Here is a 57,671-nt window from a genome sequence, read left to right as displayed (position 1 = left end):
GGCCACACGCGCACGTTCGACGCGAACGCGCAGGGCACGGTGTTCAGCGATGGTGCGGCAGTCGTGCTGCTCAAGCGCCTGTCCGACGCGCGCGCCGACGGCAATACCGTGTACGCGGTGCTGCGCGGCGGCGCGGTCAACAACGACGGCGGCGCCAAGGCCAGCTTCACGGCCCCGAGCAGCGAGGGTCAAGCCGCGGTGATTGCGATGGCGCAGGCCAATGCACGCGTCGATCCACGCAGCATCTCCTACGTCGAGGCCCACGGCACCGCGACGCCGCTCGGCGATCCGATCGAGATCGAGGGATTGACCAAGGCTTTCCGGCGCGGCACCGCCGACAACGGCTTCTGCCGGATCGGCTCGCTGAAGAGCAACGTCGGCCACCTGGTGATCGCCGCCGGCGCAGCGGGTGTCATCAAGACCGCGCTGGCGCTCAAGCAGCGCCGCATTCCGGCGAGCCTGCATTTCGAATCGCCCAATCCCACCCTGGACCTGGCCGGTTCGCCGTTCATCGTCAACACCGCGTTGTCCGACTGGCCCGCTGGCGATGGTCCGCGCCGTGCGGGCGTGAGTTCGTTCGGCGTGGGCGGCACCAATGCGCACGTGGTGATGGAGGAAGTGCCCGAGTGGCCCGACTCCGAACCGGCCAGCGGTGCGCAGTTGCTGGTGCTTTCGGCACGCACGCCCGCCGCGCTCGGACACGCCGCAACGCGACTGGCCGAACACCTCGAAGCGGAGGTCGGGGCCAACCTGGCCGATGCAGCCTGGACGCTCGCGGTCGGCCGCAAGGCGTTTGCGCACCGGGTGGCCCTGTGTGCAGACGATGTAGCCGATGCCGTCGCGAAGTTGAGAAGCCCCGAGACCGACGCCGTCATCGCGCGCAGTCGGCCGGCGCGGCAGAGCGACGTGGTGTTTCTGTTCCCGGGGCAGGGGGCGCAGTACGCCGGCATGGGTCGCGCCTTGTACGAGGCCGAACCGGCCTTCCGCGCGGCATTCGATGCTTGCGCTGATACGTTGCGTGACGAACTCGGCCTTGATTTGCGCGAAGTGGTATTCGGTGACGCCGCCGACGCGCTGCTGCCTACCGCGGTGATGCAGCCGTCGATCTTCGCGATCGAATATTCGCTGGCACGCATGTGGATGGCATTCGGCCTGGTGCCGACGGCGATGATCGGCCACAGCGTCGGCGAGTTCGTCGCCGCGACCCTGGCCGGCGTCTTCGCCCTTCCCGACGCATTGCGCCTGGTGGCGCGGCGCGGGCGCCTGATGCAGGCCCAGCCTGCTGGCGCCATGCTTTCGGTGCGCCTGCCGCTGGAGGCCGTGCTGGCGCGATTGCCCGCCGACCTGTCGCTGGCGGCGGAGAACGCTCCCGGTACCTGCGTGGTCGCCGGTTCGCACGACGCGGTGGCGCGGTTCCAGTCCGGACTCGAGGCCGACACCATCGCCTGCCGCATGCTGCGCACCTCGCACGCCTTCCACTCGGCGATGATGGATGCGGTGGTCGCACCGTTCCGTGCCGAGGTCGATGCGGTGCCGCGGACCGCACCGACGCTGCCAATCGTGTCGACCGTCAGCGGCGACTGGCTCGACGCGGACACCGCCATGTCATCCGACTACTGGGCCAGCCACCTGCGCGAGCCGGTGCGTTACGCGAGTGCACTTGGCCGTGTGCTGGATTCGCCGACGCTGGTTTTGCTTGAAGTGGGGCCACGCGCCACGCTGAGCACTCTGGCCCGCCAGCATCCGGCGCTGCAACGCCAGCATGCGGCGGCCATCGCCTCGCTCACGGACGCACCCGCTGCGGAAATCGCCAACATCCGTCTCGCAGCCGGGCAGTTGTGGAGCCGCGGTGTCGCCATCGATCCTGCGCTGTTCGATCGCCGCGACCTGCGCCGCCGCGTGCGCCTGCCCACCTATCCCTTCGAACGCCAGCGCCATTGGGTGGAAGCCGCCAGCGCGCCTGCGTCGAACATCGTTTCCTTTCCCATCATCGCCGCCAGCACGGCCCTGGAGACCGTCATGCCCATGCCACAGCCCCTCCCGACAGCGCCCGCTGCCCCTGTGCAACCGGCGCCGAGTCGCCGTCCACGCCTGATCGCGCAGTTGAAGGACGTGTTCGAGGACACTGCTGGCTTCGACCTGGCCGACGCCGATTCCAGCGCCAACTTCATCGAACTGGGGCTCGACAGCCTGATGCTGACCCAGGTCGCACTGCAGTTGCAGAAGAACTTCGGTGTAAAGGTCAGCTTCCGCCAGCTGATGGGCGAATGCGGCAGCATGGACAAGCTCGCCGCGATGCTCGACGCCGAGTTGCCCGCCGAGGTGGCGGCGGCGGCCCCTCCAGCGCAACTACCCGCGGCCGCAGCACCCGACGCATTGACGCAGGCTGCAATGGCGATGCCGGTCTTCGCGGCGCCGGTCGCCATGGCGGCAGGTGGAGACTACGTACGTGGCGTGATCGAGCAGCAGATGCAGTTGATGTCCCAGCAGCTGGCGTTGCTGGCCGGTGGAAGTGCTGGCGTGGCCGTGCCCGCGGCCGCGCCGTCTGCAGTGACCCAGGCCGCTCCCGCCGCGGCCACCTCGGTGCCGACTGCCGCCGCGGCAACGGTCGCGGCCGCTGCGCCCGCAATTGCGGCGGAGATCGATGAGGAAGCCGCGCTGGCGCACACCAAGTACGACGTCAAGAAGGCCTTCGGCGCCATCGCGCGCATCGACAACAGCGGCCAGGCCCAGCTCAACGACCACCAGCGCAGTCGCCTTGACGCTTACATGCAGCGCTACATCGCCAGGACGCGCAAGTCGCGGGAATACACCGAGGCCCATCGTCCTCATATGGCCGATCCGCGCGTGGTCAACGGTTTCCGGCCGCTGACCAAGGAGATCACCTACCAGATCGTGATCGAGCGTTCGAAAGGCTCGCACCTGTGGGATCTGGACGGCAACGATTACGTCGACGCGCTCAACGGTTTTGGCATGAGCCTGTTCGGCTGGCAGCCCGACTTCGTAATCGACGCGGTGAAGAAACAACTGGACCTGGGTTACGAGATCGGCCCGCAGCATCCGCTGGCCGGCGACGTTTCCAAACTGATGTGCGAAGTCACCGGCCATGATCGCGCGGCGCTCTGCAACACCGGCTCCGAAGCGGTGCTCGGCGCATTGCGCATCGCCCGCACCATCACCGGGCGCGAGACCGTCGTGCTTTTCACCGGCGCCTACCACGGCATCATCGACGAGATGATCGTGCGCGGCACCAAGAAGCTGCGCGCGGTTCCCGCGGCGCCCGGGATCCTGCGCAATACCGCAGAACACGTGCTTGTGCTCGATTACGGCACGCCCGAATCGATGCAGATCATCCGCGAGCGTGCCCACGAGATCGCCGCGGTGCTGGTCGAGCCGGTGCAGAGCCGGCGCCCGGACTTCCAACCCGTCGATTTCCTGCGCGAATTACGCGACGTCACCCAGGACGCAGGCGCCTTGCTGGTCTTCGACGAAGTCGTGACCGGCTTCCGCGCACATCCCGGCGGCGTGCAGGCACTGTTCGACATCCGCGCCGACCTGGCCACGTACGGCAAGGTGGTGGGCGGCGGCTATCCGATCGGCGTGATCGCAGGCAAGCGCCAATTCATGGATGCGCTCGACGGCGGCCAGTGGCAGTTCGGCGATGATTCGATCCCGACCGTGGGGGTGACCTATTTCGCAGGCACCTTCGTTCGCCACCCGCTGGCGCTGGCCGCAGCCAAGGCGGTGCTTGAACACGTCAAGGCCGAAGGCGCGCCGTTGCAGGAGCGCCTCAACACGCGCGTGACCGCGATGGTCGACGAACTCAATGCCTTCTGTGCCGAGATGGGTGCGCCAGTCGTGGTCAAGCACTTCGCCTCGGTGTGGAAGACCTTCTTCCTTGAGGACCATCCGCTGCAGGACCTGCTGTTCGGCATGATGCGCAACCGCGGCGTCCACATCCTGGACAATTTCCCCTGCTTCCTGACCACCGCGCACAGCGAGGCCGACTTCCAGCGCATCATCCAGGCATTCAAGGAATCGCTGGTCGAGCTGCAGGAGTCGGAATTCCTGCCGCGACACGCGGCGACGCCGCGCACGGTGATGGACGCCGAACAGCCGGTTGTCGCCGGTGCGCGCCTGGGGCGCGAGCCTGACGGGCGACCGGCCTGGTTCGTGCCAAACCCGGAGCAGGCCGGCAAGTTCATGAAGGTAGGCGGCTGACGATGGCAGTGCTCCCAGCACCTTCCCGCACGCTTTCCCAGGACGCGGTGGACTACGACCCCTTCGCCGGTGGCGAGCTGCTGCGCGTGGTGCCGACCACCGAGCCGCAGCGCGAAGTCTGGCTTGCGGACCAGCTTGGCAAGGATGCCTCGCTGGCGTTCAATGAATCGGTATCGTTGCGTCTGCACGGGGCGCTTGATGCCGATGCGCTGCAGGCCGCCTTGCATGCCCTGGTCGAACGCCACGACGTGCTGCGGGCCAGCTTCGGTCCCGACGGTGAAACCCTGTGCGTGCTGGAGAACGCGGGATTCGCACTGCAACGTTTCGACCTGGCTTCGCAGGGGCAAGCCGAGCGTGCGGCATCGATCGACGAGCGCCTGCGGCTGGCGGTGGAAACCCCGTTCGCGTTGGGCAACGATTCGCTGTTCCGGGCCGAACTGCTGCGCCTGGCCGGCGATGACCACATGCTGGTCCTCACCGCGCATCACATCGTCTGCGATGGCTGGTCGTGGTGGGTCATGGTGCGCGAACTCGGCCTGTTGTATGCGGGCCTGCACGTGCAAGGCCGCGATACGGCCGAGGAGGCCCTGCCGCCACCGCAATCGTTCGCCGACTATGCGCTGGCCGAGGCCGTGCATCCGGCCGACAAGGTCTACGCAGAAGACGAGGCCTATTGGCTGTCGCGCTTCGCCCTTGAGGCGCCGGTGCTGGACCTGCCGGTCGACCGGCCGCGGCCCGCGCAGCGCAGCTTCGCCTCCAGGCGCGAGGATTACGTATTCGATGCCGCGCTGGTCGGCGCCATCCGCGCCATGGGCGCACGCCGCGGCGTCAGCCTGTTCGCAACCCTGCTGGCTGGTTTCGCCAGCCTGCTCTCGCGCCTGGCGGCACAGTCGGACGTGGTCATCGGCATCCCGGCGGCCGGGCAATCGGTCGACGGCCATGACCAGCTGGTCGGGCATTGCGTCAACCTGCTGCCGCTGCGCTGTGAGGTAGCGCCGGCGAAGCCCTTCGCCGAAGCGCTCGACGAAGTCCAGACCACCCTGCTCGACGCGATCGAGCACCAGCGCTACACCTTCGGCACGCTGCTGAAGAAACTGCGGGTCAAGCGCGACCCGGCGCGCATGCCGCTGGTCAGCGTGATGTTCAACATCGACCAGGCGCTGGACCAGCAAAGCACCTCGTTCCCCGGGCTCAGCCTGGATTTCGCCAGCAATGCGCGCAGCTTCGAGAACTTCGAGCTGTTCATCAACGCGGTGCAGGCGCACGGCGAGCTTCGGCTCGAATGCCAGTACAACACCGACCTGTTCGACGCCGCCACGGTGCGGCGCTGGATGCAGGCTTACGAATGCCTGTTGCGCAGCGCCGTACAGGGCGTGGACACCGGGATCGGAAGCCTGGCGATCGTCGATCACCACTCCATGCAGGCGCTGTCGGCACTGCAGCCGGCGCCGACTCCTTTCGCCGCCACGCTTGGCATGCATGAATTGTTCGAGACCCAGGGTGACCGGACGCCGGACCGCATCGCGCTGCGCTACAGGGACCAGTCGCTGAGCTATGCGCAGCTGGATCAGCGCGCCAACCGCATCGCCGCGCTGCTGCGCGCGCGCGGCGTGCACGCCGGCGCGCTGGTCGGCCTGGCGCTGGATCGTGGCATCGACATGCTCGCGGGCCTGCTTGGCATCCTCAAGACCGGCGCCGGCTACGTGCCGCTGGACCCGGCGTTCCCGCAGGAGCGCCTGACCTACATGGTCGGCGACGCGGGCCTGGCGGCGCTGATCACCCAGCGCAGCCACGCCGACCGCTTCGACCTGCGCGGGCGCCCGGTCCTGGCGCTCGACGCCCTGGCCGACGAACTGGCGCAGGCGTCGCCGCTGCGCGTAGCGCCTGCAGGGCAGGGAATCGATCCCGAATCCATCGCCTACGTCATCTACACCTCCGGCTCCACCGGCAAGCCGAAAGGCGTGCAGGTACCGCACCGCGCGGTGGCCAATTTCATCGGCGCGATGCAGGCGAGCCCGGGCATCGAAGCCGACGACAAACTGGTCGCGGTCACCACGCTGTCCTTCGACATCGCGGTCCTGGAACTGATGCTGCCGTTGAGCGTGGGCGCCGAGGTAATCCTGGCCGACCGCGAGACGGCGATGGATGGCGAGTTGCTGTCCGCCTTGCTGCGCGATCGCGGCGCGACCCTGATGCAGGCGACGCCCGCGACCTGGCGGGTGCTGATCGACGCGGGCTGGCGCGGCAGCGAAACCTTCCGCGTGCTGTGTGGCGGGGAACCGTTGCCTCTGGACCTGGCGCGCATGTTGATCGCCCGCAGCGGCGCGTTGTGGAACCTCTATGGTCCTACCGAGACCACGGTCTGGTCGACCGCCTGCCGGGTCGTGGATCCCGAAGGCGGCATTTCGATCGGTACGCCGATCGCCAACACCACGGTCTGGGTGCTTGACCCGCAAGGTCAGCCGTGCCCGCTGGGCGTGCCAGGCGAACTCTGCATCGGTGGCGAAGGCGTCACGCTCGGCTACCTGGGTCGGGAGGATTTGACCGCGGACCGTTTCATTGCCGACGGCTACAGCCACCTTGCCGGTTACAAGGGCGGCGGCGCCAAGCTGTACCGTACCGGCGACCGCGGTCGCTGGCGCGCCGACGGACGGCTGGAGCATCTCGGCCGCCTCGATTTCCAGGTCAAGGTGCGCGGCTATCGCGTCGAGCTCGGCGAGATAGAGACCGCGCTGACAACCTGTCCCGGTGTGGCCCAGGCGGTGGTGCTGGTGCGCGAGGATAGGCCAGGTGATGTGCGCCTGGTCGGCTATGCCGTCGCGCAACCGGGCGCCGGCATAGACGAGGGCGAAACCATCGATCGCCTGAAGCGCGCATTGCCCGAATACATGGTGCCCCAGCACATCGTTATCCTCGATGCCGTGCCGTTGCTGCCCAACGGCAAGATCGACCGCAAGTCACTGCCCGCGCCGGACCTGGATGCACGCAGGGAGGAACTGGTACTGCCGCGCAACGACCTCGAGCGCGCGGTCGCCGCGTCCATGGCGCAGGTGCTGGGCCTGCCGCAGATCGGCATCCACGACAACTTCTTCTCGCTCGGCGGCCATTCGCTGCTGGCCGCGCAACTGACCTCGCGCCTGAACCGGGAACTGGGCTCGGCGCTGACCCTGCGTGCATTGTTCGATGGCCCGACCGTGGCCGGCCTGGCCCAGATCGCATCCACGACGCTCGGCGCACCGGCACGCAAGCCGATCGAACGCCAGCATGACCAGTCCACCGCGCCGCTGTCGCTGATGCAGGAGCGGCTGTGGCTGCTGGAACAGTTCACGCCCGGCCAGGTGACCTACAACACCCCATCCGCCCACCGCCTGCTCGGCCCGCTCGACGTGACGATCTTCGCGCGCGCATTCGATGCGCTGGTGCAAAGGCAGTCGGTGCTGCGTACTTCCATCGGCACGCTGGGTGGCGAGGCTTTCCAGGTCATCCACGACAGCGTCGACAGTGGCCTGGTGCCCGTCGTCGACCTGGGCGGGTTGCCCGCGGAGCAGCGCGAGCAGGACGCCCTCGGCGACATGCGCAGGCTGGTGAAGACGCCGTTCGACCTCGACCAGGCACCGTTGTTCAGTGCGCGCCTGTACCGGCTGTCCGACGAGGAACACATCTTCTTCTTCATGCCACACCACGCGATCTGGGATGGCTGGTCGTTCGACCTGCTGTATTCGGACCTGTCCGCGTTCTATGCCGCCTTCCTGGAGGGGTGCGAGCCGCTGCTGCCGGCGCTGCCGGTGTCCTATGGGGATTTCGCGGTCTGGCATCGCCAATGGATCGAAGGTCCGGAGTACGCCAGGCAGCGCGAGTTCTGGCGCGAACGCCTCGGCAGCAACCGCGGCAGCGGGGAGCATGCAATGCGTGCCATGCCCACCGACATGCCACGCAAGCCGGGAATGTCGGGCGACAGCCGCCAGTACCGGGTCTCGATTCCACGCGACCTCAGCGACCAACTGCATGCCGCGGCGCTGCAGCTTGATTCGACCCTGTTCATCACCATGCTGACGGCCTATTTCGCTCTGATATGCGGCGTCAGCGGCCAGCGCGACCTGATCGTCGCGACGCCGGTGCGCGGACGCAACAGCGACGAGACCGAAAACCTGATGGGCTACTTCACCAACCTGTTGCCGCTGCGCGTGCGCATCGATCCAGCGCAACCGTTCGCCGAGGTCTTGCGCAACGTCAAGTCGGTGCTGCTCGACAGTTTCGCCAATCCGGATATCCGCCTCGAGGACCTGATGAGCGAGTTGACGGTGCAGAGCGGTGGCGCTGGGGGCAAGGTGCTTTACCACGCGATGTTCTCGTTCCAGGACGTGCGCCAGCGCAACCTGCAGTGGGGCAACGTGCGGCATGAACGTTTCGAAATCGCCGATCCTGGCGCCACCCAGGACCTGGGCCTGTGGCTGGTCGAGAACGAACATGGACTGGCTGGTGCCGTCGTCTACAATTCGGACACCTTGCTGGAGGAAACCGCGGGGATGCTGGCACGCCGCTACCACGGCATGCTTCAGTCGCTGGCACGCGATTCCTCGCAGTCGGTCGAGGCACTGACGCGGTTCGACGATGGCCTTCCGGTGCTGATGGGTCGCAGCCACGAGGCTGCCGCGACGGCATCGGCCGCGACGTTTTTGCAGCCGGATGGAATGAAGGGCCCGGCATCGGCAGCGGCGGCGACCACCGGGTCGCCAGGTGCAACTGCCACGATCCCCGGCGCGCACGAAGACGATCGGCTGGCCGCGGAGATGTCGCGGATCTGGTCGGAACTGCTTGGGCGCGACAGCGTCGGCCTCGATGACGATTTCTTCGCCTTGGGCGGTCATTCGCTGCAGGCGGTTCAGCTGTTCCATCGCATCGGCAGGCAATTGAAGATCAACCTGCCTTTGGCAACGCTGTTCATGGCGCCGACCGTGCGTTCGCTTACCGCCGCCTATCGACAGGCAGGCGCGCAGGCGGGTACCGCCGAAGCAGGCAGTGCCGCGCGCGACCCGTGGGCGCCTCTGGTTCCAATACGCCATGGCAAGGGCCGCACGCCGTTGTTCCTAGCCCATGCAGTCGGAGGAAACTGCCTGAACTACCGCGCATTGGCCGTCGGCATGCCGGCCGACATGCCGGTCTACGGCCTGCAGGCGTTGGGCCTGGACGGCCGCACGCCGCCACTGGATTGCATCGAGGAAATGGCTGCGCGCTATGTCGAGGAAATACGCAAGGTGCAGCCGGTCGGGCCGTACTACCTGGCGGGTGGTTCCATGGGCGGCATGATCGCCTATGAAATGGCCCAGCAGCTCAGCGCGGTCGGTGAAGAGGTCGCGATGCTGGGCCTGATCGACACGTCTTCCTCATACGGCCAGCGCCTGCGCGCACAGGCGGCACACCCGCCTTCGAAGATGCAGAGGTTGCGCCGCCGTCTGCAGGGCCTGTCGCCATGGCAGGCCCTGCGCGCCCTGGCCAACATGCCGCGCGTGCGCCTGGCCGCGGCGCGTGACCGCCGACGCATCGCCGAATTGCGACGCAGCGGCGAGCCGGTGCCGCACGACCTGCGCTATGCCGATGTGGAAGCGACCCACCTGCGTGCCTATCGTGATTACGTGGTGCGGCCGTATCCCGGCAGGCTGACCCTGTTCCGCGCCGAAGACCAGGATCCGGAACTCGGCAGTGACAAGTTCCTGGGCTGGAAGGGCATGGCGGGCGAGGTCGAGGTGTTTTCCGTTCCCGGCACGCACCGGGGCATCGTCGAGAAGCCCGAGCTGCAGGCTACCCTGTCGCGCGCACTGGAAGCGGTGCTGGCGGGAAGGCGCGAGACCACCGACGCCAGCCCGGGTCCGTCGCGCGGCACGTCCGCGCCGACCACCCTCACCGGTCGCATGCTCGAACAGAATGCATGACCGCCAAGAAACCCGGGTTTGCCAGGCATTACCTGCGCTATTCGACGGGCAACCTGCTGGTGATCCTGGCCGGGCTGGTGTCTTTCCCGATCCTGACGCGGCTGCTCGACAACACCCAGTACGGCATCCTGAATTACTACGATTCGTGGGTGTTGATGGCGGTGGCGTTCGGCAAGCTGGGAGCGCAGCACGCCATCATGCGTTTCTATCCGCACGGCGGTGATGCCGGGCGCCTTCGTGCCTTCTCCACCAATCTGTATTTCTTCCCGCTGGCCGTGTCGATCAGCGTGTGGGCGCTGCTGTGCGTGGGCCTGATATTCACCGATGCCGCCACCGGCCTGCGGCAATCCTGGATGTTCTGGCTGGCCATGGTGTCCGCGCCGCTGCTCGTGTTCTCCAGCCTGACTGAAACCGTGCTGCGCATCACCGAGAATTCGCACCTGGTGATGTGGTCGCGCATCGGCTGGCGGTGGCTGGAAGTGTTGACGATGGTCGGCGCCGTGGTGTGGCTGCAGCACACTGCCGTGGCGGCCTATGGCGGCAAGTTGCTGGCCGCCATGCTGGTGATCCTGTTCTATCTTTACTGGGTGCGCAGGAACCTGGGTGTTTCGCGCGCTTCCTTCGAGAAGTCGTCGATCAAGGAAGGCCTGATCTACGGGCTGCCGCTGGTGGCAAACGAAATGATAGCGGTGGCCTTCGTGTTGCTGGACCGGATCATGATCAAGGGCATCATCGGCAGCTTCGAGGCCGTCGGCATCTACAGCATCGGTGCGTCACTGGCCATGCAGGTCAATTTCTTCACCAACATCACCATGTTCGAAGCCTTCATGCCCATGGCCAACCGGCTCTACGCTACCGAGGGCGCGGCGGCGGTGCGGGCGCTGAAGGTGCGGGTGCTGGTGCCCATGACCTACGCCCTGTTCGGCGTCGCCACCCTGTTGTGGTGTTTCGGCACCGATGCGGTCATTGCGCTCAGCGGGCATGCCAAGTCGGCCTCGGGCCCGGTGTTTGCCGCGGTGGGCGCGATCTATGCTTTGCAACCCATCCTGATGGTGGCTGGCTACGGATTGCTGCTGGAAAAACGCACGCTGAAGGTGCTGGCACTGACCTCCTCCAGCCTGGCCATCAATGCGGCCTTGAACATCCTGTGGATTCCCACCTATGGGGTGATGGGCGCGGTCTATGCGACGGCGGTCAGTTCGGGTGCCTATGCGATTGCCACCTGCGTCTGGGTGCCACGCGAGCTTTTGAAACTGCCGGAATTGCGCGTGGTGGCGACCGCCGGCCTTCTGGGCGTGGCGGCCATCATCGCCATTCCTGCATTCAATCTGTTCGCGCTGTCCCCGGGCTGGCCGCGGCTGCTGGTCGGAGGCAGCACGGTGGGTGCGGTCTACGCGATCGCAGTGTTGCTGCTGGATGCCAGGGTGCGCGCCATGCTGCGCGACCTGCTGGTGTCCTGGCGCGGCAGGGTGGCGTCCAGGATGCAGGCGACCTGACGTGGATAATGCCGAAGGAGAGTCGTGGGGCGGAAGAAGTGCGCAGAGCGGGCCCTGACACCTGGATGCGGTCGGCTTGCCTGGAATGCCACCGTCGCAGCGTGCAGCCTGAGGTTGAGATGACCATGTCCGTACCCGGGCTCATGCAGGCACGGGCAGCGGTCAGGGCCGCCGCATGTTTTCTGTCATCAGCCTGGACAATGGGGACTTGCGCTACATGCCTTACTACCTGTTTTCGCCGCTGACCTGGGGCCTGTTGTGCGGGTTGGTACTGCTGCTGGGGTGGCGCAGGCTTTCGCGCGCTTGCCGTGGCGTCGGGATAGCGCTGGGATTGATTTTCCTGGTGCTGTGCATGCCGGTGGGCGCCAACCTGCTGGAGTACACGCTTGAGTCGCTGGTGAGCGAATCGGACGGTTGCACCGCGCGCGACACCGGTCCGGTCGTGGTGCTGTCCGGTGGCTTTGAATTCGAGCCGACGGCGGCCGATGACTACACCTCGTTCACCCTTGAGACCTGGACCCGTACGCGCGCGGCGACCAATCTCTGGCACAGGACGGGCAAGGGCCAATTCTGGATATCCGGCGGCGGGCCGTTCCGCTTCAAGGAGAGCGAGATGCAGGCCAGGGTAGTGACCGAGTGGCAGGTTCCCGCGTCCGCCGTGCGCATAGAAACCGAGTCGACCACCACCTGGGAGAGTGCCGTCAGGCTTGCACCCGTATTCGCCGGACAGAAAGTGCGCCTGGTGACTTCGCCGCCACATCGCGCGCGGGCGCTGCAGGCTTTCCGGGCCGCCGGCATCGACACCTGCGTAGACCTGCGCGATAGCGATATCGCCACTTACGGCAACCCGGCCTATTTCCTGCCCCAGTCCTCGGCGCTGGAAAAAGCCGAGGCGGCGCTGTATGAAATGGTAGGCATCGTCTACTACCACTTCCTCGAGTGGCGCCGCGGCCGGCGGTAGGAAACACGATCCTGGCCGCTTGTTCCGTCCTGTTTTCCAGGCGGCGATGGTGCATGTCGCCTTCCAGTCCGATGTTCCGCCGGTCTCATGTACCGACGGCCATCGATACCGTGCCGGCAGGCGTGGTTCCGCGCTCCGTGCGCAGTACCTGCTGGTAGCAGTCAAGCAGGTGCTGACCCACGGCCTCCCAGCCGTAATGCTGTTCTGCGCAGGCACGCGCCGCCGCACCCAGTCGTTGCGCCAGCAACGGCGAGTCCAGCAGCCTGATGCTGGCAGCGGCGAACGAGTCGGCGTCGTCGGCATACAAGGCGCTTTCCCCGTCACGCAGGGCGATGCCTTCGCTGCCGATGGAAGTAGTGACGATCGGCTTGCCCAGGGCCATTGCCTCCAGCACCTTGAGGCGGGTGCCGCTGCCGGCTCGCAAGGGCACCACGTAGGCGCTGGCGGCTTCCACGAAGGGCCGCAGGTCGGGAACAAATCCGGCCAGGGTGACTTGCGTGGCCACTGCGGCGGGCACCTGCAGACCTTCCGCCTTGCCCACCAGCACGAATTCTGTCTGCGGCCTTGCTGCAAGGATGCGCGGGAACACCTCGGCCAGGAACCACTCGACGCCATCGCGGTTGGGGAACCAGCCCATCTGCCCGACGAACACCAGTTGCCCCGGCCTTGTTGCAGGCGTTGCGGCCGAGGGCGGCCGGTTTGCTTCAAGGTCGACCCCATTGGGCACCACGGCCACGCGTGCATCCGGTGCAACTTGCCGCAGTGCTTCGGCGTCCACCTCCGAGCAGGCCAGCACCAGGTCCGCGCGGTGGCAGGCACGACGTTCGAACCCCAGCAACCGCGGAAGCTGGCCTTGCAGGAAATACCTGATCCAGCGGCTGCCGTCCATGCGCGCGCGCGTCGACAGCAGTACGTGTTCCACGTTGTGTGCGTTGTAGATGACGGGAATGCCGGGCGGCACCGCATCGGCATTGCGCATCAGGGGAAGCATGTCGAAATGCACGGCGTCCATGCCCGGGGCCAGTTGCCTGATCCGTGAATGCAGCGCCGATGAGGCGTATTTGGTGGTGACATAGGGCGCATGGCCCAGCACGCTGCGCAGCAGCGCCCATCCCAGTGCAATCCGCGAATGCTCGGTAGCGATGGGGAAGGTTTCCACGCCGGCCAGGTGCCTGCGCATTTCCATGATGCCGCCGGCCTCGTCATCGCCGCGCATGAGGCTGAGCAGCGTCACCTCGTGGCGTTGGGCCAATGCCTTGAGCAGGTGCCACGACCGCAGCTGGTGTCCTTCCCTGGGAGGAAAGGGCAGGCGGCTGGTGATGAACAGGATGCGCGCCATCAGTGCTTCTTCCACAGCCGGGACGAGTCGCCCGACAGCGAGGCCGGCAGCGACAGCAGCGAGGCCAGGTTGAGCATCACGAAGGTGCCTGCCGCCGACAGCAGGGGAATGCGCCTGGCCAGCTGCGGCAGGCGCAAGCCGAGGCTGGCGGCCGCGTAGCCGGACAGCTGCGCCAGCAACGCAAGACGGTAGAAGGCGCCAGGCGCGAGTGCCGAACACAGCAAGGCCAGCAGCATGGCCCACGGCACGACCAGGCGCAGGAACTTGTGCGAGAACCAGGCGAAGAACACCCGGTTGCGCGTCGGGTCCAGCAGTGTGGGAAGCAGGGCGAGAAGTTGCCAGTTGCCGGCCAGCGTCCTGAGCTTGCGTGCGAATTCTTCACTGGCGTGGGCGCTGGCCTGGTCGTAGGCAATGGCATCGCGGCTCATCCACACCCATCGGCCGGCCAGGATCACCTGCAAGGGCACCCACATGTCATCGAGGATGGTGCCGGGTGGGATTGGCCTGAAGAGTTCGCGGCGCAAGGCATACACCGAACCACTGACCCCATGCAGCCATTGCAGCCGCGCCTCGTCCGAGCGCAGGCGCTTCTCCATTCGCCAGTAAATGCCGCCTTCCACGGCCGAGGCCTTGCTGGAAGGGGCCGGCGGCGGGTCCAGGATCATCAGTTCACCGCTCACCGCGCCCACCCGCGGGTCGGCGAACGGCGCGACCAGTGCCCGCAGCGCACCGGGCGCGTAACGCTGGCGTACATCGGTGAAGGCCACCAGTGCAGTGTGGGTCCGCGTCATGGCCGCATTCACTGCGGCAGCCTTGCCCACGTTGCCGGGCAAGGCCAGCACGCGCACACGAGGGTCATCCCTGGCCACTTCAGCGGCGACGTCGACAGTGCGGTCGCGGCTGCCGTCGCTGACCACCAGGACCTGCAGGCAATCGCCAGGGTAGTCCTGGGCGAGGATGTCGCTGATGCGTGCGCCAATCCGGGTTTCCTCGTCAAAGGCGCAGACCACCACGGTGAGCACGGGCGGCGTGGTCTCCGGGGCTGCACTGATGCGCGGCTCCTGGCCCCGGTGCCTCGCCAGCCAGCGGGTCAGCAGGGGATAGCCGATGTAGGCCCAGGCCACCAGGCAGACGCAGGACCAGAACAGCGGGATGGCCAGGGCGGTCATCGCTGCAGCAGCCAGCGGGCGCGCAGCCGCTCGTAGCCGGCGTTGCCGAGCAGGCGCTTGGGCCATGACAAGGCCATGAAGCGTGCCTGTGCCAGGCGTGGATGTACTCCTTGCCACTGCACCAGCTGCGCGAAGCGTTGCAATGAGGTACGGCGGGTAATGGCAATGCGTTGCCACCAGTCCGCGGCACCGGGCACCGGGTTGTGGCCGGGCATGGAACCAAACAGGTGGCGATAGCCCTGTCGCAGGGCGGCATTGCGTTCGCGCGTGCCGCCACGACCGCCTGGCAGGGCCAGGGCGTCGATATTGCAACCGGTGATTGCCGCAAGCCGCGAACGGCTTTCTTCCAGCTCCGCCTCCAGCTCTGGCGGATCGAGGTCTTCCAGGAACCGGTGGCTCCTGCCGTGGGCGCCGATGCCCATGCCGGCATCGGCCAGCATGCGCACGTCGCTACTGGCCAGCATGCCGGGCTGGCCAACGAAATCCGAAGTGATGAAGAACCCGGCGACCATGCCGCGTTCGCGCAGCAGTGGCAGGGCTGTTTCCACGTTGGAGACATCGCCGTCGTCGAAGGTGATGAGGACCGGGCGCGATACGGCAAGTGAGCCGGTTTGCGTGGCGGCATCGTCGATGCGGAGGGTGTGGTAGCCGTGGGCCAGCAGCCAGTCGAGCTGGCGGGCGAATTCGGACGGGTGGACGCTGTAGACCGGGTCATAGCGGCCGCGCGCATCCGCCCCGGCGTGCAGGCCGTGGTACATCAGCACCGGGATCGCGGCCTTGCGTGGACTGCTCATGCGGCATTCCTGCGCAACCGCAACCAGCCGAGCAGGCCGCTGGTTTCGCTGAAGAACAGGGCGGGCGACAGATGCCCGGGAGGGGCGCGGTAACGTTGCTCATGGACGTTGTGCCGCAGCAGGCGGTAGGGATCCGTGCCGCGCCGGTTGGTGCCTTCGATGGTGGTGACCGCCGTGCGGAAGCCGGCCTCCTTGACCATGCGCACGTGGTTTTCGCCGAAGTCCGCGGCCGCACCGTTGGGGTAGGCGAAATGCGCCGGCGTGTGGCGGGTGGCGGCCGCAATGTCGCTCAGGGAGCCCTGTATCTCCGCGCGGGCGGTCTGTTCGTCGGCGCGTTGCAGGATCACGTGGTGGCGGGTGTGCGCGCCGATCTGCACGCCGTTTTCCTGCAGGCGCAGGACGTCTTCCCAGTCCAGCATCTCGCCCTCCGGCGCCGCGGGCCTGGGTTGCAGTTGCCCGACGATGCAGTCGATGCATTCCTGCAGCTGCGATGGCTCCAGCAGCTTGAGTCGCGGAGGCAGTTGCAGGTAGAGGCGTTCCCGGTCGAAGGCTTCGGATAGATCGAACTGGCCCAGGCCCAGCATGCCCAGGTCGAGTCGGCCAACGGTATGCGCCTCCACTGCGTGCTGCAGCTGATAGGCCCAGATCGGCTGGCTGCCCACGTGCCCGGTGGCTACGTACACGATGGCCGGGACCGCCTGCTGCCCGGCACCCGCCAGGCCGGCATCGAGCAGGGCCAGGTTGTCGTGGTAGCCATCATCGAAGGTCAGCACATAGGCAATGCCGGAACCGCGAACTCCCTCCAGCCCACGCAGTCCCGATTCCATGTCCACCAGCGCATTGCGCTGACGCAACCAGCCGACCATTTTTCCAAAGCTGGCCCGGCTGGTGCTGAGTGGATACGGATCGGGCTGGTCGCGCAGGCGATGCAGCATCAGCACGACCAGCCCGGCACCGCCGGCTTTCCGGTACAGGAAGTCGGCGCCGCTGTAATGCGCGGTCAGCGCGATTGCATAGCGTGCCCATGCAAGCGTCCGCCGCCTCATTTCCGTGTCCCCGGAGCCAGCGGGTCAGCTGGAAGATGGCGCGCCTTGACCACCAGGGCCACATAGGTCCAGAAGTAGGCGATGACGGGGTAGTAAGTGAAGCGGTCACCGAACAGGTTGCCGCAGACCATGCCCATCCAGGCCCCGACCAGCCCCAGCGCCAACGCGTAACGCCAGCTGCCGCTCACCGACGCCGAGAGTTCACGCCGCGCTGTCCGCAACACCGAAAACAACAGGCCCAGCAGGATCGCCCCGCCTATCGCGCCGCCTTCCGACAGCGTGCGCAGATACACGTTGTGGGTATCCATCTTGTAGGGGTTTATTTCCGGGTGCCGGAACGACTGGAAGCCCGTGCCCACCACCGGATGGGACAGGAAGTTGTCCCACGCGATCTTCCAGAATTCGAAGCGCATCTCGGTGCTCTTGTCGCGTTGTCCTTCGTCGACCGTGGTGCTGTCGAAACGCTGCACCACCGAAGTAGGCAGGATGGGTGGTAGGATCGCCGCCGCCAGCAGCAGGGGAAGCATCATCTTCCAGCGCCCGCGCCAGGCCAGGATCACCGTTGCCAGGCCCAGCAGCGCGGCGATGTAGGCGGTTCGCGAGTAGGCATACATGATGCCGATCACCATCGACGCGATTCCACCCAGTAACAGCATCTTCCAGAGGCGCGAGGTCTTGGCGGCGACCAGTACTGCGAACAGCACCACCGCCACGGTCACGCAGAACGCGGCGAATTCATTGGCGCCCAGCAGCATGAAGGTGCCCTTGATGCGCAGGTCGTCCGAATAGTTCCAGCTGGAGACGCTGACGTGCTCGATCCAGGTGACCTTGGCGATGTAGGGAAGCGGCAATATGGTCGCAAGTACGATGCGGCGGACACCGGTCCAGTCGTTCACGCTCATCTGCACCAGGTACAGCATGAACACACCGGTCAGATGGTCCTTGAGGATATTGGCGTGGCTGCCCGTATTGCTCACGTACTGGTAGCTGATGAACAGCGAAATCACCGAATAGATGGAATAGACCAGCACCCAGCGGTTGACGGGCTCGTTGGGAGCCAGGTGGCCGCGCACCAGCCATACGCCCAGCAGCGAAAGTCCGAAGCCCATGTTGAGGAAGTTCAGGCCGCCGCCGAAGTTGGGCAGGTAGCCGGCATGGATGTTCTGCAGCGGCAGCAGGAACAGGAAGGCGTACAGGGCCCAGTTGCTGGCCACCTTGGCCGTGGCCTTCGCCTTCGGATGGAGTCCGGGCCTGGCCGGCGCGGCCAGGACGCCTGCGCCAGGTAGTGCGTCGATTGCAGCGGGTACCGGCGTGGACATGCGCAGGGCTCGCGCGGCCAGGGGGAAGCGCTCGCTGCGGGGTGCCGCATCGCCGGCGGAAAGCTCAGGCGATTTTTCGATCATGTCCGTTACTCCGGGCCGCCTGGTAAAGCTCCACGTAACTGGCTGCCATGGCCTGGCTGGAATGGTGCGCGCGGACATAGGCGGCGGCCCTGCGGTCGTGCCGGGGCGGTCGTGCAGCTTCCTCGATCATGGCCGTGCGCAGCGCCATGGCATCGCCCGCGGGCACCAGCTGCCCTTCGTCGCTGTGGGCGAGCAGCGAAGGCAGGCTGCCAACCGCGCTTGCGATTACCGGTATGCCGCGCGACATTGCCTCCAGTGCAACCAGCGGCATGCCTTCGCTCAAGGAGGGAAGCAGCAGGCAGTCGACCAGCGGGTAGATCCGTTCCATGTCAGGGCGGTTGCCCAGGAACAGCACCCGTCCCTGCAGGCCCAGCTTCATGGTCCTGGCCTGCAGCGGTTGCATTTCCGGCCCATCACCTGCCAGCAACAGCCGTGCGCCGGGCTCGATCGCCGCCACGGCCGCGAACGCATCCAGCAAAGCAGGCAGGTTCTTTTCCGGTGCAAGGCGGCCTACGGCGGCAAACACGCGACTTGCCTGTCCAAGGCCCAGCTCGAGCCGCAAGGCCGAAGAGGGCGGCGCGTCGCTGCCGATGGTGATGCCGTTGTCTATCTGCCGGATCCGCGAACGCGGAATGCCGGCCCGCACCAGCCGTTGGATCTGCTCGTCAGACACCACCGCGAGCATGTCGAAGCGGTGCAGCAGGGAGAGCTCCAGCCTGGTGTACAGGCGCAGCGCCGTCGAGGTTTCAACCCAACCATGCAGGGTGGTGACCAGTTTCATGTGCGGGCGCCGGCGTGCGGCCACCCATGCGTAGAACGCGCTCTTGTAATCATGCACATGCAATGTGGTTGCCCTGCAACTGTCGATCTGGGCCACCAGCGCCGCCACGGTCCGCATGTCCAGCTTGCCCCGGCAGGGCAGCAGCAACGCATCGCAACCATGGGCCAGCGCGTGCTCGTGCAGCGGCTGGCGCTGCAACCGGTAATTGTTGATGCTGAGCAGCCGGCTGGGGACGCCGTAGAGGTTCAGGGCATCGTCCAGGGCCACGAGCAGGCGGTCGGCGCCGTACAGCCCGGCACTCGAGCGCAGCTGCAGAATCGAATCGGCGGGCGCGTCACTGTTCATGCGGCGCTGGCCGTGGCCAGTGAAGCGGGCAGCACCAGTTGCCGGTAGCAATTGTCGAAGGACCGCACCATGGCATCGAGCGAGAATTCCCGCTCGATCCTGGCCCTGGCTGCCTGGCCCATGCGCAAGCGTTGCGCCGGCTCCACGGCCAGCCGCGCCATTGCCTGCGCCAGCAGCCCGGAATTTCCGGATGGCACCAGCAGTCCGTTGACCTCCGGCTCCACCAGGGAAGGATTACCACCGACATCCGTGGCGATGACCGGCAGGCCGCACGAAGCCATTTCCAGTATCGCGTTCGACATGCCTTCGGTGGATGAAGCCAGCAGGCCGATATCCAGCGCCGGGAGCACCGATTCGATATCCGGTCGCATCCCCAGCAGGGTAACTGCATGTCCGAGGCCGGCCGCGGCAACCTGCCGCTCTATCTCCGCGCGCAGTGGCCCCTGGCCAACGAGGAACAGGCGCGCCTGGGGAACCTGCGCGTGCACCTGCGCAAATGCCGACAGCAGGTCGCCATGGCACTTCTCTGCCGTCATCCGCGCAATGCACACGAAGGCGATCGAATCGTCATCTAGGCGAAGGGAATGCCGCGCGGCCTGGCGCTCGCCGCGTGGCCAGGGCCTGAACTTGCGCGTGTCCACGCCATTGGGTATCCACAGCATCCTTGCGCTGTCCAGCCCCTCGGCGCGCGACAGTTCCGACAGGATGGGTTGCGCCGGTGCGATCACCCTGTCGAAGCGCGGGTTGAGGAAGCGGAAGAGCCACTTCAGCTTGGCGCTTTTCTTGTAGCCCATGTCGCGGCGGTTGGAGATGCGCATGCAGCCGGCAGGCGGCGTAAGCAGCGCGTTGAGCAGGTCGGATTTTTCGTGGTGCGATTGCACGATGTCATAGCGGCCCTGCCGGACCATCGTGTCCAGCTGGCGCCATGCGTGGCGCCCGCCACGGCCGTAGATGGCGTTGACAGGCAGGCTGACCAGACTGACGTGCTGCAGTTCGGCCAGGGCATGCTTGGGACCGGCATAGGCAGTGGCGGACAGCTCCACCAGGGTGATCTGGTAGCGCTCGCGGGGCAGCAGGCCCACCAGGTTGCGCAGGAAGCGCTCGCTGCCGCCGGAAAAGACGACCGAGGTGTCGGTGATCAGGAGCAGGCGGAGCCGCGGAGCCGCAGGTGCCGGGGCTGGATCCGCGGGCAGGTCGGCGAAGGCGACATCCTCAGCGGCGATAGTTGAAGCTGACAATCGCGACATTTTCTTTGTAGTCCTGGCCGATGATTGCGCTGTTGCGTTCGCGCCGCTGCAGTTCAAGCCTGCCGAACCAGTGCGCGGTGAACCGGTTCTCCAGGGCGATGCCGGCGGTTTTTTCCCGGTACCTGCGCACTGGCGCCTCGAACTTGCGGTCCTCCAGCGAGGCCGCTGCCTGCACGACCAGGCGCGGGCGAAGCCGGTAGGAAACCGAGGCATAACCGCCCCAGTCCTTCTCGTCCTCGGCAGACAGTTCCACGTAATTGAGGCGTACGTAGTACGGGCGGAACTCCATGCTCAGGCGCTCGCCGGTGAACTCGTAGCCAAGGCGCAGGCCGGTTTCCTTGTAGACACCGGCAACGATGGGCGGCGCCGGGTTGCCATTGGGGCCGCCGATATCGACATTGGTGACCGGCAGGATCATGTTCTCCGCGGCATCGGAGAAGTCATAGTTCATGTCCAGGTTCAGCGCGCTGCGGGGCGTCAGCTGCCAGTTGAAACTGGCGCGCGCCAGCGGCAGGGATTCGTCCTTGCGCACGCCGCCGTATTTCAATTTCGAATAGCCCACGTCGAAGCGCATCTCCAGGTCGCGCAGCTGGCCCACGTACCGCCCATACAGGTCGTAGCGCGTGAAGTTGGCCTCCGGCGCCACCTCCTGGTAGTTGACGTCAACCACCTCCAGGTTGGCACTGACCGTACGCGTGGGGCTCAGGTCATGCAGCAGGCGCATTGCGATGCCATAGCGGTCGCTGTTGAAGGTCTGGCTTTCCTCGGCATAGCTGCGCGTATAGCGGGCATCCACCTGGCCGTGGGTGGCGTCGGCCGAACGCACGTACAACGTGGGACCGGTCACGAACACGTTGGTCTGTTGCTGGTTGCCCGGATTGAAGGAGGTGAGCGAATCGACGGGTTGCAGGCTGAGGTAATCCTCGATGGTCCACTCCAGCCGGTCGGGGATCATGGTCCAGAGCGCCTGCGAGGACAGCGCGCCGCGGAAACCGTCGTCGAAGGTGTCGTCCACGTAGTCCAGGTACTGGACCTGGCCGGTGGCGTTCAACTTCAGCCTGGCACCGGCCTGCTCGATGCCAAACCGCAATTGCGGCATCACCACCGTCTCCGACTGGGGGTCGGTTTCGGAAAGCCCGATGTTGTCGCTGCGCAGCGCCGCCAAGCCGAGGTCGTAATTGATCGGCGCAGCCAGCGCCATGCCTGGAAGGGCGGCCAGCGCGACGGTCAACGCGGCACGCCTGGGTCGCTTGTGCTGCACGCCGGTGCGGGTCTTCTGCATGTCATATGCCTTCGTTGAAGATCACGCCGGCGAACTTGCGCGGATCGAAGTTGGCCGCGGCCTGGGCGATGGTCGCCGGGGTGTCACGGGCATACCCGGCCACCAGCACCACCACGTCGGCCAGGTCGGCCAGGATCCGGGCGTCGGGCGAACCGATCACCGGGGGGCTGTCGAGGAACAGGTAGCGGTCCGAATAGCGGCTGCGCAGCGAATCCAGCATCACCCGCATGCGGAAGGTCGAGAAATATTCGGCACCCGTCTCGCGCTGGCGGCCGGCTGGCAGCAGGCGCACGCGTGGCACTCCGGTGTCATAGAGCACCTTGGCCAGGTCCTGCTCGGGGTTGTCCAGGTAGTCGGTCAGCCCGCCCGCCGGCGTTTCGATGCGCATGGTCGCGTCCTGCGAGGGATCGCGCAGGTCGCAGTCCACCAGCAGGGAAGTGCGGTTGTCGTCGAAGGCCATGGCGGCGGCCAGGTTGCGGGCCACGAAGCTGCCGCCGCAGCCGCGGCTGACGGGGGCGACCAAGGTGATGAAGTTGCCTTCCGCCGCGGCCAGCAGCTTGGTGCGCAGGTCGCGGAACGCATCGACCTCGGGCCGGGCCACGTCGGTGCGGAAGATGATGGAACGTTCCCGCAACTGGCTCGGTGTCAGCGCATGGCTGCTGGAGGCGCGCGTGATCAGGTGGTTGGTGATGGGCGTTACCTTGCCGCTGTCTGCTTTCGCCGGGGCGCCACTGTCGGGGTTGTGCATGGGATTGTTCATAGCGCCTGCATCATCTTCAGGGTCAGGGCAATGCCGTAGGTGGCCGGGACCAGCAGCACCAGGAACGAGGCGAACGCGTAGCGGTGCAGCATCTGCTTGCGCCTGCGCGGGGTGACATAGGCGGGCATGACCCCCAGGACGGGCAGGGCCGCGTCGCGTTCGATCTGCAGTGGCGAGCGCACGCGCGGATCCAGCTTGACCACGCCGAAAAGCAGGACCACCGGCACCACGAATGCGGCGCCCAGTCCGGCCCCGGCCGCGTGCATCAGGCGCAGGCCGATCGGTCGCAACGGCATTGCCGCCGGTTCCTGGATGCGGAAGCTGAGGCCGCGCTGTTCGGAGTCCAGGTTCATCGACACGCGCGCGTTCTCGCGGCGCTTCAGCAGGTCCTGGTAAAGGTCGCGATTGACTTCGTAGTCGCGGGTGAGTTCGGCCAGGCTGCTTTCCGACGCGGCGATATGCTGGTTGCGCACCAGTTCCTGTTCCAGCAGGCCCTGGGCCGTGGCGATGCGCGAAGCCACCGCGGCGCCGCGGCTGCGCACCGCCGAGAGCTTGCTGCGCAGTTCGCCGTACAGCGGGTTCATGCTGGTCGTGCCGTCGATCGAGGTGGGCGCGCCCGCACGGCGTGCCTCCTGCCTGGCCGTTTCGGCGGCCAGCTCCTGCTCGAGGTCGCGGATCTGGTGCTGCGTGCGCACCACGTCCGGATGCTGTTCGGTGTAGCTGGCCAGCAACTGGTCGCGCTGGTTCTGCAGTTCGGCCAGGCGGACGCGGAACTGGCCGGCACGCGTCTGCACCGTGTTGACCTCGCTTTCGCCGGAGAGCTGCTGCTGCAGCACGGTTTCTTCCGAGCGCAGGTCGATCAGGTCGAGCTTCGAGGTCTCCACCTGGCGGCGCAACTCGCCGATCCGCGAGTTGACGTCGGCGCTGATGCCGGGCCGCGCATCGGGATTGGAGTTGCGGTAGTGCTCCAGCTTGGCTTCGGCGTCGGTGAGTTTCTGGTGGTACTGCTCCACTTGCGTATTGATGAAGTCGTAGGCCTCGCGGCTTTCGTTCTCCTTGGTGGCCAGGCTTTCGCTGATGACCAGGTCGGCCAGCCTCTGGGTGACCTTGAAGGTGCGGGTCGGGTCCGAATCGACGTAGCGGATCTCGATCAGGTTGTCGCGCGGGTTGCTCATGATGGTGCGGCCGGTGATCTCCTCTATCAGCTTGTCCTGCGCAAGCGGGGACAGCGGCTTGTCCATCCATCCGCCGGCACGCAGCACCTCGGTCATCACCTTGCGGCTGAAGGCCACCTCCCGCGCGATGGCGGCGCGATTGGCCACGCTGGTCGGCACTGCGCGGCCTTCCATCAGCGGCGTGATGATGTTGCTCTGTTCGACCAGGATGGTGGTCGTCGACGCATACTTCTTGGGCAGCAGCACGCCGATGGCCAGGGCGGAAAGGGCCAGGGCAGCAAAGATCGCCGCATACCAGACAGCATGCCGTTTAAGCTCGTGGCGCACTACCGGGATCATCGCCATCGCAACCGATGGCCTGGCCTCTGCCGAGGACCACTCCCCTGATGTATTGCTCATAGGACCCTTTCCGGGATGGTGATTACGTCGCCGGGCGCAACATTCATGTTGGTCGATAGGTCGCCACGCTTGAGGATGCGGTCGAGCTTTATCGGGTAGGGCAGGGTGGTGTCGCCGTTGCGTCGATACAGGTTGGAACGGTTGGCCGAGGCGAATTCGGTCACTCCGCCCGCAGCCAGCACCGCGTCCAGCACGGTCATGCCGGGGCGGTAGGGAATGGAAATGGGCTGGCGCACCGCACCGGTCACCCGCACCCGCGACAGGTATTCGTGGCTGCGCAGTTCGGTCAGGATCACCGCCACCTGCGGGTCGCGCACGTAGGTCGCCAGGCCCTTCTGGATGGTGCTGGCAACCTGGATGGGGGTGCGGCCACCGGCCAGCACGTCGCCTACCAGCGGCACCGAGATCATGCCGTCCGGGCGCACCGGCACCGTGATGCCCAGTTCGGGATTGCGCCAGACCGAGACCTGCACAATGTCATCCACCCCGATCTTGTAGGTGTCCTGGGAAATGGTGGTCGCGGGCGGCGCGGCATCTGCTTCTGCGGGCGCGGCAGCTTCGTCGCACCAGGCTGGCGTGGCCAGCGCCATTGAAAGGCCGATTACGGCAATGACTGCCTGCATGCGTTTCATCGAACTTGCCCCTGTGCGTGTACTGCCTTAACAACGCAGGTTTCGCCAGGATCAGGACAGGCCGGCCACGCCGATACGCCGGGTCTCGCCGCACAATTGCGCGTGGCCTGCTCGCAAGACGACATGGGCCGCGCCGCGCGTTCCATGGATAATGCCCTTTCGTGAACCTTGGGGATCTGGATGCGCATCCTGCTATGCGGCGGCACCGGCTATATCGGCTGCCATACATATGCGGTACTGGTCGAACGGGGCCACGAGGTGGTCATCGCCGACAACTTCAGCAACAGCTCGCCCCGGGTGCTGGAGCGGTTGCGCCAGCTGACCGGGAAGGCCCCCGAATTCCACCCGCTTGACGTGCGCGACGCCGCGGCGATGTCGCGCCTGTTCGCCGCCCACCGTTTCGACGCGGTCGTCCACTTCGCGGCGCTGAAGGCGGTCGGCGAATCCTGCGAGCGGCCACTCGACTATTTCGACAACAACATCAGCGGCACCATCACCCTGCTGCGGGCGATGCAGGAAGCCGGGGTAGGGCGCCTGGTGTTCAGTTCCTCGGCCACCGTCTACGGCGACCCCGAAAGCGTGCCGGTGCGCGAGGACGCGCGCCTGCAGGTGACCAACCCCTATGGCCGCACCAAGCTGGTCATGGAGCAGCTGATCGAGGACCTGTGCGCTTCGGACCCGGGCTTCCGCGCCGCCAACCTGCGCTACTTCAACCCGGTCGGCGCCCATGCCTCGGGACTGATCGGAGAAGACCCGGCCGGCATTCCCAACAACCTCATGCCCTACATCTGCCAGGTGGCAGTAGGCCGACGCGAGAGGCTGCAGGTCTTCGGCGGCGACTATCCAACCGTCGACGGCACCGGCGTGCGCGATTACATACACGTCGTAGACCTGGCCCGCGCGCACGTGGACGCATTGGAATACCTGCAGCGCGAGGATGGCAACCTGACCGTCAACCTGGGCACCGGGCGCGGGATCAGCGTGCTGGAATTGCTGCATGGTTTCGAGCGCGCCTCCGGGCGCCCGGTTCCCTACGACATCGTGGCCCGCCGGCCTGGCGATGTGGCCGAGGTCTACGCCGACCCGGCCCTGGCCCGGCGCCTGCTCGGCTGGCAGGCCGAGTTCGACGTCGATGCGATGTGCCGGGATGCCTGGCGCTGGCAGTCGATGAACCCCGGCGGTTACGCCGACTGATCCAACTGCCTCACTTGTGCGGGAGGGGCTTGAGCCCCGACGGGTTCTGGCGGAGAGCGTCGGGGCTGAAGCCCCTCCCACAAGGGCACAGCCTGCCTTGGCGTTCTTCCCACAAGGTCAGAGCCTGCCTTGGCGTTCCTCCCACAAGGGCAGAGCCTGCCGCTGGAACCTGCGCGCCCTTCGGCTAGCCGTTCTGGTCCGGAGCAGCGCCTGCCAGCAATGCCTCCACTACCGCACCAGGCCGCTTCATCCACGCGAAGTGGTCGGCGCGCGCGCCCAGCGCATGGCGGTCGAGGATGCTGATGCTCGAACGCGTGTGCGGCATCTTGTCCAGCAGCGCCTGCAGCGAGCTGCGTGGTGCATACCAGTCGTTCGCCAGCAGCACGCCACGCGCTTCGACGGCCACCCGCGACAGCGCCGCTTCCAGGTCGACGTCCATGCCGCTCGCCGCATAGCGGTTGCTCAGGCCGACCCTGGCCCAGTCGCGCATCAGCGTTCGTGCCTCGTTGCCGGCAAAACCATACCGGCGCCCATGCAGCAGGCCGCGGCGATCGGCCACCCAGGGCACGAACCGGAACGCCGGCGGGAACAGGTAGCGCAATGGGGCGGGGAACGCGCGCCAGTACGGCGAGCCGCTGGCCACCAACCACAGCGACTCGAAGGCTCCGGCATGCAATGCCAGGTAGCAGGCCGCGAACTGCGCGCCGATGCTGTGGCCGCCGATGATCCGCGCGGGCGCATCGCAATGTGCGTTGATGGCTTCCTGACTGCACCGGATGTCCTGGGTCAGGATTTCGCGGTAACCCCAGTCCACCGCGCGGCTGGCGCGCAGGCTGCTGCTGCCATTGCCGCGCCATTCGTGCAGGAACACGGCGATGCCCCGTGCCGCCAGCGCCTCGGCCATCGGCAGGTAGTGCCACGCGGCCACGCCCAGTGCCGGCAGCCACAACAGGGTCGAATGGGCTTGCGCAGGGATGCGTGCGATCAGCTTGTAGCGGTGGCCGTCTTCCGTGGCCAGTGGAATCTCCATCTCCTGCATGCTCATCGTCCCGGCGCCGCCCCGAAATGATCGAGTACCAGGATGTCGCTGCGGCCCGGGCGATAACCGCTGCGCAAAGCGGCGTGCACGTAATCCGATGCCAGCCGGCAGGCTTCGGCCATGGAAGCGCCCAGGCACAGGTTCGCCGCGATCGCCGAGGCCAGCGTGCAGCCGGTGCCATGCGCCTCGAGCCGCAGGCGCGGATGCACGATTTCGCGCACGCCCGTCGCATCGGCGAACAGGTCGACCACGTCGCCCCGATCCTGCAGGTGGCCGCCTTTCAGCAACACCGCAGTGGCGCCGAGCGCCAGCAGTTCAGCGGTGGCCGTGCGCATCGCGGCGACATCGCCGACGGGGTGGCCCAGCAGCAATTCGGCTTCGGGCAGGTTGGGCGTGATCAGCGAAGCCAGCGGCAGCAGGCGCGTGCGCAGCGCCTCCAGCGCGGCGTCTTCCAGCAGCTTGGCGCCGCTGGTGGCCACCATCACCGGGTCGACCACCACGAACGCTGGCCGCCGCCGCTCCAGTTCGGTGGCCACCGTGCCGATCACCTGCGCATTGGCCAGCATGCCCAGCTTCACCGCGCCGATGTCGAAGTCGTCGAAACAGGCGTCCAGCTGCGCGCGCAGGAAGTCCATCGGCGGTACGTTGACCGCGGTGACGCCACGGGTGTGCTGCGCGGTGAGCGCGGCGATGGCCGACAGGCCATGCACGCGATGCGCGGCAAAGGTCTTGAGGTCGGCCTGGATACCGGCGCCGCCGCCCGAATCGGAGCCGGCAATGGTGAGCGCGCTGGTGACTGAAGGTGCCTGGGTCATCATCTTCCCTGGGTGATCCACAACTGCCGTTGCCGGTAGACGGCGTAGGCGACGCCCACGCTGCCGGTCAGCAGGGCGGGGAAATAAAGTGTGCTGTAGCCGAATCGCGAATACAGCAAGGCGCCGGCGATGCCGCCGCAGAGGAAACTGGTGGTCACCAGCACGCACAGGGCCAGCCTGCGCCTGGCCACCGGCATGCCGCGCAACGCATGGCCCATTGCGATGCCGATATCGGTGACCAGCCCGGTGACGTGGCTGGTTCGTATCAGCGAGCCGCTGTAGGTCGAAGCCATGGCGTTCTGCAATCCGCAGGCCGCCGCCGCCAGCAACGCGCCGGCAATCAACTGTCGCTCGAACAGGGGCACTGCCGCTGCCAGCAGCAGCGCTTCGATGGCCAGCACCACGCCATACCTGCGACCCAGCTGCAGGGTGCTGTCCTGGATGATCAATCCGCTGGCCACCGCCCCGGCGATGAAGGCCAGCACCACGCCCAGCAGGCGGCCGATCGCGCGGAGGTCGCGCTCGACAATGGCCGCGCCCAGCAGCGAGGTGGTGCCGGTCAGGTGGGTGATGGCCTGGTGTTCGAAACCCAGGTATCCGACCACGTTGACGATGCCGGCCACGAACGCAAGCGAGCCCGCGCCTACCCAGACCCAGCGGGGAAGTTGGATGCCCATCGTGCGCGAAATACCTGTGTGGACCGGGTTGATCGCAGTTTAAGCGATCAACCCGGGGTGCCTGTTCAAAGCACTTCGGAGGCGTAGTCGGCCAGCCGCGAACGCTCGCCGCGACGCAGGGTGATGTGCGCGCTGTGGGCCCAGTGCTTGAAGCGGTCCACCGCGTAGGTCAGGCCCGACGTGGTTTCGGTGAGGTAGGGCGTGTCGATCTGTTCCACGTTGCCCAGGCACACGATCTTGGTGCCGGGGCCGGCCCGGGTGATCAGCGTCTTCATCTGTTTCGGCGTCAGGTTCTGCGCCTCGTCCAGGATCAGGTAGCGGCTGAGGAAGGTGCGCCCGCGCATGAAGTTCATCGAGCGGATCTTGATGCGCGAGGCCAGCAGGTCGTTGGTGGCCGCGCGCCCCCAGGCGCCACCGTCCTGGTTGTGCGTCAGCACTTCCAGGTTGTCGGTCAGCGCGCCCATCCACGGCGTCATTTTTTCCTCCTCGGTGCCCGGCAGGAAGCCGATGTCCTCGCCCACCGACACGGTGGCGCGGGTCATGATGATTTCGCGGTAACGCTGCTGGTCCATGGTCTGCGCAAGCCCTGCGGCCAGGGCGAGCAGGGTCTTGCCGGTGCCGGCGGTGCCCAGCAGGCTGACGAAATCGATCTCCGGGTCCATCAGCGCGTTCAGGGCGAAGTTCTGCTCGCGGTTGCGCGCGATGATTCCCCACACCGCGTGCTGGCTGCTGCGGAAATCATCGGCCAGGGCCAGCGTGGCCTTCTTGTCGGTGCCGATCCTGGCGACGCGGAACTCGACTTCATCCTCGCCCGGCAGGTACAGGAACTGGTTCGGGTACCAGTCCTCTTCTTCGGTCATTGCCACTTCGTAACTGGTGCGCCCGGCCTTGTCGCTCCACGAGCGCAGGTCCTTTTCGTGACGGTCCCAGAAATCCGGCGACAGTTCGGTGGCGCCGGTGAACAGCAGGCTGAAATCGTCCAGCGCGCGATCGTTCTCGTAGTCCTCGGCCACCAGTCCGCTGATCGCGGCCTTGATGCGCAGGTTGATGTCCTTGGATACCAGGATCACCGGCACTTCCGGATGCCGTTCGCGCAGTTCCAGCACCGCCGCCAGGATCTTGTTGTCCGGCGCCAGGTCGCCGAAGGTGCGGCCGGGAATGGTGGGTTTGGTCTGGAAGAACAGGCGGCCGATCGCGCTTTGCGACTTCAGCTGCACGCCCTGCGGATGGCTCAGCGGTATGCCGGCGTCGATCTGCTCGGCACCGGCGCCCTCGATCAGCTCATTGAGGAAGCGGCTTACCTGGCGCGCATTGCGGCTCACTTCGGTCATGCCCTTCTTGGCATTGTCCAGTTCCTCGATGACCTGCATCGGCAGGAACACTTCGTGTTCCTCGAACTTGAACAGCGCGGTCGGGTCGTGCATCAGCACATTGGTATCCAACACGTAGATGCGCTTGCTTCGGGTCATCTAGACAGCCTCGCAGAGGGTGGGGTGTGGATGGGTGTACGGCGACACATGCAACGGCAACGTGCAACGGCAACGTGCAACAGCAACTTGCAACAGGAACCACTGGAACAGCGGCAGACCACCGCGACCCGCGGGGCGGGGCAGTGGCAGGAAGGGTTCGGGGATCGGTCACTGCTTGCTTGCGACCTGCAGGGCTTGCAGTACGGCTTCGGCGTGGCCTGCGACCTTGACGCTCCGCCATTCCTGCACGATGCGGCCTTGCGGGGAAATCAGGAAGGTGCTGCGGACCACGCCCAGCACCTTGCGCCCGTACATATTCTTCTCGTGGATCACGTCGAAGGCCTGGCACAGCGCCTCGTCTGCATCGCTGACCAGGGCGAAATTGAAGCCCTGTTTCGCGCAGAAGTTGTCGTGGGACTTCACCGAGTCGCGGGAAACGCCCAGCACGGTGGCATCGAGTTTGCGGAATTCCGGCAGCAGCGCGTTGAAATCGATGCCTTCGGTGGTGCAGCCCGGGGTGCTGTCCTTGGGGTAGAAGTACAGCACCAGCCAGTGGCCGGCGTAGTCGGAAAGCCTGGCGGTCTCGCCGCCGGACAGCGCCAGCGGCAGCTTCAGCGTGGTCTTGCCCAGGGCCTTGCCCGTTGCGGTCATGCGTTCGCTGCCATCAGGTCAGAACTTCATCGGGTCCATGATCGCGTCCAGGTTCAGGTGGTCGCAGAATTCGAGGAAATCGTCGCGCAGGGCGGCGATATGCATGTTGGCCGGGATGCCGATGGTGACCTGGGCCGAGAACATCTCCGCGCCGGTCTGCATGGCCCGGTAGCGGGTGCTCTGCAGGTTCTCGATGGTGATGCCCTGGCGGTCGAAGAAATCGGCCAGCTGGAACAGGATGCCCGGCTTGTCTGCGGCCACCACTTCCACGATGTAGGGCAGCAGGTTGGACTGCACGACCTTGGCGGCGGTGCGGTACCAGACCAGCTTGAGGCCTTCCTCGCGCTCCAGCCGGGTCATCATCGCCTCCAGCTTGGCCACCGAGTCCCAGGAACCGGTCGCCAGGGCGGTCACCGACACGTCGCGGCCCACGGTGGACAGGCGCGCATCGACCAGGTTGCAGCCGCTGTCGGCGATCCGGCGGGTCACCGACAGCAGCGGCGACTCCGGATGCGTCGTGTAGGCGTTGATCAGGAGGTGGTTTTCGTTCGGCGAAGGCCGGGCGTTTGGATCTGTCGGTGGGGCTTCAGGCATCTCTCTCAACAAGCCCTTTGTATGAATGGCGACAGGGCAGGTGCCCGGTGCATGGCCCAGCATACTTGCCCGCGCTTTCAAGCCGCAAGTAACATCGCAGGGTGCGTGGCGTTCCGCGCGACCTCCTTTCGAAGGCAACCGCTTGTCCCTTTCCGGCTGTATCACTGCACTTGCGACACCGTTCACGCCGACTGGCGAGCTGGACCTGGATGCGTGGCAGCGATTGCTGACGCAGCAACTGGCCGGTGGCATCCAGGGCATCGTGGTGGCGGGTTCGACCGGTGAAGCGGCGGCACTGACCGATGAGGAATACGATCTGCTGTTGACGACGGCGGTAACGCAGGTGGCAGGCCGCATTCCGGTGCTGGCCGGCACCGGACAGATGAACACCGCCAAGACCATCGCCCAGACTCGCCGCGCGGCCGCAGCCGGCGCCGATTTCGCGCTGGTGGTCACGCCGCCGTATGTGCGCCCGACCCAGGCCGGCCTGGTCGCCCACTACCGCGCCGCTGCCGACCAGGGCGGCCTGCCGGTCGTGCTCTACAACGTGCCGGGCCGCACCGGTTGCGACCTGTTGCCGGAAACCGTAGCCGAACTGGTATCGCACCCGTCCATCGTCGGCATCAAGGAAGCGCGTCCGGAACCCGAGCGCATGGCGGCCCTGCTGGCATTGCGCAGCGACACCTTCGCCATCTTCAGTGGTGACGATCCGACCGCGTCGCGGGCCCTGCTGGCCGGGGCCGATGGCCTGATCTCGGTGGGCTCCAATGCCTTGCCGAATGCGTTCCGCAAGTTGTGTGATCTCTCGCGCAATCGCGACGAAGCCGCTGCCGCGCGCCTGGATGCGCAGATGCAGGCCTTCCATTCCTTCTTCGGCATCGAGTCCAATCCCATCCCGGTCAAGGCGCTGCTGCAGCGACTGGGCTATGGTGCCGGGCTGCGGTTGCCGCTGACCCCGCTTTCCGATGCCCATGCCGCCGAGGCAGACCGCCTGCACGCCGCGGCCACGGCCCTAGAACAACAGTCCAGCCGCGAATCCATCGCGGCCTGATTCCACGCTTATTTCAGGAGATTACCCAATGCGTTCCATGTCCCCGTACCTGCGCCCCGTCGCCTTTGCCGCACTGGCCATCGCCGTGCTTGGCGTCTCTGGCTGCAAGTGGTTCCGCAAGGGCAACCCCGATTACGCGATGAGCGCCGAGACCCGTCCGCTGGAAGTGCCGCCGGATCTCAACCTGCCCAACACCGCCACCGCCATGAAGCTGCCCCAGACCGGCGCCCAGGCCTCGGCCACGCCGTCCAACCCCACCGGCTTCAACGTGGCTGGCCCGCGCGACGAGGTCTTCGCCAAGGTCGGCGTGGCCCTGGAAGGCATCGACGGCGTCAGCATCGCCAGCCGCGCCCAGTTGCTGGGCAGCTATGACGTGACCTACGAAGGCGCCAGCTTCCTGGTCCGCGTGGTCGCCGTCGAAGCCGGCGCCTACGTCTCGGCAGTCGATCCGCGCGGCCTGCCGGCGGGTGGTTCCGCGCCGAAGCTGATCGCCGCGCTGAAAGCGAAGCTGGGCGCCTGATTCGGCATCCGCTGCGCCCCGGCGAAGCCTACAGGCCCGCCGCCGGGGTGCTTGCGGCGACGCCCGATTCACGGGCCGTATAAGAAAAAGTCTTCCCATTCACGGGCTTGGGTAGGCGGGGAGCTAAACTACCCCGCGCTTACTGGATTCCCATGCTAGATCTCCACTGTCACCTCCTGCCCGGCATCGACGACGGCGCCGTCGATCTCGACATGGCGCTTGAAATGGCGCGCATGGCAGTAGCCGATGGCATCCGCACGGTCGCCTGCACCCCGCATATCTACCCGGGCATGTACGACAACAGCGGCGACGGCATCCGGACCGCCATCGCCGCTTTCCGGCTGGACCTGGCCGCCCACGACATTGACCTGCAGCTGGTCGAAGGCGCCGACGTCCACCTCGACCAGGGCCTGTCCGAATCGATCCGCGCCGGTCGCATTCCCACCCTGGCGGGATCGCGCTACCTGCTGCTGGAGCCGCCGCACCACGTGGCGCCCCCCCGTTTCGAGGAAACCGTGTTCCAGTTGATGGTTGCCGGCTACATCCCGGTCATCACCCATCCCGAGCGCCTGAGCTGGATTGAAGGGCACTACGAGGTGTTCCAGCGCCTGGTCAAGGCCGGCAGCTGGATGCAGATCACCGCCGGAAGCGTCACCGGACGCTTCGGCAAACGCCCGCAGTACTGGGCCGAACGCATGCTCGACGAAGGCCTGGTCCACATCCTGGCCACCGATGCCCATCACCCGCGGCGGCGCCCGCCCTTGCTGGCCGAAGGCCGCGATGCCGCGGCCCGGCGGGTAGGGGAGCAGGAGGCCACACACATGGTCTTCACGCGCCCGCAGGGCATTGTCGACAACGTGGAACCGGGGGATTTGCCGGCTCTCGTTCAGAAAACCATCCCGACCACACCGCCATCGGTGTGGCGCCGCCTGTTGGGACAGGCATAATCCCCGCCCCATGAATCGAGCCCCGCCTGCCATGTTCCGAGTCCTGCAAGTAATAAGCGCGCTGTTGTTGGCAGTGATGCTGGTGGGTTGTGCCTCCGGGGGCGGTGCGAACCGGGTCGCTGCTGGCAAGTCGCTGCCTGCGCCTGATACCACCAATTCGGCCGGCGCCTACGAGGGCGCCAACGATTACCGGCTGGGCGCCCAGGACCTGATTGAAGTCAGCGTGTTTGGAGTGCAGGAGCTGAGCAAGACCGTGCGTGTGAACTCCAATGGGCAGATCTCGTTGCCCCTGGTGGGTGGCGTGATGGCCGGCGGGCGTACCATTCCCGAACTTGAGAAAGAGCTCGCAAAACGTTACGCCGAAGGCTACCTGCAGCGGCCGCAGGTGACGGTATTTGTGAAGGAATTCAGCAGCCAGCGCATCACCATGGAAGGCGCGGTGAAGAACCCCGGGATTTATCCGTTGACCGGCAAGATTTCGCTGCTGCAAGCCGTCGCAGTGGCCGGGGGACTGGATCCGCTCGCGGACCTCAATGGCATCGTCCTGTTCCGTCAGGTCGAGGGCAAGAAAATGGCGGCGGCCTACAACATGCGCGAGTTGCGCAGCGGGCGCATAGAGGATCCGGCGTTGTACGGTGATGACATCATCGTGGTCGAGCAATCCGGCAGCAAATCCGCGCTCCGCCAGTTCCTGCAGTCGGTGCCGGCCTTCGGCCTGTTCATGGCGCTCTGATCCCGTTTCATTGAATTCGTCGTTTCGTTTCGCCAGGAAATTGACCCACCATGCATGATGACCAGCTGCCGGTTCCCCCAACCGGGGATGACGAGCGACTGCCCGCCCGACGTGACTCCTCGCTACCGACGCCCCACCGGCCTGGGGCCTTGTCGGTGGAAATGCTGGCTGAAGAACGCGGCGATGACCGCGACGAGATCGATTTGCTGGCCTACTGGCGCATCCTGGTCAAGCGGCGGTGGTTGATCCTTGGTGTACTGGCCACCGTAGCTGCGCTCAGCCTGTTGCTGACCCTGATGGCGACGCCGATTTACCGTGCCACGGTAGTCATGCAGATCGAGAACGAGGAACAGACCATCGTGCAGGTGGGAGGGGTGGCGGCCCAAGGTGCCGACCCCCAGTTCCTGCAAACCCAATATGAGTTGCTCAAGAGCCGTACCTTGGCCGAGCGCGTGGCCGACGACCTCGACCTGGACAGTGCGGCGCTGGCACGCCTGAGCCAGCCGGGATGGCTTGATCGGGTCAAGGGCCTGGTGCGGCCCGCTCCTGCGACCAGTAGCGGCATACCCACCGAGAAAGATGCCGCCGCCACTTTGGCGACAGCCACTGGCGTCGTGCAGCGTGGCCTCAGTATCGAGCCGGTGCGCAACTCGCGGTTGGTTACGATCAATTACGACAGTCCCGTGCCTGCGTTCTCGGCGCGGGCGGCCAACGCGCTCGCCGAGGGGTTCATCGCATCGGGGCTGGAACGCCGTTTCGGCGCCAGTTCCTATGCCAAGACCTATCTGGAGGACCAACTCAAGACAACCAAGGCGCGGCTTGAGCAGTCCGAACGCCAATTGGTAGATTTCGCCCAGAAGGAGAACCTGGTTTCCTCGGCAGAGGGCCAGTCGCTGGCTGGGCAGAATCTTGCCGACCTGAATTCGGTGCTTGCCACGGCCCAGGAACAGCGCATCCGTGCGCAGGCCCGGTGGAGCCAGGCCCAGGCCGCAAGCGGCGCCGCGTTGCCGGCCGACATGCTGAGCAATTCCATTATCCGCACCTTGCAGCAGCAGCGTGCGCAGCTGCAGGGCACCTATCAGCAGAAGCTGCAGGTGTTCAAGGCCGACTATCCCGAGATGCAGCAGCTCAAGGGGCAGATGGACGACCTCGACAAGCAGATTGCTTTGGAGCTGCGAAATATCCGGGCCTCGGTCAAAGCCGAGTACGACGCGGCCGCTTCGCAGGAGCGTCTGCTGCAAGGCCAGCTGAATTCGTTGCGCACCCAGGCTCTTGATGTCGACGGCCGCAGCATCGACTACAACATCATCAAGCGTGAGGTCGACACCAACCGCCAGCTTTATGACGGCTTGCTGCAACGCTACAAGGAAGTGGGCGTCGCCGGTGATGTGCGCTCCAACAATATCTCCATCGTCGATCGGGCCCAGGTTCCACGCCAGCGCTTCAAGCCCAGTCTGCCCCTCAATCTTGCTATCGGGCTGCTGCTTGGCCTGATCCTGGGAGTTCTGGTCGCGTTCGTGCTCGAATTCCTCGACGACACGCTCAAGACCCCGGAAGACATTGAACAGCGCCTCAAGCTTGCGGTCCTCGGCATCGTGCCCCGGCTGGTCAAGCAAAGCCCCGAGGAGGCGGTCAAGGATCTGCGTTCTGCATTCTCCGAGTCCTACCGCTCGGTGCGTACCGCCCTGCAGTTCTCCACTGACCACGGCGTACCCAGGGTGTTGCTGATTACCAGCGCCAGCCCGGCTGAAGGCAAGTCCACCACTGCGCTGACCCTGGCGCGCAATTTCGCCCAGATGGGCAAGCGTGTACTGCTGATCGAGGCCGACTTGCGCAACCCGTCGCTGCACAAGACGCTCGGCTTGCGCACCGACGTCGGCCTGAGCAACCTGCTGGCTGGCGTCCAGAAAATGTCTGAAGCGGTGATAGACACCGAGGATGCACGGCTCAAGGTCATCCTGGCCGGTCCCTTGCCACCCAATCCCGCAGAGTTGCTGTCCGGCTCCAAACTGGTCTCGCTGCTGACCATCGCCGCCGGCAACTATGACCAGGTGATCATCGATGGCCCGCCGGTAATGGGCATCGCGGACGCGCCCATCCTGGCCAATGTGGCCGACGGCACCATGCTGGTCGTGCACTCGGGCAAGACACGCATCAGCACCGCCCAGGTTGCGGTCAAGCGGCTGATGGTCGCCCGCGCCCACATCGTTGGCAGCCTGCTGACCCAATACGATGCCAAGGTCGCCGGTTATGGCTACAACTACGAAGGCTATTACGCCTACGGTGGCGCGCCGCAGTTGACCAAGCGCTAGTCGCCGATGAGCGGAGACGCGCTCGAGGTCGCACTGGCCCTGTTGCGGGCGCCTTCGCTGCGTGGCGTACTGCGCCAGAGACCATTGCCCGACGGAGTCGGCGAGGTGATCGAACTGGCCGCCGGCGATCCGTCGCGGGTCGCGCGAGCGGCTGCCAATCGCGGCGAGGCACCGGAACAGGTGCTGGAAGCCGCGCGCTTCTACGTTCGCGAGATCCTGCTGTTCGCCGGCGCCGATGCCTACCGTGTCCTCGGTGTCTCGCCGGCCGCGGACGCTGCGCAGATCAAGCTTCATTACCGTCACCTGCAGCAGTGGCTGCACCCCGATCGCCGCGGCAACGATTGGGAATCGGTGTTCGCCACGCGCATAAATTCAGCCTGGGGCGACCTGCGCTCACCGCAGCGCCGTGCCGCCTATGAGGGGCGCCAACCACTTTCCTCTGAACTCGCCCAGGCTTTTCCCCAACGCCAGCTGGTCAGCCAATGGCGTGCGTCCCCGTTCGAGGAGCGCCGCGGGCTCGGCTGGCTCGCCGTGGGTGTTGGCGTCGCATGCTGTGTATGGCTTGCCGTACTGGTTGATCGCCAGGCCGGCGCTCCGGCACCGGAATGGGGCGTGGAGGAGAGTAGTGAGGCGCAGCCTGCCGGTGTCGCTGGTTCAGTGGAAGCCGACCTGGAGCGGGCGGCCGTATTGATGCAGCCTGCGCCCCATGCCGAGCTGCCAACTGGCAATCGTCAGGCAGCTGGGAACGCGCGTGCTTTCGTGGCATCGACCGGGGCCAAGCCAGGCGCATCGGGTCCCAACCGACCCGGGCCAGCGGCTGAACAATCCAGGCCCCGCTCTGGACGGCCCGCTTACACCGAGTGGGTTGAAGACAGATCAGGGGGCACGCGGGCGCCCTTGGCCAACACCACTTACGCAGAAACCTCCCGCACCACCTCGTCCGCACCCGTTGCTGGCGCGTCCACGCCGGCTCCGGCCATCTCCCCCGAGCAGTTGCGACTGCTGCTTCGCTGCGGCTCCGAGCTCACCGCTTACCTGGCCGGGAGTCGCGGGCCCGCGCCGCCGATCTGGGGAAGCGTGTCGGTCCAGGACGGCGCGGCGCTTCTGCGTGCGCAACTGGAGGGCAAGCGTGTCCGCGTGGGTATGCCCATGTGGCAGCAGATAAGCGCCGGGCAGGCGCGCATGCACACGCGCCTCCAGCGCGCCGGCACGTCGATGGACGTAAGCGCTGAGTTTGTCTGGCGCGACGGAATGTGGCTGGTGGAAAGCCTGCAGCACAGGAGCCTGTCATGAGCCGCCTGCGCGCCTGGCTGCTGGCCTCGGTCTTGGTGCTGTTCGCCCTGTTTGCAGCGTGGCGCATTCTGGTCATCACCCAGTCCGGGCGTTGGGCCACGGACGATCCACAGCGCGCACTGCGCTGGGACCCGGCCCATGCCCAGGCGTTGCTTGCACTCGCCGAGCAACAGCTAGCCGCAGGCAAGCTGGATGAGGCGCGCGGCAGCGCCCGCCGCCTGCTTGCGTCCGAGCCACTGGAAGGGCGCGCATTCCGCATCCTCGCTGCAGCCGAAGCGCAGCAAGGGCACCCCGACAGGGCCCTGACCCTGTATGAGATTGCCGCCCGTCGCAGCCCTCGGGACCTGCGTGCCCGAGCCTGGCTTACCGAGCACTATCTGGTAGCCGGCAATTATCCGGCAGCGCTCCGGCACATCGATATCCTGCTGCGTACTTCGCCGGGGCAGGGATCTACGCTGATGCCCGTGCTGGGCCAGCTGGCGGTCGATCCGGACTTCGCCGCCGAGCTGGCCCGTGTGCTTGAGCGCCGGCCGCCATGGCGTGTCGCCTTGTTGACGACATTGCAACGAGCCAAGGATCCGCGCGGCGCCGATCACGTCCTTGCAGCCCTGCGTGCAGCGGGCGGCCTGGATGAGGTCGAGTTCGATGAGTGGATCGCCTATCTGATCCGCCAGGGGCGCTGGGGAGAGGCCTATGGACGCTGGGCAGGGACCCTGGAACTGCAGGGCGGGGCGCTGCCGCTGGTCTACAACGGCAGCTTCGAGCAGCCGGTCAGCAATCGCGGTTTCGACTGGCGCCTGACGCGCGTTCCCGGCGTGTCTGTGGATTTCGTCCCCGACCGCAACGCCCGCGGGCTCACCGCGCATGCCGCCTTCCGCGGCCGTCCGGCTGCCGGGATCGGTCTGGAACAACCCATGTTGCTGGCGCCGGGCCGCTATCGTTTCAGCGCGCGCATGCGCGGCGATGCTCTGCGCAGCGAGCGTGGGCTGGAATGGAACATCGTCTGCATGGGAGCCCGTGAGCCGGCGGCGATCAGTGAGTCGATCGAGGGGACATTTGGCTGGCGGGCCTTGGTCATGGAAGTGAATATTCCATTCACCGCTTGTCCGGGACAATGGCTGCGATTGCGCAATCCAGCTCCGCCGGGATCTATCCAGCAAGTCTCGGGCGAAGTGTGGTTGGACGAGGTTGCCATTCAGCCGCAGCGGTAATTTGCCTTGAGTCACACGTCGGTACGCTGTAACCTCTCCTTCCCATACGCTTTACGTAGCTACATCAGTCGCTAGCCCAAAGGAATTCGCATGACCCGATTCACCACGTTGTTCCTCGCTGCCTCGTTTGCCCTGACGGCTGCCGCCACCGCTTCGGCCCAGGACACCAGCGCTACCCTGCGTGTTGACCAGGGCACGATCATGGCCAGCGAAGGCGGCTCATTCGCCACCGCACAGACCGGCCAGGCTCTGGTGGCCGGCTCGCGCCTGATGGTCGCCGAGCAGTCCGCCGCCACCGTCACTTACGCCAAGGGTTGTACGCGCACCTATACCGCTCCGGGCGTGTACGTGGTCGAAGCCAATTGCACCAAGGCCGTTGTGGCAGGTACCGATTGGGCCAGTGCGGCGAAAATCGCCGGCGGTGTCGTCATCACCGCAGCGTTGCTCGAGAACATGGACAAGGTTGACTTCGTACCCCCTCCGGTCAGTCGCTAAGCCGTTCAGCCATGGCCGGCGGTGCATGGCGCCGCTGGTCCATGGGTCGGGTCCGGGTTGAGTAACCGGGCCGCCTCCGGTATCCTTCTCCCGTACGCCTGCGCGCCTCGCGCATGCCTGAAGGGAATTCCATGACCAAGTCTGTCTCGCTGTTCGCCACGATTGCGTTTGCGCTGGGCCTTTCCGCCGCCGCTTCGGCCGCCAAAGCCCCCGTAACCCTCAGCGTGCAGAACGGCGTCGTCATGACCAGCCAGGGCGGCGATTTCGCAGCCGCGCAGGACGGCCAGGTGCTGACTGCCGGTGATCGCGTGATGATCACCGAGAAGGCCTCGGCCGTGGTGCGTTACCCCGGTGGTTGCGCCCGCCAGTACAGCGCCCCGGGCGTGTACGTGGTGGAAGAGGACTGCAAGAAGACCGTCACCGCCGACGACGACATGCACAACTGGACCATGATTTCAGCCATTGGTCTTGGCGCAGCAGCAGTTGCAGCGGCGGTAAGCGGTGGCGGTGATGACGAGCCGGTAAGCCGCTAAGGCCTGCAACTCCGGGCGCCAGACGCCACAAATTAGGTTGAACCCGACGGGGCTGGCTGAAAGGCCGGCCCCGTTTTCATTACGGGTACCCGCGCCTGCGGCTTCTCCCGCCACCTTGGCCGCCCTTGTAGGAGCGGCGCAAGCCGCGAAGCTCTCACCCATCACCGCGTTCGAACCCTTGGGGCGCGGGCCTCGCTCCTTAAGCCCCTGGCCTTGACTGGTTGATCCGTGAAGCATCGCGGGCAAGCCCGCTCTTACAATGGACAGTCGACTTCCACGGACCCGCCCATGAACCAGCACGACCACCCTTCGCCCGCACGTTTCGAAAGTCGCGGCCACCTCGCCGTGGCGGCAGTGCTGGCGCTGGCGTTCGTCACCGGTGGCGGCGCATCCGACTACGGCTTCGGCGACGCGCTGACCCAGTGGCTGGCGCTGCCATTGCTGGTCTGGGCCGCGCTGGTCCTGCAGGCCACCCCCGGCAGTGCCATGCGCCGGGCGGCGATCGGCGCGTCCCTGCTGGTCGTAGCGACCGTGGCCGTGCAGCAACTGCCGCTGCCAACGGGCGTGTGGGAAGCGGTTGACGTCCGCAGTGCGCTGGCCCGCGACCTGCACGCGGCCGGGGTCGATGCACCCCGCCAGCTCTGGTCGTTGTCACCCCTGGCCTCCGAGCGCGGGCTCTGGTCGCTGTTGCCGGCCTTGGCTGTTTTCCTGGCGATGCTGGTAGTGCCGGTGCGGCAGCAGCGCGCCCTGTTGCTGCTGATGGTCGCGTTGAGCGCCACCAGCCTGCTGCTCGGCTACCTGCAACTCGGTGCCCCGCAGGACAGCCTGCTCAATCCTTTCCCGGAATGGTCCCCGGCACTGGGAGGATTCTTCGCCAATCCCAACCACCAGGCCACCGCGCTGGCCCTGTCACTGGTGGCCATTGTCGCGATGTTGCTGGATGACTGGGGGCGTGATGAGCCGTCCCTGCCGCGCTGGCTCCGCTTTGGCCTGGCTGCGGTGGGGATCCTGTTGCTCGCATCGCTCCCGTTGACCGGCTCCCGGGCCGCGTTCCTGCTGGCCGTGCTGGCGCTGGTGGCCGTGCCCTTCGTAGTGCGTGGGGGGCGACGCCGGCCGGCGACCTCCGCGCCGCGAGCCTGGGTCACGCGCCTGCTGCTGGCCGGACTGGCCGTCGGTGCAATTGCTGTTGCCATCGGCTGGCTGCGCTATGACATGGAAGAGGAAGTGCGCTGGTCCGCCGCGCAAGCCACGGCCGCCATGGGCACCGGCCATGCCCCCTGGGGAGCGGGTCTGGGCAGCTTCGTCGCCTGGTTCGACCAGTCGGCGCCGGCCTCGCTGTTCCAGCGGTCCTATTTCAACCATGCCCATAACGAATACGCGCAGTGGTGGCTGGAGAGCGGGGTCGCGGGGCTTGCCTCCTTGCTGGCCGTGCTGGGGGTGCTGCTGGCCTGTTACCCGCGCCGCACCCGCAATACGGCCGATCGCGGCGTTGCGGTCGCTGCCTGGCTGGGTTGCATGGTGCTGCTGCTGCACTCGCTGGTGGACTATCCGCTGCGTACGCCGGCGTTGATGACCGTGGCCGGGCTGCTGGCCGGAATCGTGGTGGCCAGGCGTCTGGCCGTCGGTGCAAGGCGACCGCAGGCTGGCGTGGCCAGCGTCAAGGGCGTTCCTGCACCGGTCTGACAGCGTCTCCCGAGATCCGCTGCCCGATGGCTGAACGATGCTTTGGAAATGAACAGCGGCCTGTCCTGGAGAAGCAAGTCCGGGCGGCTGCTGTCACTGCATGTACGTGATCCGCCCCAGAAACCCCCGAAAAGTTCTTATCCGGGCTGCTAGGGCCGGTTTCGCCCGGTCGCTGTGGCGGCACCTCTATATAATGTCGCGCTGTCCGCCAGCCCCCTTGGCCGGTTTCTCTTGGGATAATCACATTGAGTATTGAAGACGCGCTCGCGCTGGACAAGGCGCGCATAGCCATCGTCGGCTTGGGCTACGTAGGTCTGCCGCTGGCGGTGGAATTCGGCAAACAGTACGACACGGTCGGTTTCGACATCAACACCGCCCGCGTGGACGAGCTGCGCCGCGGCCACGACGCCACCCTGGAAGTCGAGCCCGAGCTGCTGGCCGAAGCCACCCGCCTGACCTTCAGTGCGCAGCTGGAAGACATCGCCGCCTGCAACGTGTTCATCGTCACCGTGCCCACCCCCATCGACGCGGCCAAGCGCCCGGACCTGACCCCGCTCATCAAGGCCAGCGAGGCGCTGGGCAAGGTGCTCAAGCGCGGCGATACCGTGGTCTACGAGTCCACCGTGTACCCGGGTTGTACCGAGGAAGTCTGCATCCCGCTGCTGGAGAAGTTCTCCGGCCTGAAGTTCAACACCGACTTCTTCGCCGGCTACAGTCCCGAGCGCATCAACCCGGGCGACAAGCAACACCGGGTCACCAGCATCCTCAAGGTCACTTCGGGTTCGACGCCCAAGGTCGCCGACTTCGTCGACGCGCTGTACGCCAGCATCATCACCGCCGGCACCCACAAGGCCAGCTGCATCAAGGTAGCCGAGGCCGCGAAGGTCATCGAGAACACCCAGCGCGACCTCAACATCGCCCTGGTCAACGACCTGGCCATCCTGTTCAACAAGCTGGGCATCGATACGCTGGAAGTGCTGGAAGCCGCAGGCACCAAGTGGAACTTCCTGCCGTTCCGGCCGGGCCTGGTGGGCGGCCACTGCATCAGCGTGGATCCGTACTACCTGACCCACAAGGCGCAGGAAGTGGGCCACCACCCGGACGTGATCCTGGCCGGCCGTCGCACCAATGACGGCATGGGCGCGTACGTGGCCGGTGAAGTGATCCGCCTGATGGTGCACAAGGGCATCAACCCGGTGCGCGCGCGCATCCTGGTGCTGGGCCTGGCGTTCAAGGAGAACTGCCCGGATCTGCGCAATACGCGCGTGGTCGATATCGTCGGCGCGCTCAACGGTTACAGCGCGCAGGTCGATATCTGCGATCCGTGGGTAGATGCGTCCGAGGCTAATCACGAATACGGGCTGTCGATAGTCACATCGCCAGAGCAGGGCGTGTATGACGCGGTGATCGTGGCGGTGGGGCATGACGAGTTCAAGGAACTCGGCGCCGCAGGCATTCGCGCCTATGGCAAGCCTGAGTCGATTCTCTATGACGTGAAATACGTCCTCCCGCGCGACGCAGTCGACGGTCGGCTCTGAGCTTGACCAGTGAATTCCAGCGGCCGAATGCAAGCGCCCTCCTGCTTTGACTCGCCGCCACCGCAACAACTCCTGATCGGCCGATCAGGCCCAAAGTCGGATAATTTTTTGTGAATGTAACTATTTTTGGAACCGGCTACGTCGGTTTGGTGACCGGAACCTGCTTGGCCGAAGTGGGCCACAACGTGACCTGCGTCGACATCGATACGGCAAAAGTGGAAGGACTCAATCAGGGCATCATTCCGATCTATGAGCCTGGCCTGGAGCCGATGGTCAAGGCCAACCATGCGGCCGGACGTCTGCACTTCACTACCGATGCCGCCTGCGCGGTCCGCCGCGCGGAGATCATCTTCATCGCGGTCGGTACCCCGCCGGACGAGGACGGCAGCGCGGACCTGCAGTATGTGCTTGCTGTGGCCAGGACGATTGGAGAAACAATCTCGAACCCTGCCGTTGTGGTGGACAAATCCACGGTTCCTGTCGGTACCGCCGACAAGGTTCGTGAGGCGATCTCGGCAGCATTGGGTTCGCGAGGCGAAGCAGTCGCATTCGACGTGGTGTCCAATCCAGAGTTCCTGAAGGAAGGGGCGGCGGTCGAGGATTGCATGCGTCCGGATCGAATCGTCATTGGCGCAGACAATTCTGCTGCTGTAGAAAAGCTCAAGCGCCTGTACGCGCCGTTCAACCGCAATCACGAGCGCATCGTGGTGATGGACGTGCGCTCGGCCGAGCTGACCAAGTACGCTGCCAATGCCATGCTGGCTACCAAGATCAGCTTCATGAACGAGATGGCCAATATTGCCGAGCGTGTGGGGGCCGACATCGAGCACGTGCGCCACGGCATCGGCTCGGATCCGCGCATCGGCTGGCAATTCATTTACCCTGGCGCAGGCTACGGCGGTTCATGTTTCCCCAAGGACGTGCAGGCGCTGGTCCACACCGCCCAGCAACATGGCTACGATGCACGCCTGCTCAGCGCCGTCGAGGATGTGAACGAAACCCAGAAGGGCCATTTGTTCGCGCTGATCCAGCGCCACTACGGTGGCGGCATCGCCGGCAAGACCTTCGCGGTGTGGGGGCTGGCGTTCAAGCCGAACACCGATGACATGCGCGCCGCGTCCAGCCGGGTCCTGCTGGAGCAGTTGTGGGGCGCGGGTGCCAAGGTTCGTGCGTTTGATCCCGAGGCCCACCATGAGGCCAAACGGATCTTCGGTGAACGCGATGATTTGCTGCTGTGCGAATCGGCGGCCTCTGCGTTGCAGGGTGCCGATGCGCTGGTTGTCATCACCGAATGGAAGCAGTTCCGTAGCCCGGATTTCGCGCTACTGAAGTCCGAGTTGGGCGACGGGATCGTGTTTGATGGGCGTAATCTCTACGACCCGATAGAAATTGAGTCGGCCGGCCTCGCGTACTTCGGGATTGGGCGCGGACGTTCACTGTCCACTGCCGTCACTTTTGTCTCAAGCAAATGACAGTATTGATTATTAACGCGGACGAATTCGTGCGCTCCGATATTCGTTCTAGTTGCCTTAGCGAAGCGCAGCCGACGCCCATTCTCCGACGGCCTGCGCGATGGTTTAACGTGGTGGATAGGCTTCGATGACTGAAACGTCAATGAAATATAGGCGCGATATCGATGGCTTGCGGGCGGTCGCCGTGCTGGCGGTGGTTCTGCATCATCTCTCGTCGAGTTCTGTTCCGGGCGGATATGTCGGCGTCGATGTGTTCTTTGTGATATCTGGTTACCTCATCACCAAGATCATTCACCGCGAAATGGCCAGTGGCACCTTCACGTTCACGCGGTTCTACGAGCGTCGAGTTAGACGGATATTCCCCGCACTATTCGCCGTGCTTGCCGCTGTATTGATTGCGGGTTATTTCCTGCTGTTGCCAACCGATTACTTAGCCACGCTTCGCGGTGCATTGGGTACGGTACTGTTCTCCGCAAACATCGTGTTCTGGCGCGATTTGCTGGAGGGATATTTCGCCGCCGATGCCAAGCTGAATCCGCTGTTGCATATGTGGTCATTGGGCGTGGAGGAACAGTTTTATCTGATGTTCCCCTTGCTTCTGTTGTTGATCGCCAAAGTTGCCAAAGAAAGGCTGTTTCCGGTCCTTGCAGTTGTTGCGGGGGTTTCGTTGCTCGCCGCTGCGGTCTTGCTGCCCTCGCGCAGCGTCGCCGTATTTTTCCTGCTGCCGTTCCGCGCATGGGAGCTGCTGATAGGCTCGATGCTGGCGGTTGCTGTTGTGCCGCAGCTGCGTGGCCACTGGTTGCGGGAAGGCGTTGCGGTCTTGGGCCTACTTGCCATTGTGGTGCCAATTTTTGCTTACGACACCGGTACAGCATTTCCGGGAATTGCGGCGGTGCCCGTGGTGCTGGGTACGGCGCTGCTGATTCATGTGGGTGGTGGTTCAACCACACTGGTTGGTAAGTTGCTGCAGTGGCGACCCGTGGTCTACTTGGGTCTGATTTCCTATTCTTTGTATTTGTGGCATTGGCCGCTGATCGTATTTACGAGGTTCTGGACCGGCCTCGAGCCATTGCGGCCTTGGATCCCCGCCCTGTTCGTTGCCTCCATTCTCGTTGCAAGCGCCTCCTATCATTTCATTGAGCAGCCCTTTCGAAGTCTTGGCAAGGAATACGGTCATCGGGTCCCGTTGCAATTGGGCGCTGCCCTCGCAATTGCATTGACTGCAATTTGCTTCTTTGGCATACAGTCTCGGGGTATTGAATCCCGCTTTGAGCCGGGTGTGGTTGCGTTTGATCAGGTGCGCATAGAGCGTTCCATTTACAAAAATTGCGAAGCCAAAATTATGGGTGAGGGCGAGCATCTCTGCGTAATCGGCGCGCCTGGAGTGAAGCCCGACGTGCTGCTGTGGGGGGACAGCCACATGTTGGCGTGGGCCCCAGCTATGGAAGCCGCGCTACGGAAAACTGGAAGGTCCGCATTTCTTGCCCCCAACTCCGCCTGTCCACCCCTCCTAAATCTCGAAAACCTCAGCGATCCCGCTTGCCGTGACCAGAACCTCGCGGTGTTCGCGGCTCTGGAAGCTAAGCCCAACATCAGAACCGTTGTTATTGCGGGGTTCTGGGCCAAGTACTTCTCGGACAGTAATATCGCCCTCGCGAAGGAAGACGGCATCACAACCGGGAACGTGCAATTGTCTCCCCCGGCTTTGCGGCGGACGGTAGCATCGCTAGTTGCCTCGGGTCGGAGCGTGATAGTGCTTGGTCCCGTGCCAACCTATCCAACGGATGTTGCACTTGCCTTGGCACAGCAAGGCATAAATGGGCGGGATTTATCCAAAGCGCTCACGTTGGACGATGTTCACCGAAGTAACGCCAGCTTCTACAAAACCGTCGGCACAGGCCTGCCAGCAAGTGCGTTGTTGGTAGATGTGGCTGCATGGCTATGTTCGCCGGACTGCGCGATAAGCCGGGATGGAGTCGCGATTTATCGCGACTCAAACCACTTGAGCCAAAGAGGGGCGATCCTTTTGGTTCCGCACATCGTGCAGATGCTTGAGTCCCAAGAGCCGCTGGATAAGTCTGCGGTCGACGAGAGTCCCGCACGTTCACTAAGGGCGTCACAATGAAAATTCTTGTTACAGGCACTGCTGGCTTTATCGGCTCCCATGTCGCAATCAAGTTGCTTGAGCGGGGCGACCAGGTCGTCGGCTTAGACAACCTCAGTGACTACTACGACGTCAATCTGAAGAAGGCGCGCTTGTCGCGCTTCATGGATCATCCGAATTACACGCATATCCATGCTGATCTGGCAGATCGTCCAGCAGTGGACTCCGCATTCTCCACGCACGCGCCCCAGAGAGTGATCAACCTCGCCGCGCAGGCCGGCGTCAGGTATGCGGCTGAAAACCCTCATGTGTACGTAAGCAGTAACGTGACCGGCTTCTTGCACATCTTGGAAGGCTGCCGACACCATGGTGTTGAGCATCTGGTATTCGCATCGACCAGCTCGGTTTATGGTGCCAATACGAAGATGCCGTTTTCGGAGCATCAGTCCACCGAGCATCCGTTGACGCTGTACGCGGCGACCAAGAAAGCGAACGAGCAGATGGCGCACAGTTACGCGCACCTGTACGGCATTCCCAGCACTGGCCTGCGCTTTTTCACGGTGTATGGGCCGTGGGGCAGGCCGGACATGGCGTTGTTCCTGTTCACCAAGGCGATACTCGCCGGCGAGCCGATCAAGGTGTTCAACCACGGTCATCACAAGCGCAGCTTCACATATGTCGATGACATCGTAGAGGGCGTGATCCGGACCCTGGATCAAGTGCCGACAGCAAACCCTGAATGGAATGGCAATGCGCCCGATCCGGCGAGCAGCAACATTCCCTACCGCATCTTCAATATAGGCAACGAGCAGCCGGTGCAGCTGTTGCGCTACATCGAGGTGCTGGAGCAGTGCTTGGGCCGCAAGGCACGGATGGAGATGCTTCCGCTGCAGGCGGGAGATGTGCCGGATACGGAGGCGGACGTTTCTGAGTTGGTCGTCCGCGTAGGCTATCGGCCAAAGGTATCAGTGGAAGAAGGCGTGGCCAATTTCGTGCGTTGGTATCTGGATTACTACGCCACGTGATATCGCGATTTCGTACCTACCTGTCTGGCCCAGGGCTAGGACCTGTGCTGGTGAAAGCGGTCTTAGGAAGCGCCGGACTGCGTATCGCTGGCATGGGATTCGGTTTCTTGGTGGGCATGCAACTGGCACGCGGCCTTGGGGCTGATGGATATGGTGTGTATGGATTAGCCATGTCGATTATTGCATTGCTGACGGTGCCAACCGAATTCGGACTTCCTCAGTTGCTAACTCGGGAAGTGGCGGCAGCCCAAGTCGCGGGTGATATGGGAAGGCTGCGGGGCGTATTGCATTGGGCTGCTCGCTCCTCATTCCTCATATCGCTGGCTGTAGCGGCCGTCGTATTGGCATGGCTGCTATTGTCAGGTCGCGGAGTTTCTTCACCGATTGGGAAAACCCTATTATTGGGATTGCTCATGGTTCCTATTGTGGCTCAGGGAAACCTCAGGGCTGCCGCGTTACGTGGGCTCCAACACATCGTCAAGGGGCAGCTGCCTGACGCTTTAGTTCGGCCGGCCTTATTTTCGCTGCTGCTGTTCGTGGTGCCGCTCGTGTTCATTCCGCTACAGCCCGCGTTGGCCATGGGCTTGGGGGCAGTATCGGCTGCTTTGTCATTGTTTTTTGCGGCATGGATGCTGCGAAGAGAAATGCCAAATATCAACTCCATCGAAGTCAGTAAAGTTGTCAGTTCGCGAACTTGGTGGTCTAGTGCCCTGCCAATGGCGTTAACAGAGGGGATGCGTGTGTTGCAGGCGCATCTTGTGATCTTGGTGCTGGGGCTCATGTCGACGGTGGCAATGGTAGGTGTATATCGGGTGGCTAGTTCGGTTGCGCTATTGATGGCGCTGCCCGTCACACTATTCAATATAGTAAGCGCGCCAATTATTTCTCGCCTGTATGCGGAAAAGGATCGTTCCCGCTTGCAGCCACTGCTTGCATGGGTTGCTATTGCGATGACTGTAAGCGTCCTTATTTTGGCTGCTCCATTTCTCTTCTCGGGCAATTTTCTGCTCGAAAAAGTCTTCGGTCCTGAATTCGCCGAGGGCAGCACAGCCCTTTCAATTCTCAGCCTTGGAGTGGTCGCAAACGGGTCGTTTGGGGCGAACGCAGCATTGCTTAATATGACAGGTCATCAAAACCGTGTAACCCGAGCCTCTGGAATTTCGCTAGCCTTACTTGTCATCATTTTGCCCGTACTTATAAAGGTCGCCGGAATGTCGGGGGCGGCGTTTGGCACTTCTCTGGTTCTAACAGTCTGGAATTTCCTGATGTGGCGTGATGCGTTGCGCCTGCTCTCGCTGGACACGAGTATCGGTGCCTTTCTTCGGTTTAGGAAGGTCGGATGATGGCCGCACACCTATTGAAATCCTTACAAACGAGGGATCCATCGTCGGTCTGTCCGCACGCCCTTGCCAGCCTGCCTGAATTACGGTCAGTGGGGAGAGCGAGGGACCCTACTTTGGCAGATGTATGGAAGCATTTGGCTGGATCAGCTCGGGCTCTCGGTGATGGACCGCAATAATGGCTCGCGGGCAAGTAGTGAATAATGACTGACAAAGCTGATATCACAGCACCACTTCGGATAGCGGTGCTCCTTCCAGATCTGCGCCCGGGTGGGGCAGAAAGGATGCGCGTTAACATGGCGCGTGAATGGATTTCGCGAGGGTACCAAGTGGATTTCGTATTGCTACGCCAGGAGGGCGAGCTTCTTTCTTCATTGCCGGAGGGAGTACGTACAGTCAATCTTGGGGCGGCTCACTATCGAGCTGCCATAGGACCGCTTCGCGCGTACTTGAAGTTGGAAAAACCTGCAGTACTCTTGGCCGCAATGTGGCCTTTGACTGTAGTGTCGGTAGTCTCGGCACGGCTGGCCCGGAACAATATGCGGATTGTGATAAGCGACCATTCGATCTTGTCCGAATCATATAAAGGCTGGGGTCTGCTTCATCGAATGGTGCTCCGAGCCAGCATGGCCGCGACATACCGATTTGCGAATGTACGCATAGCAGTTTCGAAAGGTGTGGCAGCAGACCTCTCCTCCTTGTCCGGTATCCCTCGCGACATGTTTCGAGTGATATACAACCCAGCCGCGACTGTAACGTCCGGCTCGCGGAGTGTTGTGCCCCCTCCCGAGTTGGAAGAAATCACGGGCCCGGTGATTCTTACAGTCGGGACGTTGAAAGCGGTCAAGAATCACGCATTTTTGATCGAGGCCTTCTCGCGACTGCCTACCAAATTGAATGCTACTTTGTGCATCCTGGGCGAGGGACAGCTTCGAAGTGAAATTGAGAAAATTGTCGAGTCCAAGGGCTTGATCGGACGCGTTCTGCTCCCCGGGTTTCGCACGGATACGACACCTTGGTATCGCCGCGCCGACATCTTTGTACTATCGTCGCGACATGAGGGTTTCGGTAACGTGATCGTCGAGGCGTTGGCGCAAGGTATTCCCGTTGTGAGCACTGACTGTCCCTCTGGGCCTCGCGAGATATTGTGTGATGGAAAGTATGGTCGATTGGTCCCGGTCGGTGATGTCGATGCTTTTGCTTCCGCCATGCTGGCTGGGTTGAAAGAAGTGTCAGGCAGCGAAATATTGAAGGAAAGGGCACGCGACTTTTCGGTTGGCAAGATTGCTGACGAGTATCTGGATGCGATGTTTCCGCATTGCCGGGCAAGGGATTCTGCATGAGCGGCGGTGTTCTCTATGTCTCCTACAGCGGCATGCTTGAGCCCTTAGGGCAGTCGCAGGTGCTGGCCTACCAGGAGAATCTCGCGGCTGACCACCCCGTGCACTTAGTCAGCTTTGAACGGCCCGAGGATTGGGCACGTATAAACGAGCGCGAAGTGGTTGCGCAGCGCATGAGAACAGCAGGGATTCATTGGCATCCACTGCGCTATCACAAGCGGTTTTCCTTTCTGGCAACGGCCTGGGACATCCTTTGTGGGTCTGTGAAAGGGTTGTGTATTGTCCGCAAACACCGATTGACGATTGTGCATGCCCGCAGCTACGTCTCGTCGGTAATGGCGTTGATGATCAAGCGGGCAACTGGTGCGAAGTATGTCTTCGACATGCGCGGTTTCTGGGCCGATGAGCGTGTCGATGGCGGTCTTTGGTCACCAAGTGGCCGAATGTATCGGGTAGCCAAGTGGTTTGAGCGCCGCTTCCTGCTGAGCGCTGACCATGTGATCTCGCTGACGCAGGCAGGTGTTGATGAAATGAGAAAATTCCCTTATCTAAGGGAAGGGATGCCGCCCGTTACTGTCATACCCACCTGTGCCGATTTGGCGCGATTCAAACCTCTTGCATTGGACAAAGGCACCCAGTTTGTACTTGGCTATGTAGGATCAGCGGGTACTTGGTACCTGTTCGATGTAGTCGCCGCCTGCTTTCAGCAGCTGCTGACTATTCGGCCTGACGCGACGCTCCTTATTATCAATCGTGAGGAACATGGGTACATAGTCGCGAGACTTGCGGCAGCGGGCGTACCGGAAGCTGCATTTGAAATCAGGTCGGTCGATCATGCGGACGTGCCACGGGAGATGGCCCGCATGCATGCGGGTGTTTTTTTTATCAAGCCTGTGTTCTCCAAGCAGGCTTCTGCTCCGACCAAACTGGGTGAGTTTCTTGGGTGCGGCATTCCCTGTTTGTCCAACCGCGGTGTTGGCGATATGGCTTCTTTATTGGAGGGGGAACAAGTAGGTGTGGCCTTGGCGGAATTTGACACTGCATCACTGTTGGTGGGGGTGGAGAGCCTGCTTAAGTTGGTGGCATTGCCAGAAATCTCCGCGCGTTGTGTCCAATCCGCCCACCGGCATTTTTCACTGGATGAAGGAGTAGCCCGCTACCAAGCAGTCTACGAGAGCTTGGAATAGGCATGACTTTTCGGGTTCTGGCGTTGCCACGATATGAGCAGCTGGGCGCCAGTAGCCGCCTGCGCACTCTGCAATATCTGCCGGCGCTACGCGCGGCGGGCATCGATCTGGAGGTTCACTCGCTACTGGATGATCGTTATGTTTCCGGCTTGTACAACGGTGGCATATCGAAACCCCTAGTACTTAAGGCCTACGGGTCACGTGTGAAAGATCTGCTCTATTCGCGGCGATACGACGTGGTATGGACTGAAAAGGAATTGCTCCCGTGGGTGCCCAGCTCGTTTGAGCTCGCGCTACTCCCAGCAGCTACCCGGTTACTTGTCGATTATGATGACGCGGTATTCCATCGTTATGACGAACACCGCTCTTCGTTGGTTCGCGGCATCTTGGGACATAAGGTGGACGCCATCATGAGACGCGCCGATCTGGTGACTGTGGGGAATAGCTATCTTGGCGCCCGGGCACGATCTGCGGGCGCCCGCGCAATCGAATGGCTTCCTACCGTTGTCGACTTGGGCCGGTACCCCGAACCTAGGGTACGCCCACCCAGGGAACAGCTTGTAGTCGGGTGGATTGGCTCGCCCTCCACGGCCAGTTATCTCGGATTACTTACGCCAGCATTGGCCGGCTTGGCCGCGCGACACCCAGTTCGCTGTGTTGCCATTGGTGCCCGGCCCGATCAGGTATTAGGCACTCCCTTCGAAGCGATACCATGGAGCGAAGAGTCTGAGGTTCAACTCCTCAGTGACCTTGATATCGGTGTGATGCCGCTACCGGACGCGCCGTGGGAGCGCGGCAAGTGCGGTTACAAGTTGATCCAGTACATGGCCTGTGGGCTGCCAGTCGTGGCATCTCCAGTCGGCGTAAACAGCGAGATGGTGGTGCCGGGAGTGAATGGATATTTGGCATCCAACACCGCGGAATGGGCAAACTCGATTGAGCTGTTGTTGGAGGATCCGATAATGCGACAGCGCATGGGACATGCGGGAAGAGACAAGGTGGAGCAGAGCTACTCTTTGCAGGTACAGGCACCAAGGCTTGCCCAGATGCTGCAGAACCTCGGCCGGCGCGCGGCGCAAGCGTGATTACCTATTGGATCATGTTTCTGGTTGCGGCCTGTGGCGTACTGGTGCCACGCCATCTTCCCGCACCCCAGGCCCGTGTCGTTTGGTGGACCGTGGGCCTGATATTCGCGCTCTTGATCGGCCTGCGTCATGAGGTGGGCGCTGATTGGTTCAACTACCTTGGTCATTTCAACCGCGCATCGCAGATGTCTTTCGCGGAAGCTGCGAGCATGGTCGATCCAGGGCACTACGTCCTCAATATGTGGGTGGCGCGGCTGGGTGGCGAAGTGCACGGCGTGAATCTCATCTACGCGCTCGTGCTTATGTGGGGCGCTATCGTTTTCTGTCGCAGCCAACCGAACCCTTGGCTGGCATTGCTGGCGGCGGTGCCGTACATGCTGATCGTGGTCGGCATGGGCTACACAAGGCAGTCGGTGGCGCTGGGTCTGGCGCTCCTGGGGTTGGTCGCGCTGGGTGAGCAGCGCATCCGAACTTTCGTTATCTGCGTAGCAGTAGGCGCCCTTTTTCACAAGTCGGCAGTCTTGTTGCTCCCTATCGCCGCACTTGCGTCGAGTCGCAACCGCTTTTTCACCGGCGCGATGGTGCTGCTTGCCACTGGACTTATGTACTACCTGGTATTGGCCGACAGCGCCGACACTCTATGGACCAACTATGTAGAGGCCGAAAGGCAGTCGCAGGGCGGGGCCATCCGTGTAGCCATGAACGCCGTGCCTGCACTGCTGATGTTGCTATTCGGGCGGCGACTGGTGCCGGATCCAGAAGAGCGAAAGTTGTGGCTCTGGCTCGCAGTCTTCGCGCTGGCTTGCATTCCCTTTTTACCACTGTCTTCGACGGCCGTAGACCGCGTGGCTCTGTATCTGATTCCCTTGCAGTTGTTCGTGTTTGCACGCTTGCCGCGTTTGGCTGCCACGACAAAGACCCGCACACCCCTGGTACTTGGGGTAGTGGCCTATTACGCGACCGTGCAATACGTCTGGCTCAACCTGTCGAGTCACTCGGAACACTGGCTGCCCTACCAATTCATTCCTCTGACATGAACAATCCCGTGGCACACAAGGGAAAGGTTGTGTTGTTCGCCAACACCGACTGGTATCTCTACAATTTCCGCCGCTCGCTGGCGCTGGCATTGAAGGAGCAGGGCTACGAGCTGCTTCTGATTTCACCGCCTGGCCCGTATGGCGAAAAATTGCGCGCGCTTGGCTTGCGTTGGGAGCCGGTGCCCATGGACAGGCGCAGCCTCAACCCGCTGCGCGAAGCCCGTCTATTGTGGTGGCTGATAGCGTTGTTTCGCAAAGAACGCCCCGTACTGATCCACAACTTCACTATCAAATGCGCGATTTATGGGTCGCTTGCCGCAGTTGCCAGTGGAGTGCGCGCGCGCGTCAATGCGGTCGCGGGCATGGGTTACGTATTCACCAGCAAGGATGCCAAGGCGCGTGTGTTGCGGCCCGTGGTACGCCTTTTGATGCGGGCAGCGCTGAATGGCCGGCGTGCCCGCCTGATCCTGCAAAACCCTGACGATGTAGCCCAATTCCGCGACGCAAGACTGGTCGACTCGTCGGCCATCCGTCTCATCCCCAGTTCCGGCGTCGACTGCACGCGTTTCAATGGTGACAGCTCGAAGCGTCCTGGCAGTAATGAGCGATTGCGGGTCGTGCTCGCGGCGCGCCTGTTGCGTCATAAAGGCCTGTTCGAGTTCGTGGAGGCCTCGAGATTGCTGAAGCGGCGGGGCAGGGATATCGAGTTCCTGCTGGCCGGCACACCCGACCACGGCAATCCGGATTCCGTCACCGAGGAAACGGTCTCCAGCTGGGTGCAGGCAGGATTGGTGGACTGGCTGGGCCACGTTGATGACATGGCGCCGCTGCTGCAGCGCTGCAATGTCATGGCTTTGCCCAGTTACTACGGCGAAGGCCTGCCGCGATCGTTGATTGAGGCCAGCGCCAGCGGTCTCGCACTCATAACGACTGACATGCCTGGATGCCGCCAGGCCATCGATCACGGAATAACAGGATTGATGATCCCGCCGCGCGACGCCAATGCGCTGGCGGACACCATTGAGCGCCTGGACACGGAACGGGATCTTACGAACGGTCTGGGCATTGCGGCACGCGCCAAGGCGTTGGCGGAATTCGATGAGCGAATCGTTATCCGGGACACTGTCGCGGTTTACCGCGAGTTGCTGGCGGATGGCTAATCAGCCATCCGCTGCACCGCCCCGGTTGGCGCGGCCATTAAACGTATTGCGCTGGGTGCTGTGCGACCTGTGCGTGCTGCTGGTGGTCATTGCCGTGCTGCTGCCGTCGCGGGCCATGTCCTGGCTGCGCCGCGACTACCCGCTCATCAATTGGCCGATGAGCCGGCTGGACCATGCCTCCTCGCGCTTCGACCTGGTCCATGTTGTCCTGTTCGCGGCGGTCTCGTTCACCGTGTCGTGCCTGTGGCCGCGACTGCCCTGGTGGAAACTGGCGCTGGCCATGCTGGCGCTGGCGACAGGCTCGGAGCTGCTGCAATTCTGGGCACCGGGACGCGAGCCCCGGGTCAGCGATGCCTACGACGACCTGCTTGGTGCGGCAGTGGGCCTGACGCTCGCGTTACCGTTCCGATGGTTGCTGCGGCGTACCCAGCCGCCTGATCAATCAGAGTAATCCGGGGTCCCGGATTCGGTCCACTTGCAGACGAGGTGCGTTGGTTAACGGAGGGAACGTTCTGCCAATGGCCTGTGCCAGCGGCGCCGATTCCACGTGTGATAGGACGGAACCGGCCGTTGCGTCACCTACATATTGCGTATAGTGCCGACCAGGTCACAAATTGACACTGCCGGTCAAACCCTGTCTGGGAAATTTTCGGGTGGCTTCACCTTGCGATGCAGCATAAAATGGTGTGATTACCCAAACACTTAGGCAAGGCTTACATATCGTGGTTGATCTGGGGGGAGTAGAGAAAGGGCTGATCGCCGCCGGGCTCACCTTGTTGGTGCAGTGGTTGCTGCATCCCGTGGCCAACCGTCTGGACCTGCTGGATCACCCCAAAGGCCGCAAGGACCACGCCCATCCCACCCCCATCACCGGCGGCCTGGCCATGGCCGTGGGCATTCTGGTGACCGCGTGGTCGACTCTGGATGGCGTGGGTACCCCCCTGATCGCCTTCAGCCTGGCTTCCACCCTGCTGATCGTGGTGGGCCTGCTGGACGACAAATACGATCTGCCCTGGTGGCTGCGCATCGGTGTGCAGGTCATTGCCGCGTTGATCATGGTGCTGGTGGGCGGCGTGCAAGTTGAACAGCTGGGGCCGGTGTTCGGCCTGGGCGACAGCTCCCTGGGCATGCTTTCGATCCCGTTCACGGTATTTGCCACCGTCGGCCTGATCAACGCCATCAACATGGTGGATGGTTCCGATGGCATGGCGGGTTCACTGGTCCTGGCCGCGCTGGTCATGTTGGTCGCCGCCAGCCTCTATTCCGGCAACGGTGCCATGGCCGAGCGGGTGATGATCATGGTCGGCGCGGTGGCGGCCTTCCTGTGGTTCAACCTGCGCTTCCCGTGGCAACCCCGCGCCAGGCTGTTCATGGGCAACGCAGGCAGCGCGTTCCTTGGCTTCGTCATTGCGTGGGTGTCGTTCCGTCTGACCCAGAATCCCGGCCATCCGGTCAGCCCGATCCTGGCCCTGTGGCTGATCCCGGTGCCGGTGATGGACTGCCTGGTATTGATGGCGCGCCGCATGCGCGACCGCCAGTCACCTTTCCACGCCGACCAGAACCACATCCATCACGTGCTTCGCGGCAGCGGCTTCAGACCGATGCAGAAGGTCGCATTCCTGGTTCTGTTCAGTGGCGTCTGCGGATTGGCCTGTGGCCAGGCCCTGCGCATGGACATTCCCGAACCACTGCTGTTGGGCGCCTTCTTCGTGCTGTGCGGCGGCTGGTACTGGCTGACCTCGCGCCGCGACCGTGCGATCCGTTTCTTCTCGCGCCTGCGCAACTGGGGCCTGTTGCCGCCGATCACCCAGGCCACCCCGATCCGCGCGCCCGCCGTGGCAGAAACCGTCGCCAAAGAAACCGCGCAGGAAAAGGCCGCCTGAGGCACGCCTTAGAGCCGAGTTTGCCCGGCTGCCCTTGAGGCATTGGTGCATCTCTCCTCGTGGCGCGATCCCCGCGCCAATAGCCGCGAAGAGCAGCCGAGCAAGATCGGCTCTACAAATACTCAGTTCGGCGCGTTGGGAGGGCAGCCGAGCGCGCCTCCGGATCACTGCGCATCACCCGGGTAGGACTTTTCCTACGCATCAACGCGCCATTGCCTGACGCAAAGCCGCGGCGTTCGCCGACATACACGGGTGCCCTGCGCTGGGACACTGATCCCGCCCCGAACGACTGCCTTTGGTCAC

General features: G+C 64.3%; 44 protein-coding genes and 1 pseudogene (1 of these 45 running past the window's edge). 28 read left to right on the top strand and 17 right to left on the bottom strand.

The window, feature by feature from the left end; genetic code table 11:
* From DT603_RS07890 to DT603_RS07875, 4 genes are all read left to right on the top strand, one after another.
* Positions 1-4,221: the 3' portion of a polyketide synthase gene (locus tag DT603_RS07890; protein WP_162349323.1), read on the top strand. It extends 3,057 nt beyond the left edge of the window; the window shows 4,221 of its 7,278 coding nt (coding positions 3,058-7,278); the start codon falls outside the window, past its left edge; its stop codon occupies positions 4,219-4,221.
* Between the two features lie 2 nt (positions 4,222-4,223).
* A complete protein-coding gene (locus tag DT603_RS07885) occupies positions 4,224-10,151 on the top strand; it encodes a non-ribosomal peptide synthetase (protein ID WP_162349322.1) in 5,928 nt (1,975 codons plus the stop codon).
* Positions 10,148-11,647, top strand: coding sequence for an oligosaccharide flippase family protein (locus tag DT603_RS07880; RefSeq protein WP_162349321.1), 1,500 nt, complete (start codon positions 10,148-10,150; stop codon positions 11,645-11,647). The genes DT603_RS07885 and DT603_RS07880 overlap by 4 nt, the downstream gene beginning before the upstream one ends.
* Before the next feature lie 175 nt (positions 11,648-11,822).
* Positions 11,823-12,608: a YdcF family protein gene (locus tag DT603_RS07875; protein ID WP_162349320.1), complete on the top strand. Its 786-nt coding sequence runs from the start codon at positions 11,823-11,825 to the stop codon at positions 12,606-12,608.
* An 85-nt stretch (positions 12,609-12,693) separates the two neighbouring features.
* On the opposite strand, the gene DT603_RS07870 is transcribed toward DT603_RS07875, so the two are convergent.
* The 11 genes from DT603_RS07870 to DT603_RS07820 are packed head-to-tail and all read right to left on the bottom strand — an operon-like array spanning position 12,694 to position 24,980.
* Positions 12,694-13,947, bottom strand: coding sequence for a glycosyltransferase family 4 protein (locus tag DT603_RS07870; protein WP_162349319.1), 1,254 nt, complete (start codon positions 13,945-13,947; stop codon positions 12,694-12,696).
* Positions 13,947-15,116, bottom strand: coding sequence for a glycosyltransferase family 2 protein (locus DT603_RS07865; protein WP_162349318.1), 1,170 nt, complete (start codon positions 15,114-15,116; stop codon positions 13,947-13,949). Before DT603_RS07865 ends, DT603_RS07870 begins: the two co-directional genes overlap by 1 nt.
* Positions 15,113-15,910 (bottom strand): polysaccharide deacetylase family protein, encoded by a 798-nt coding sequence (locus tag DT603_RS07860; RefSeq protein ID WP_162349317.1) that lies wholly within the window; start codon positions 15,908-15,910, stop codon positions 15,113-15,115. The genes DT603_RS07865 and DT603_RS07860 overlap by 4 nt, the downstream gene beginning before the upstream one ends.
* Positions 15,907-16,956 (bottom strand): polysaccharide deacetylase family protein, encoded by a 1,050-nt coding sequence (locus DT603_RS07855; protein ID WP_162349316.1) that lies wholly within the window; start codon positions 16,954-16,956, stop codon positions 15,907-15,909. Before DT603_RS07855 ends, DT603_RS07860 begins: the two co-directional genes overlap by 4 nt.
* Positions 16,953-18,359 carry an O-antigen ligase family protein gene (locus DT603_RS07850; protein ID WP_162349315.1) on the bottom strand — a complete coding sequence of 469 codons (1,407 nt, stop codon included), beginning with the start codon at positions 18,357-18,359 and terminating at the stop codon, positions 16,953-16,955. Before DT603_RS07850 ends, DT603_RS07855 begins: the two co-directional genes overlap by 4 nt.
* Positions 18,340-19,485 (bottom strand): glycosyltransferase family 4 protein, encoded by a 1,146-nt coding sequence (locus tag DT603_RS07845; RefSeq protein ID WP_162349314.1) that lies wholly within the window; start codon positions 19,483-19,485, stop codon positions 18,340-18,342. The genes DT603_RS07850 and DT603_RS07845 overlap by 20 nt, the downstream gene beginning before the upstream one ends.
* Complete coding sequence (locus DT603_RS07840) at positions 19,482-20,732, bottom strand: glycosyltransferase (RefSeq protein ID WP_162349313.1); 1,251 nt, start codon at positions 20,730-20,732, stop codon at positions 19,482-19,484. Before DT603_RS07840 ends, DT603_RS07845 begins: the two co-directional genes overlap by 4 nt.
* Entirely contained in the window at positions 20,698-22,014 is a 1,317-nt protein-coding gene (locus DT603_RS07835) for a porin family protein (RefSeq protein ID WP_162349312.1), read from the bottom strand. The genes DT603_RS07840 and DT603_RS07835 overlap by 35 nt, the downstream gene beginning before the upstream one ends.
* A gap of 1 nt (position 22,015) precedes the next feature.
* Positions 22,016-22,762, bottom strand: coding sequence for a P-loop NTPase family protein (locus tag DT603_RS07830; RefSeq protein ID WP_162349311.1), 747 nt, complete (start codon positions 22,760-22,762; stop codon positions 22,016-22,018).
* 8 nt (positions 22,763-22,770) lie between these two features.
* The gene (locus DT603_RS07825; protein WP_162349310.1) at positions 22,771-24,348 is read right to left on the bottom strand and encodes an XrtA system polysaccharide chain length determinant; all 1,578 of its coding nucleotides are present in this window, start codon (positions 24,346-24,348) and stop codon (positions 22,771-22,773) included.
* Positions 24,345-24,980 (bottom strand): XrtA/PEP-CTERM system exopolysaccharide export protein, encoded by a 636-nt coding sequence (locus tag DT603_RS07820; RefSeq protein ID WP_162349309.1) that lies wholly within the window; start codon positions 24,978-24,980, stop codon positions 24,345-24,347. The genes DT603_RS07825 and DT603_RS07820 overlap by 4 nt, the downstream gene beginning before the upstream one ends.
* A gap of 180 nt (positions 24,981-25,160) precedes the next feature.
* Between DT603_RS07820 and galE the strand changes: the two genes are divergently transcribed.
* Complete coding sequence (gene galE, locus DT603_RS07815) at positions 25,161-26,174, top strand: UDP-glucose 4-epimerase GalE (protein ID WP_162349308.1); 1,014 nt, start codon at positions 25,161-25,163, stop codon at positions 26,172-26,174.
* A gap of 184 nt (positions 26,175-26,358) precedes the next feature.
* Here galE and DT603_RS07810 read toward each other — a convergent pair whose 3' ends face one another.
* From DT603_RS07810 to DT603_RS07785, 6 genes are all read right to left on the bottom strand, one after another.
* Positions 26,359-27,219: an alpha/beta hydrolase family protein gene (locus DT603_RS07810; RefSeq protein WP_162349307.1), complete on the bottom strand. Its 861-nt coding sequence runs from the start codon at positions 27,217-27,219 to the stop codon at positions 26,359-26,361.
* Positions 27,216-28,028, bottom strand: a complete 813-nt coding sequence (gene thiD / locus DT603_RS07805) for a bifunctional hydroxymethylpyrimidine kinase/phosphomethylpyrimidine kinase (RefSeq protein ID WP_162349306.1) — start codon at positions 28,026-28,028, stop codon at positions 27,216-27,218. Before thiD ends, DT603_RS07810 begins: the two co-directional genes overlap by 4 nt.
* Positions 28,028-28,705 carry a YoaK family protein gene (locus tag DT603_RS07800; protein WP_162349305.1) on the bottom strand — a complete coding sequence of 226 codons (678 nt, stop codon included), beginning with the start codon at positions 28,703-28,705 and terminating at the stop codon, positions 28,028-28,030. Before DT603_RS07800 ends, thiD begins: the two co-directional genes overlap by 1 nt.
* A gap of 65 nt (positions 28,706-28,770) precedes the next feature.
* Positions 28,771-30,174 (bottom strand): PhoH family protein, encoded by a 1,404-nt coding sequence (locus DT603_RS07795; RefSeq protein WP_162349304.1) that lies wholly within the window; start codon positions 30,172-30,174, stop codon positions 28,771-28,773.
* A gap of 168 nt (positions 30,175-30,342) precedes the next feature.
* Positions 30,343-30,825, bottom strand: coding sequence for a peroxiredoxin (locus DT603_RS07790; protein WP_162349303.1), 483 nt, complete (start codon positions 30,823-30,825; stop codon positions 30,343-30,345).
* An 18-nt stretch (positions 30,826-30,843) separates the two neighbouring features.
* Entirely contained in the window at positions 30,844-31,419 is a 576-nt protein-coding gene (locus DT603_RS07785; protein ID WP_162349302.1) for a glycine cleavage system transcriptional repressor, read from the bottom strand.
* A gap of 142 nt (positions 31,420-31,561) precedes the next feature.
* Here DT603_RS07785 and dapA point away from each other — a divergent pair, with 142 nt between their 5' ends.
* The 23 genes and pseudogenes from dapA to DT603_RS07675 all read left to right on the top strand — a co-directional run bounded on the left by dapA (position 31,562) and on the right by DT603_RS07675 (position 57,368).
* Entirely contained in the window at positions 31,562-32,470 is a 909-nt protein-coding gene (dapA, locus tag DT603_RS07780) for a 4-hydroxy-tetrahydrodipicolinate synthase (protein ID WP_162349301.1), read from the top strand.
* A gap of 28 nt (positions 32,471-32,498) precedes the next feature.
* Positions 32,499-32,990, top strand: coding sequence for a hypothetical protein (locus DT603_RS07775; RefSeq protein WP_162349300.1), 492 nt, complete (start codon positions 32,499-32,501; stop codon positions 32,988-32,990).
* Between the two features lie 152 nt (positions 32,991-33,142).
* The gene (locus tag DT603_RS07770; RefSeq protein WP_162349299.1) at positions 33,143-33,937 is read left to right on the top strand and encodes a tyrosine-protein phosphatase; all 795 of its coding nucleotides are present in this window, start codon (positions 33,143-33,145) and stop codon (positions 33,935-33,937) included.
* Between the two features lie 31 nt (positions 33,938-33,968).
* On the top strand, positions 33,969-34,670 hold the full coding sequence (locus DT603_RS07765) for a polysaccharide biosynthesis/export family protein (RefSeq protein WP_162349298.1): 702 nt from the start codon (positions 33,969-33,971) through the stop codon (positions 34,668-34,670).
* Positions 34,671-34,720: 50 nt separating this feature from the next.
* Positions 34,721-36,982 (top strand): GumC family protein, encoded by a 2,262-nt coding sequence (locus DT603_RS07760; protein ID WP_162349297.1) that lies wholly within the window; start codon positions 34,721-34,723, stop codon positions 36,980-36,982.
* A gap of 105 nt (positions 36,983-37,087) precedes the next feature.
* The gene (locus tag DT603_RS07755; protein WP_162349296.1) at positions 37,088-38,275 is read left to right on the top strand and encodes a DnaJ domain-containing protein; all 1,188 of its coding nucleotides are present in this window, start codon (positions 37,088-37,090) and stop codon (positions 38,273-38,275) included.
* 35 nt (positions 38,276-38,310) lie between these two features.
* The gene (locus tag DT603_RS07750; protein ID WP_162349295.1) at positions 38,311-39,486 is read left to right on the top strand and encodes a tetratricopeptide repeat protein; all 1,176 of its coding nucleotides are present in this window, start codon (positions 38,311-38,313) and stop codon (positions 39,484-39,486) included.
* A 90-nt stretch (positions 39,487-39,576) separates the two neighbouring features.
* The gene (locus tag DT603_RS07745) at positions 39,577-39,981 is read left to right on the top strand and encodes a hypothetical protein (RefSeq protein ID WP_162349294.1); all 405 of its coding nucleotides are present in this window, start codon (positions 39,577-39,579) and stop codon (positions 39,979-39,981) included.
* 131 nt (positions 39,982-40,112) lie between these two features.
* Positions 40,113-40,514 carry a hypothetical protein gene (locus tag DT603_RS07740; RefSeq protein WP_162349293.1) on the top strand — a complete coding sequence of 134 codons (402 nt, stop codon included), beginning with the start codon at positions 40,113-40,115 and terminating at the stop codon, positions 40,512-40,514.
* A 288-nt stretch (positions 40,515-40,802) separates the two neighbouring features.
* Positions 40,803-42,197, top strand: a complete 1,395-nt coding sequence (locus tag DT603_RS07735) for an O-antigen ligase family protein (RefSeq protein WP_162349292.1) — start codon at positions 40,803-40,805, stop codon at positions 42,195-42,197.
* Between the two features lie 269 nt (positions 42,198-42,466).
* A complete protein-coding gene (tviB, locus tag DT603_RS07730; protein ID WP_162349415.1) occupies positions 42,467-43,735 on the top strand; it encodes a Vi polysaccharide biosynthesis UDP-N-acetylglucosamine C-6 dehydrogenase TviB in 1,269 nt (422 codons plus the stop codon).
* Positions 43,736-43,845: 110 nt separating this feature from the next.
* Positions 43,846-45,207, top strand: a complete 1,362-nt coding sequence (locus DT603_RS07725; RefSeq protein ID WP_162349291.1) for a nucleotide sugar dehydrogenase — start codon at positions 43,846-43,848, stop codon at positions 45,205-45,207.
* Between the two features lie 127 nt (positions 45,208-45,334).
* Positions 45,335-47,332 (top strand): acyltransferase family protein, encoded by a 1,998-nt coding sequence (locus DT603_RS07720; RefSeq protein ID WP_162349290.1) that lies wholly within the window; start codon positions 45,335-45,337, stop codon positions 47,330-47,332.
* The gene (locus DT603_RS07715) at positions 47,329-48,336 is read left to right on the top strand and encodes an NAD-dependent epimerase (RefSeq protein WP_162349289.1); all 1,008 of its coding nucleotides are present in this window, start codon (positions 47,329-47,331) and stop codon (positions 48,334-48,336) included. Before DT603_RS07720 ends, DT603_RS07715 begins: the two co-directional genes overlap by 4 nt.
* 50 nt (positions 48,337-48,386) lie before the next feature.
* Positions 48,387-49,679, top strand: a complete 1,293-nt coding sequence (locus DT603_RS07710) for an oligosaccharide flippase family protein (protein WP_162349288.1) — start codon at positions 48,387-48,389, stop codon at positions 49,677-49,679.
* Between the two features lie 200 nt (positions 49,680-49,879).
* Positions 49,880-50,407 (top strand): annotated as a pseudogene (locus DT603_RS16300) (glycosyltransferase); the annotation flags it as partial.
* 60 nt (positions 50,408-50,467) lie between these two features.
* Entirely contained in the window at positions 50,468-51,019 is a 552-nt protein-coding gene (locus DT603_RS16060) for a glycosyltransferase (protein WP_246191668.1), read from the top strand.
* Positions 51,016-52,203, top strand: coding sequence for a glycosyltransferase (locus tag DT603_RS07700; RefSeq protein WP_162349286.1), 1,188 nt, complete (start codon positions 51,016-51,018; stop codon positions 52,201-52,203). Before DT603_RS16060 ends, DT603_RS07700 begins: the two co-directional genes overlap by 4 nt.
* A 2-nt stretch (positions 52,204-52,205) precedes the next feature.
* Positions 52,206-53,288 (top strand): glycosyltransferase family 4 protein, encoded by a 1,083-nt coding sequence (locus DT603_RS07695; RefSeq protein ID WP_162349285.1) that lies wholly within the window; start codon positions 52,206-52,208, stop codon positions 53,286-53,288.
* Positions 53,285-54,325, top strand: a complete 1,041-nt coding sequence (locus DT603_RS07690) for an EpsG family protein (RefSeq protein ID WP_162349284.1) — start codon at positions 53,285-53,287, stop codon at positions 54,323-54,325. Before DT603_RS07695 ends, DT603_RS07690 begins: the two co-directional genes overlap by 4 nt.
* Entirely contained in the window at positions 54,322-55,485 is a 1,164-nt protein-coding gene (locus DT603_RS07685) for a glycosyltransferase family 4 protein (protein WP_162349283.1), read from the top strand. Before DT603_RS07690 ends, DT603_RS07685 begins: the two co-directional genes overlap by 4 nt.
* A 25-nt stretch (positions 55,486-55,510) precedes the next feature.
* Complete coding sequence (locus DT603_RS07680) at positions 55,511-55,936, top strand: VanZ family protein (protein ID WP_162349282.1); 426 nt, start codon at positions 55,511-55,513, stop codon at positions 55,934-55,936.
* 271 nt (positions 55,937-56,207) lie between these two features.
* Positions 56,208-57,368, top strand: coding sequence for an MraY family glycosyltransferase (locus tag DT603_RS07675; RefSeq protein ID WP_162349281.1), 1,161 nt, complete (start codon positions 56,208-56,210; stop codon positions 57,366-57,368).
* The last annotated feature ends 303 nt before the right edge of the window (positions 57,369-57,671 follow it).

The sequence above is a fragment of the Pseudoxanthomonas gei genome (assembly GCF_010119615.1).
Lineage (GTDB): Bacteria > Pseudomonadota > Gammaproteobacteria > Xanthomonadales > Xanthomonadaceae > Pseudoxanthomonas_A > Pseudoxanthomonas_A gei.
The sequence above is the reverse complement of the archived record's forward strand: the minus strand, read 5'-3'. Positions and strand labels throughout refer to the sequence as shown.

Excerpts from the sequence above, each read along its gene's own strand:
- DT603_RS07775 (WP_162349300.1), top strand. The coding sequence starts at position 32,499 with ATGCGTTCCATGTCCCCGTACCTGCGCCCCGTCGCCTTTGCCGCACTG.
- DT603_RS07720 (WP_162349290.1), top strand. The coding sequence starts at position 45,335 with ATGACTGAAACGTCAATGAAATATAGGCGCGATATCGATGGCTTGCGG.
- DT603_RS07820 (WP_162349309.1), bottom strand. The coding sequence starts at position 24,980 with ATGAAACGCATGCAGGCAGTCATTGCCGTAATCGGCCTTTCAATGGCG.
- thiD (WP_162349306.1), bottom strand. The coding sequence starts at position 28,028 with ATGACCCAGGCACCTTCAGTCACCAGCGCGCTCACCATTGCCGGCTCC.
- DT603_RS07695 (WP_162349285.1), top strand. The coding sequence starts at position 52,206 with ATGACTTTTCGGGTTCTGGCGTTGCCACGATATGAGCAGCTGGGCGCC.
- DT603_RS07685 (WP_162349283.1), top strand. The coding sequence starts at position 54,322 with ATGAACAATCCCGTGGCACACAAGGGAAAGGTTGTGTTGTTCGCCAAC.
- DT603_RS07790 (WP_162349303.1), bottom strand. The coding sequence starts at position 30,825 with ATGACCGCAACGGGCAAGGCCCTGGGCAAGACCACGCTGAAGCTGCCG.
- DT603_RS07740 (WP_162349293.1), top strand. The coding sequence starts at position 40,113 with ATGACCAAGTCTGTCTCGCTGTTCGCCACGATTGCGTTTGCGCTGGGC.
- DT603_RS07810 (WP_162349307.1), bottom strand. The coding sequence starts at position 27,219 with ATGAGCATGCAGGAGATGGAGATTCCACTGGCCACGGAAGACGGCCAC.
- DT603_RS07795 (WP_162349304.1), bottom strand. The coding sequence starts at position 30,174 with ATGACCCGAAGCAAGCGCATCTACGTGTTGGATACCAATGTGCTGATG.
- DT603_RS07850 (WP_162349315.1), bottom strand. The coding sequence starts at position 18,359 with ATGATCGAAAAATCGCCTGAGCTTTCCGCCGGCGATGCGGCACCCCGC.
- DT603_RS07760 (WP_162349297.1), top strand. The coding sequence starts at position 34,721 with ATGCATGATGACCAGCTGCCGGTTCCCCCAACCGGGGATGACGAGCGA.
- DT603_RS07745 (WP_162349294.1), top strand. The coding sequence starts at position 39,577 with ATGACCCGATTCACCACGTTGTTCCTCGCTGCCTCGTTTGCCCTGACG.
- DT603_RS07880 (WP_162349321.1), top strand. The coding sequence starts at position 10,148 with ATGACCGCCAAGAAACCCGGGTTTGCCAGGCATTACCTGCGCTATTCG.
- DT603_RS07845 (WP_162349314.1), bottom strand. The coding sequence starts at position 19,485 with ATGAACAGTGACGCGCCCGCCGATTCGATTCTGCAGCTGCGCTCGAGT.
- DT603_RS07825 (WP_162349310.1), bottom strand. The coding sequence starts at position 24,348 with ATGAGCAATACATCAGGGGAGTGGTCCTCGGCAGAGGCCAGGCCATCG.
- DT603_RS07870 (WP_162349319.1), bottom strand. The coding sequence starts at position 13,947 with ATGGCGCGCATCCTGTTCATCACCAGCCGCCTGCCCTTTCCTCCCAGG.
- DT603_RS07800 (WP_162349305.1), bottom strand. The coding sequence starts at position 28,705 with ATGGGCATCCAACTTCCCCGCTGGGTCTGGGTAGGCGCGGGCTCGCTT.
- DT603_RS07865 (WP_162349318.1), bottom strand. The coding sequence starts at position 15,116 with ATGACCGCCCTGGCCATCCCGCTGTTCTGGTCCTGCGTCTGCCTGGTG.
- DT603_RS07785 (WP_162349302.1), bottom strand. The coding sequence starts at position 31,419 with ATGCCTGAAGCCCCACCGACAGATCCAAACGCCCGGCCTTCGCCGAAC.
- DT603_RS07840 (WP_162349313.1), bottom strand. The coding sequence starts at position 20,732 with ATGTCGCGATTGTCAGCTTCAACTATCGCCGCTGAGGATGTCGCCTTC.
- DT603_RS07855 (WP_162349316.1), bottom strand. The coding sequence starts at position 16,956 with ATGAGGCGGCGGACGCTTGCATGGGCACGCTATGCAATCGCGCTGACC.
- DT603_RS07770 (WP_162349299.1), top strand. The coding sequence starts at position 33,143 with ATGCTAGATCTCCACTGTCACCTCCTGCCCGGCATCGACGACGGCGCC.
- DT603_RS07875 (WP_162349320.1), top strand. The coding sequence starts at position 11,823 with ATGTTTTCTGTCATCAGCCTGGACAATGGGGACTTGCGCTACATGCCT.
- DT603_RS07860 (WP_162349317.1), bottom strand. The coding sequence starts at position 15,910 with ATGAGCAGTCCACGCAAGGCCGCGATCCCGGTGCTGATGTACCACGGC.
- DT603_RS07885 (WP_162349322.1), top strand. The coding sequence starts at position 4,224 with ATGGCAGTGCTCCCAGCACCTTCCCGCACGCTTTCCCAGGACGCGGTG.
- DT603_RS07835 (WP_162349312.1), bottom strand. The coding sequence starts at position 22,014 with ATGCAGAAGACCCGCACCGGCGTGCAGCACAAGCGACCCAGGCGTGCC.
- DT603_RS07765 (WP_162349298.1), top strand. The coding sequence starts at position 33,969 with ATGTTCCGAGTCCTGCAAGTAATAAGCGCGCTGTTGTTGGCAGTGATG.
- galE (WP_162349308.1), top strand. The coding sequence starts at position 25,161 with ATGCGCATCCTGCTATGCGGCGGCACCGGCTATATCGGCTGCCATACA.
- DT603_RS07735 (WP_162349292.1), top strand. The coding sequence starts at position 40,803 with ATGAACCAGCACGACCACCCTTCGCCCGCACGTTTCGAAAGTCGCGGC.
- DT603_RS07715 (WP_162349289.1), top strand. The coding sequence starts at position 47,329 with ATGAAAATTCTTGTTACAGGCACTGCTGGCTTTATCGGCTCCCATGTC.
- DT603_RS07700 (WP_162349286.1), top strand. The coding sequence starts at position 51,016 with ATGAGCGGCGGTGTTCTCTATGTCTCCTACAGCGGCATGCTTGAGCCC.
- DT603_RS07830 (WP_162349311.1), bottom strand. The coding sequence starts at position 22,762 with ATGCACAACCCCGACAGTGGCGCCCCGGCGAAAGCAGACAGCGGCAAG.